This is a genomic window from Aeoliella straminimaris (assembly GCF_024054565.1).
GTDB classification, from domain to species: domain Bacteria; phylum Planctomycetota; class Planctomycetia; order Pirellulales; family Lacipirellulaceae; genus Aeoliella; species Aeoliella straminimaris.
In genome coordinates this window covers 517,738-575,408 of record NZ_JAMXLR010000036.1, presented here as the reverse complement: position 1 = coordinate 575,408, position 57,671 = coordinate 517,738, and the positions used below count along the sequence as shown (strand labels likewise).

The following is a 57,671-nucleotide window of genomic DNA, read 5'->3' as shown; positions in this document are numbered from 1 at the left end:
CCAGTGCCACCGGTCCCCGGGTGGCGAACACCCCAGCATGCTGAGCTGGCCTGCTAGCTTCCTCAGACTCGGATCTTGGCTCGCTCGGCCTCGATGTGATCGATGTCGTACAGCTTGCCCTTGCCCGCGCCGGGGCACTCGTCGCAGGTGGCTTGCCAGGCCTCGGGGCTGCGGATGTTTGAGTCCCAGAACGGCCACGTACGGCACTGGCGGGGTCGGGCGGCGTAAACCTCGCACTTGCGGGTTTTCCCATCGAAGAACACGCAGTCGCCGTTGGAGAACTCCACCAGGCTCTTGCGGACGCCCACGTTGCGGACGTACTTCTTCTCGAAGTCGGGCACGTCCATATCCAGCTCGGCGGCAATCAGCTCGATGTCCGCCTTGTTCACCCACACGTAGCCTGGGGCGCCCGTGCAGCAGTCCCCACAGCCGGTGCATTTAAACCGGAGTCCATCGGCGTACCAGGGAGTGGGTGGCTTCTTGGTGGGCATACTGGGTCGTCCGTGAAGTGGGTGAAGGGAGTCGGCCTAAATGACCAATGTCGAATGACCAATCGTCCGCTTGCGGAATTGGTCATTGGTCATTCGTCACTACCCCCCAATCTGGTACATGGCCCGGCGGGGACGGAGGAATGTCTGGTCGTCGATGCCGTGGCCCGGTTTCTTGGCGGCCACGCAGTCGCGGACCAATTGCTCGATTGCCGCGTCGTCGGCCCCCGATCGCAACAGCGAGCGGGCGTCGGACTCGGTCGTGCTGAACAGGCAATTGCGGACCTGACCTTCGGCGGTCAAGCGTAGCCGATCGCAGGCTCCACAAAAAGGCTCGCTTACCGGATTGATGAATCCCACAGTCCCACTGCCATCGGCAAACACGTAGTCCATCGCTGGCTGACTGGTATCGGTTCGCTCGGCCGGCTCCAGCGGTCCCAACTCCCGCTCAAGCATTCCGCGGATCGCCTCGCCGGTGAGCACCCGATCGTGCTGCCAGGCTCCATCCGCATCCAGCGGCATGAACTCGATGAACCGCATCACCAGGCCGCGAGATCGAGCAAATTCCACCAGCGGCACCACTTCGTCCTCCGTCTCGCCGCGAATGGCCAGGGCGTTCAGCCGAATCGACTCGAACCCGGCTTGCTGCGCCGCGTCGATGCCGGTGAGCACCTGCTGGAGCCCCTGCCGACGCGTCATCCGCTCGAACTTCGCGGCGTCCAACGTATCGAGGCTGATGTTCAACCGATCGAGCCCCGCCCGCTTCAGCGGTTCCGCCTGTTCGCCCAGCAACATGCCATTGGTCGTCAGCGCGAGGTCCGCGAGGCCGTCGATCTCGCGAAGCATCGCCATCAGCTTCGGCAGCTCCGCCCGCACCAGGGGTTCGCCGCCGGTGAGGCGAATCCGCGTCACCCCCAGCGGCACCACCACGCGCACCAACCGCGTAATCTCTTCGAACGAGAGTATCTCGCTCCGCGGCAAAAACCGGACGCCCTCGGCCGGCATGCAATAGAAGCAGCGAATGTTGCACCGATCGGTCACGCTCAGCCGCAAGCTGGTATGCGTGCGTCCGAACGAGTCGACGAGCGGTGGTCGAGTTGGATTAGAGCTGGTCAAAACAATTGAGCCGACGGCGCTAGCCGCGGGTGAGTGAGTAGGTGGTTGGATTAAGTCATCCTGAGGGAGCCTGGGCGACTGAAGGATCTACGAAATGCGGAAGTGGGAATTCGGAATGCGGAATAGTCGTCGCGGAAGAGCATTCCGCATTCCGAAATCTGCATTCCGCATTGGGCACAAGGTTTCTCAGCCGGCGAGCCTCTTTCAAAGTGACATTCTACCCACCGCTTACTGCCCACCGCCCACCACTCCCGGATGCACCCATTCGGTTTCGCCGTCCTGGTAGTGTTCCTGCTTCCAAATCGGGACGTCCTGCTTCAAGGTATCGATCAACCATTCGGCCGCTTCAAAGCTTGCCCGTCGATGGGCGCTGCTCACCACCACCGCGACGCTTGCCTCGGCGATGGGGACCACGCCCAGCCGATGCACCAGCAGGCACTCGACCAGCGGCCACCGGTTGCGTGCCGCCGCTTCAAGTTCGGCGAGATTCGCCTCGGCCATCTGCTCATAGGCCTCGTACGCGAGGCGTTCGGTATGCTTGTCGCCAGTCACGGCCCGCGTGATGCCCACGAACGCCACCACCGCCCCGGCCGCCGGCTGGCTGGCTTGCGTGAGGAGCGGCTCAAGTTCTATCGGTTCGTGAGTGAGCAAGATCACTGGACTAGGAATCTGGAGTTTGTAGGCATGTATTAGGATCTGGTAATTGCGCGCCGTCAATGTTTTGTCGCAGGGCGGCGGAAATACGATTCACTGCGACTTTACTCTTCGAGTTTTGTCGCAGCCGATTGGGCAATCATCCTTGATTGATAGTTGAAACCATCTGGGGGGTGCGACAAAACTCAACCGGTTGTTGCGCTCGGTTCACCGCAGGTGCGGCAAAACTCTTTTTTGGGCGACCAGGTGCGGCGATTTGGCGGCGAAACGGTCATGGCTCAGCCCTTCGCACCGGAACGAACTGGCCGTCAGCGACGCCTGCAGTTCGCCAGTCACCACACCGGGGGAGTCGTTTGGTGGAAGGACCAAAGCCAGGATTTTACCGCACCACGCATTGTCGCAAACAGTGTGTAAAATTCCTACAAGCAATGTGGCGGGCAGAAAATTGCTCGAACTGAGCTGCCCCGCAATGAGCTGGCATCGGCGCGATCGTTCGCTGGCCTAATCTTGTCGTCGGGGCAGTTGGGCAGGTGCTCGTTACGGCGTAGGTCTGTTGAAGGTCGGCTGCCCCACTGCAGCTTGAGGAGCCCCCAGCCAACTGAACGACCTGTGCAGCCAAAATGCCACTAGAGAGCGAATGCCCGAGGATTTGCCTGATGGGACTAGAGAACGAGACAGTTTGCCCGTTGTCTGCTAGGCTGGTGACAACCCAATGGAGGACCGCCTGCATGATAACCCATCTTCCGAGACTTCTCGCCTTGGCAGTTGTGCTGCTGGGAGCCACCGCCGCAATCAGCGCTCAGCAGAATCCGCATGGTCGCTTGCCGGTGACCTCTTTTGCGGAACCTTACCTGTTTCTCATCCGCGATCCGGTTGTCCACGAAGAATTGGAGCTTACCGAACAACAACGGCAAGAGCTCGGCGAGTTGAACGACCAGTTGGATGTCCAGCTATGGTCCATGCGCAACAATTCTGCTCAGCATATCGAAACCACCATCCAGCAAGCGACGGCGACGGCCCAGACACGTTTGTCATCCATCCTGCAGGACGACCAACAACGTCGGCTGTCGCAGATCGTGCTGCGGACCCTCGGCACCAAAGCCTTCCTGCATGACGAACTGCCCGAGAAGCTGGAACTCTCCGAAAAGCAGCGACAGGAGATCCGCAAAACGGTTACAGAAACGCAGGAAGCTGTCGACGAACTGATTAAGCAACGTCAGGCGGAAGACTCGGACAAATCGCTGGACAAGAAGTATCGAACTCTGAAGACCGACGAACAGAGACAGATACTCGCGACGCTGACAAGCAGCCAACGAGATGAGTGGGTAAGCCTGCTGGGCGAGCAGATCGATGTTTCGAAGCTGGGAGGCGTGAAGTTCAAGGTGCCCGAGCTTCATGGCAGCCAGAGTGGCTGGATCAACTCCCAGCCGTTGACAATGCAGCAGTTGAAAGGCAAAGTCGTGGCGCTGCACTTCTACGCTTTTAACTGCATCAACTGCAAACGCAACTTGCCTTGGTACAAGGGCTGGCACGAGTCCTTCGCGGACCAGGGCCTGGTCGTTATCGGCGTGCATACCCCGGAAACGTCAGCCGAGCACGACGTTGAAAGCGTCCACCGCAACGCCCGGGACTCCGGACTGAAGTTTCCGATCCTGATAGACAACGACAAACAGAACTGGGGGGCCTGGGGCAACTCGATCTGGCCCAGCGTCTACCTGATCGACAAACAAGGCTACGTCCGTTATTGGTGGTACGGCGAACTGAACTGGCAGGGCGCCGAAGGCGAACAGCTACTGCGAAAACGGATTGAGGAGTTGCTAAGCGAAGAGTAGCCAGCCTGCGCTCACGCGATCCAGCGGCCACCAACAGGGAAGCGATCTATGTCCATTGGATAGAATTGCGGCGTGGTCCTTTCGGGTCGCCCCAGTTGATCGTTTCCACTAGAATCCCCGCAGGAACCGAGCTTCAATCATCGGGCTCTCATCCATTGAACTGTAGGGGACTTGAATGCGAACCGTACTGGCAGCCGGCCTGCTTCTGTTTTTCGTTGGCGTGGTTCAAGCCCAGCCACCGGCGTCTGAAATGAGTTCCCAGTTGGTGGTGCTAAGTGATCAAGACTCCCACGTGACGATAGCTGGCTTTGGCCGCATCGATTCACCGCAGCGGTGGACTCGCGTGTGGCTCGAACACCTGGGACTCGATCCCAGGTACGACACACCCAACCGCGCAGCGATGGAGGTCGACTTCGAACGTTGTATGGTGGTGGCCATATTCGGCGGGACGACTGCCAACACCGCAGGCTACAAAGTCGCCTCCGTGATTGAAACCACGGATAGCGTCGTGGTGCGGTTCGAAGCAAATACTTCCCAGTCAGCGGGCCCCGATGGAGGTGCGGAGCGAACGACACCGTACGCATTTGTGGTACTGCCGAAGACCAACAAGCCGATCGTGATGCAACAAGGAGTGAGGCAATACATTGGCGAACCACCGACCTGGAAGCACGTGGCGGAACTTCCGCCCGTCACAAAAACGTTGGAACGAGAGGAAGTGAGTTTGTCCCATCCAGAGCGAGTCGAGATCCCCGCGGATATTCCGTTCCTGATTGTTCGCAACGCCAGGGAAAAAGATGGCACGGTTTACAAGCAGCGTTTGTTTGCCTCTATCTCTTACCAAACCGCGCACCACGAAGCTTGGCAAGACTGCCTGCAATGGGTCGCTTCCCCCTACCATAAGATGGAGGACTTTCGCTTAGCAGCACCTCAAACCAATAACCAATACTTGCTCCGCGGACTGAAGGATGGCGCCGCCCGCTGCATCTCGAACATTCAGGCACTTCGCAAAGCCGGCGTACCGGACGAGACCATCCGAAAGAGGGCCCAACGCGCGCTGGTAGAAGTTGACGTCTCCCCCGTCTCTGACTCAACGGCCAAGGGAATTCCGCTGGATCCCGTTCCGCCTCCGACGAACTGATAGGCGGGATAGCAAGTGTCGGCATCTGCAGATCCTGCCCTCTACCCCCCGCTCACCGGCGGAATCAGCGCCAGCTCCGCCTTTGCATCCACCAGCGAATCATCACTCACAAACTCTCCCCCTGCGGCCAGTCGGCTGACTGCTGCAATCGGCGCGAGCGATGGATGCTGCTCGGCGAGCGCCGTTTTTAGATCCGCGTAACTTGCCCCCTCGGGTAGTTCGATCGTCACACTGGTATCGCCAGCAGTTTGTCGGGCGGCGGCGAACAAGAGGAGTTGGAGGGTCATGGAACCTGGTCGTTCTTCGCGGACCGCGTGGCCGTCCGGTTACTCGTCGCTGGGAACCTGAGGTTCGGCAGCAACGACTGTTGTCTTGGCGCTAAGCGATTCTGGCAAGTCGATCAGCCCATAGGCGGCGGCCAGCAGTTTGATCGGGTGCAGCGTCGGTTTGTGGGTGCCGCCATCGATTTGCATCGCACAAGTGCTGCATTCGGTGGTGGCGACGTGGTACGGGCCGTCGCGGACCTCGGAGATCAGCGGCAGGCCAATACGCAAGCTGTTGCGATAGTTCTTGCGTTTCAGTCCCCAAGTGCCCGCCATGCCGCTGCAGCCTTTTTCGATTTGATGCACCGTGAGCCCCGGCACCAGTCGCAGCAGGTTGGCCGACGGAGTGCCGACCTCCAGCGCCCGCAAGTGACACGGCACGTGGTAGGCGACTTCGTAGTCCTGGTACTCGAAGTCGAGCGCCAGGCCCCCGCGTTGATGTAGTTGCCACAAGTAATGACTGGCGTCCTGCGTGTTGTCGGCCAGCAACCGGACGTCTTCGTCTTCGGCCAATAGCGCCGGGTACTCCCGCACCACGGCCAGGACGGCCGTCGGCTCGGTACAGATCACCTTGTAGCCCAGCCGCACCGCTTCGACCAGCGAAGCCACGTTGCGATGTGCCACCCGCCGAGCGTGCGATAGCGATCCCGAACCAATCAGCGGCATGCCCGACTGGTGCTGGCTGGGAGGAATGTAGACGTCGACGTTGTTGTGCTCGAGCACCTTCAAGAGCGCGTCGACCAGTTCCGTATCGAAGTGATTGGCGAACGTATCGATGAACAGCGCCACGCGATTCTCGGCGTCGCTGTCGGGCTGCGTGCGCTGCTCGCGGGAGAGCGATTTCATGAACGATCGCGGGGCGAGCTTCGGCAGTTTGCGTGCCTGGCTGATGCCGAGCAGCTTCTCCATAATCCACCGCGCCTGCGGGTTGCCAAACAACCAGTTGGACAACCGCGGCAGCCGCCCGGCCACGCGGATCATCAGGTCGATGCGGGCCATCAGCCAGTCGTACACGTCGAGGCCATTGCTGGCGACGTACTGCCCCTTGGCCTCGACCATCAGCCGCGGAATGTCGACGTTCGCTGGGCATTCGATGCGGCACATGTGGCAGTGCACGCACAGGTCGGCCACTTCCTTCAGCGCGTCCTGCAGTGGCGTGTCGGGCGGCAACTGGCCGGTGAGCACGGCCCGCATCAAGTTGGCTTTGGCACGGGGCGAAGCTTCCTCGCGCGGAGCAAAACGATTCACCGGGCACATCCGCGTGCCCGGCGCGCGGGTGCGGCAGGCAGCGCAGCCATTACAACTGCGGGCGGCGTGGGCCATCTGGTCGACGTCCCAGGCCAGTTGCAATTCGACCAACTGCCCTGCCCCGCCGGTCTTGGCCGGAGGGGGCGAATCGCCCGACGTTTTGGCGGGGGCACGGTCCACGTCGGGCAACACTTGCCGCAGATGATGAATCATCCGAGCGCCCGACTCGGGCACTACCTTGCCGGGATTCAGAACGCCATCGGGATCGAAGATGCGCTTCAGCTCGCGAAACACGTTGACCAGCGGTCCGTACTGCCCGGCCACGAACGGCGTGCGGCTCAGCCCGTCGCCATGCTCGCCACTGATCGAACCGCCCAGCAACCACACCTTTTCGTACAGCTCGCTGGCCAGGCGTTCCATGCGGCGTTTTTCGTTGGGATTGGCCAGGTCCAGAAACGGCCGCACATGCAATTGCCCATGCCCCGCATGGCCAAACAGGCTGGCGGTAACTTGTTCGCGTTTGAGCACGTCCTGCAAGTGACGCAGAAACACCGGCAGCGCACCGACCGGCACGGCCATGTCCTCCACAAACGGCACCGCCCGCCGCACCCCCTGCAGTCGGTGCAGCGTAGGCACGAAACGTTGGGCAAGCTCCCAGAACAGGGCGTTGTCCGTTTCGTCGGTGGCAATATGCGCGCTGGCAGCCAGGCGGGTGACATTGGTCACCAGGTCGACGGTGGCCTCGAGCTTCTGCTCGACTTCCTCACGCGTGGCGCCAAAATGCTCGACCAGGAGCACTGCCTCGGCAGCGCCTGGAATCAACAACTCATAGCGAACATCGAGCTCGCGGGCCAGGCTCAAGTGGCGACGGTCCATCAGGTCGCAGGCCGCGGGTTTCAGCGTGAGCACCTCTTGCACGGCACGGGCCGCGCGGTCAAGGCTCTCGAAAATCAGCATTGCGCAGCCTGTCTCGGTGGGCAGGTCCTGCGTCTCGACCACCAGTTCGGTTGCCAGGGCAAGTGTCCCTTCGCTGCCCACCAGCAACCGCGCCAGGTCGAGCTCACCATCCTCCAAGACGTCGCTCAGGTGGTAGCCGGACGAATTGACGTGGCTGTGGATGTTCGTCGCCCGAATGGTGCCACGGTTGCGATCGATGAGCCCCGCTACCGACCACACGAGTTCCCGCAGACGTTCGTCGGGCGAGGGCGTATCGGAAATAACCGGTGCGGTCGTGGGCACCGGATGGCGGCCCACGTCGAGCACGGTTCCGTCGGCCAGCACCACCCGCATCTGGCGAATGTGGTCGCGGGGCGTGCCATATCGCAAGAAGTGGCTGCCGGTGGCGTTCACCGCGGCCACGCCCCCCATGGTAGTGACGGCCGACCTGGCAGGATCGGGCCCGAACACCCGTCCATGCGTCGCCAGCAACCGGTTGAGTTCGCCATGCACGACGCCCGCCTGCACGCGGACCGTATCGGGTCGCAACTGCAAGACGCGTCGCATATTGCGCGAGAAGTCGATCACCAGCCCCCGGCCCAGGGCCCCACCCGCCAGCCCGCTACCCGCCCCGCGGGCGTGTATCGGCAAACCATGGTCGCTCGCATAGCGTGCGGTGGCCACGACGTCGTCGGTGCTGCTGGGTCGCACGACGCCGATAGGACAGATTTCGTACGAACTGGCGTCCGTCGCGTACTGCTGCACGGTAACGTCGTCGCAATGCACCTGGCCGGTCACCAGCCCGCGAAGGTCTTCTTCGATGCGTTGCCGTTCGGGATCCATGCAGAGAGGATTCAGGGTTCAGGGGTCAGGGAGTTGCTCAGATCGCAGTCTCTGGCTGATCACCCACCGTAAATCAGGTTCATCACTTCGCTGCGACTGGAATGGTTCGAGCGAAACAAACCTTTCATGGCCGAAGTAACGCACAGGCTGCCCGGCTTGCGGACACCGCGGATGGTCATGCAGGAGTGGGTGGCTTCAATCACCACGGCCACGCCCTTCACGTCGAGTTCTTCGATCAACAGGTTGGCGATGGTCTCGGTCATGCGTTCCTGCACCTGCGGTCGTTTGCTAACCACCTCCACGACCCGGGCCAGCTTGCTGAGCCCCACGACCCGGCCGTTCGGCACGTAGCCAATATGGGCCTTGCCGCTGAAGGGCAGCATGTGGTGTTCGCACATGCTGTTGAAGCTGATATCGCGGACCAGCACCAGCTCGTCGTACTTCTCGGTGAAGAACTTTTGCAGGTGCGCGCGGGGATCGTCATGCAGGCCACTGAACAGTTCGGCGTACATCCGCGCAACACGGGCTGGTGTTTCGAGCAGGCCCTCGCGATCGGGATCCTCGCCGACGGCCGCCAGGATCTCGCGGACCGCCTTCTCGATCCGAGGCAAGTCGACCTCGGAGGGCACGTGCACGTTGGTGCTGGTGGCCTCGCCATCGAGCGAACCGGTTTCGCTGGGAGTTTGCACAGTACATTCCTTGGTTCAAGTCGTCTCGGGGCTGTTCCGCCAACGGCCCTCCAACAAAGATTATGGTTGCAACCAGTCTGGAGCGAAAGTCGGCTTCGAATGCAGCCGCTATCAGCAAATAAGACACTTGGTGCGGTGTGAAGGTCTATTTCGCGAAGGGTGTGCAGACTCGAACGCCACGTGCGCTCCCGTGCAGCGGCCCCTCGGCGACAGCGGACGCCAACGCGATCAGTTCGCGCTGAACGGCGGCGGGAAGCCCGTAGAGTACCCTGTGGAGAGCATGGTGTGCTGCGGCTTGGTGACATCGACACCTAGAAAATCCAGCAGCAATCGAGCCCGCTTGGCCACGCACGGCTGCGACAATAATTGCAGCTTCTGTTTGCAGCCCAGTGGCAAGGCGTACGCCACCAGGTCGGTGAGCGTCGCCAGCGGCAGGTCGTTCTCCAACAGCGGTCGCAGCGAACAGGGCGCGTCGCCGGTAGCCATTCGCTGTGCGAATACTTCCACGATCCGCTGGTGCAGCATTTCACCTTCGTCACTGGTGCAGCATACCGGAACATCAGCCACCAGGTCGGCCTTGGCCTGGCGAAAGCTTCGCAGGGGAGCCATTTCCTCCACCAGCTTCAACCGTCCGACGCCCATCATCAGCAGGTTGTAACAGCCGTCGGGCAGCTTGTTGTGCAGCACCATCTTGCCCAGGCAGGCCCACGGCTCGAGCGGCGGACGGCCAGCGTAATCGGGCTCCCAACCAGGCTGAAGCACAGGCATCGCGATTAACCGGTCGCCCACCAGGGCGTCGGCCATCATTTCGCGATAGCGCTCCTCAAACACGTGCAGCGGCTGCACCACGTGTGGGAACATTACCAGGTTGGGAATCGGGAACATTCGAACCGTGCCCGAAAACTCTCCTGGATCGAACTCGGCGTGATCGAAATCGGAGGGAGACATCCTGAGTACTCTACAGTTCGCTAAAGCGGTATCAAGTGCTGTGAGGGGCAGTCCTATGCCTATGCTTAATAATAGACGCCTGCAGCGAATTGAATAGGTTTGTGCGAAAAAAGCCGAATAAAAAGCGCATTTGCGTATAAAAAAACCCGGCCACAGGCACGGACCTGCGGCCGGGTGAAGCGATTATACGGACTGCTCAGCGGCGGCCGGATACGGCAATCACGATTCGCAGGATGTACCAGAACAACAGCGCGACAGACGAAAACAACGCCAGCGCGGCGGCCACATGTTGCGTCGTGCGGTAATGGTGCAGGACGTTCGAGGTGTCGTACAGGATGTAACCCGAGGCGAGCACTACGAGCGCGGCCGAAAACCACATGCCCGACGTCAGGCCTTGAAAGATGAAGCTGGCCAGGATCAGTCCAAAAGCAACCGCCGTGGCGATGGCGAGGATCGGAGCCAGGAAGGAGAAATCAACCCGAGTCAGGAAGACGGCCGCCGTCAGCGCGCCGAATACCAAAAACGTGATCAGTCCGGCCACCGCGATGGGACTATAGGTCTGCGTGCCAATGGGCGTGACATAGTGATTCGCGATCCACAACAGGGGTGCGAGCATCACCGACCAGCCTAGCACACCTACGGCCAGGCCAGCATATTGCTTGCCCACCGACGTCGTCGAGTCGGCCCACGACCGAGCAACCCAGCCCGATACGATAAAGCCGCCGAACATCAACAGGTACCAAACCGGACTAAGCAGCTTGGGCATCAAGTCATTCATCGCGGCGCCGAAGATGCTGAAGTAAATAAACTCCAGCACCACCAGGGCGTAGACGGCCAATGCCAGGTGAATGTAGGTGCGCTTGATGAATGCCAGACGATCGGCAGCCGGCGCATCGGCCGCTATGTGCCCAAACGAGGCGTAAGGATTCTGGGCTTGAAAGTCACCTTGGCTCATGGCAACGAGGCTCCGCGGGGGGATTCGTAGGAAAGGGGGGGCGGAGCGCAGCGGCTCGCCGTATTTTGCTAGTAAAAGGTATGCTCGACATTATGCCGCGTCAAGGAGAATTGGCGGCTGAGATCGTGTGCCTCTGCCGAAATTAGCGGTTATTTCGGAGCCTTCTGCCACCCCAGCCCAGGAATCCCCCAACGCCTCGAGCGGCAGCGGGAGGGCAGGTAACTCTCCGCCCGCCACCACCCACTGCCCGCGGTGGCGTCGTTGCGTACAATCGGCCTCATGGCCAAGAAAAAGACTGCGAAGAAGACGCCTCCCAGGAAAAAGACCCCGGCTAAGAAGAAGGCCGCAACCGCCGCTGCGCTGCCGCCCGAGGAGCGCAAGAAGCAAGCGGCCAAGGTAGTCCGCCGCCTGGAGGCCGACTATCCCGACGCCGAATGCGCGCTGGTGCACGACACGGCCTATCAGTTGCTGATTGCCACGATCCTGTCGGCCCAGTGTACCGACGAGCGGGTGAACATCGTCACCAAGGAACTGTTCGCCGAGTTACCGACACCGGCCGAAATCGCCGCGGCGCCGATCAAGAAGCTGGAAAAGCTCGTCCAAAGTACCGGCTTCTTCCGCAACAAGGCGAAGAACATCAAAGCCTGCAGCCAAGCGTTGGTCGACGACTACGGCGGAGAGGTTCCACAGGATCTCGACGCCTTGGTGAACCTGCCGGGCATTGGTCGGAAGACGGCCAACGTCGTTCTCGGTACGGCGTTTGGTATTCCTACCGGTGTGGTGGTCGATACGCATGTCGGCCGCTTGTCACGGCGACTCGGCCTGACCGACAACACCGACGCAGTGAAGGTCGAAAACGACCTGATGCAAATCCTGCCGAAAAAGAAATGGATTGAGTTCTCGCACCGCATGATCCACCACGGCCGCGCCATCTGCAACGCCCGCAAACCAAAGTGCGAGGAGTGCTCGATGCGGAAGTTCTGCCCACAGGTAGGGGTGTGAGGGCGAGGGGAGCAACTTAGCTTGACCCGGCAGGAGTTGTAGCCGAGAATTAAAGCATGAGTGACCGAATCTCTATCGATCCTGCCATTTGCCATGGAAAGCCCGTTATCAGCGGAACCAGGGTACTCGTATCCACAGTGTTAGGGGCATTGGGTGGCGGCGACTCAATCGAGACGGTGCTGGCCGATTATCCTACTATCACGCGAGAGGACATTGCGGCGGCGCTCCTCTTTGCCAGCGAACTAAGTGACTACCAGCAGACCGACTATACTACGGCGAAATGAAGTTCTTACTTGACGAGAACTTTCCAAAGGCGGCTGTGTCATTTCTCGAAGGGCTCGGGCACACTGCTTTTGAGGCGCGTGTTCTGCTGCCACGGGGAGCCGACGACTCCGCTCTCATTCGCGAGGCTCAGGATCGCGAAGCCGTGCTGCTGTCTACCGATCGCGATTTCTACCATGCTTTGAGTCTGAGCTTCCCTGCTCACCATGGTGTGGTTGTCATTGCTCTAAAGCAGCCCAACCGTCAGGGCATTCTGCAGCGTCTGCGATGGTTATTGGAATCGGTGGCCCCCGAAGAATTGGCAAACCGTGCCTTTCAACTGCGCGATTCCACTTGGATTGCTCGACCCCCGCTCGCAGATTCAGAGGCAACTGTCGAAAAGGAGTAATTCGACAACGCCCAGTTCGCCGATTTCGCCCCTGTTTTCCGACGGGTTGAAAACGTCGGCCGCCTGCGTTGTAATTGCGTTTTCGGTTTGGGCACCGTACACGGGCAATGGAGCGGCACCGTAATGATTCTCTCCGGGCAACAGATCCGCGAGCGGTTGGGCAATGACATCATCATTGATCCCTTCGACGAAGCGAACCTCAACCCTAACAGCTACAATCTGTCGCTGCACAACGAGTTGATGGTGTACGAAGAACTGGTGCTCGACATGGCGAAGGCCAATCGGGTGCGGCGGATCGAAATCCCCGCAGAAGGGCTCACGCTCAGTCCCAACCAGCTCTACCTGGGCCGCACCATCGAGAAAACCACCACGCACAATCTGGTGCCGCAGATCGAAGGGCGTTCGAGCATCGGCCGACTTGGCCTGTTCGTGCACGTCACGGCCGGATTTGGCGACGTTGGCTTTTCGGGCTTCTGGACACTCGAGATGTTCGCCGTGCAGCCGATTCGCATCTACCCGGGCGTACCGATCTGCCAGATCTTCTACCACGAACTCACCGGCGAGGTGACCGAGTACGCCAGCAAGTACCAACACAACCGCGACATCCAACCGAGCCTGCTGCACGAAGAGTTCGCCGGCGGCAAAACGCCCGACCCGCAGCTGCCCCTGGAGTTCGGCAACGGCACCAAGCGGTGAACAGGTTCACCGAGCCGGGCAAGCATGCCAGGCCCAAGGATCGAACTACATCACCGCAAAGTAATTCTCGACGGCGAAGTCGAGGTTCTCGTTGGTCATCACGGCCGGCTGCTTCACGTAGTGGCAGAAGTTCTTGATCTGCAACAACAGGTCGCGCGGCTGGCAGCATCGCATCGGTCGGCCGATCGATTTGTAGTGCGTCTTGATCAGGTACTCCAACGATTCCTGGCTATATTTCACCCCGATGATGGGGGCCATGATCTGGAACAGCTCTCGGAACGCCGGTTCTTCTGGATCACCCACCTCGATCTTGTAGGGAATACGACGCAGGAACGCATCGTCCACCAGGTCCTTTGGTTCGAGGTTGGTGGAAAAGATAATCAGCTGATCAAACGGCACTTGAATCTTCTTGCCGCTGGCCAGATTGAGGAAGTCGTACCGCTTTTCGAGCGGGACAATCCAGCGGTTGAGCAACTCGTCGGTGGTCATGCGCTGACGGCCAAAGTCGTCGATCACCAGGGTGCCGCAATTGCTCTTGAGCTGCACCGGAGCTTCGCTCACGTTGGTGGCCGTGTTGAGGGTCACCTCCAGCGAACTCATCGTCAACTCACCACCAACCACGATCGTCGGCCGGCGGATGCGGACCCAGCGATTGTCGACCTTGCGAACGTCGAGCAGGCCCTCGAAATCCTCTTCCGGCGCCGGCTCGTGCATACTGGGATCGTACAGCCGCAAGATCTCGCCATCGATGCCGATTGAGCGCGGAATCCAGACATATTCGCCGAAGGCCTTGGTGACGCGTTCGGCAATGCTCGTCTTACCGTTACCCGGCGCGCCATACAGGAACAGACCACGGCCAGAGTTAATGGCGGGCCCCAACCGCAGCAGCATTCGCTTGTCGATCAGCAAATCGTCGAAGGCCCGGTGCAGATCCTCTTCCGACGGGTGTTGATCGGCCATGGTCTGCTTCGCCACACTATCGATGTAGTGCCTGAGCGACACCGGTGCCGAACCAAAGTAGGTGCAGTGCTCGCTGAGTTTCTTGGCCCGCTCGCGCCCCTTGTTGGTGAGTTGGTAGATATAGTCGTTCATGACGGACGCGCCGCGGTGGGCGACCATCTGATCCTGCTTCATTTGCTGTAGCGTGGGATCGACTAATCGGAAGGGCAGCTTCACCTGGTCTGCCAGATCACGACCGCTCGCTTCGCTGCGGGCGTTAAGGATCTTGAGCAACAGGTCTTCCACTTCACTTTCGGTCAGTCCTGCGGCGCGAAGACTTTCGGGCTCGCTGGGGAACCAATCGCCATGGCTGTCCCGTTGGTCAGCGAACGCTTCGCTGGCGACGGAGGTCTGCGCTGCATCTTGAGGAACTTCCGGTCGAGTGGCCTCGCTCACCACGGCAATGGCCTCGGCCACGTCGTCTGCGGCACCATCGCCGGTGGCCGTCAGCTCGTGAATCCTCGTCAACAAGACATCGAGACGATTTTGGGCAGGTTCTTGCGTAACAACTGCCGAATCTTTTTCGGAGGAGGACATTTTGTTAGCTCGGTCTTACGCGCAAAGTGAAATGGGAAAGCAGTGCACAGCAGGCGGCGCACGACCGCAGCGATAGCGATCACCTGCCTGCGCCTATCGTTAAAGCTACCTCGATTCTGGCCGCGAGCAAGCAACAACTGATCGACAGCCTCTATGGAGCAGGTGAGCGCGGTACTAACGATTGTGACTACTGCCAACGAACGTCTGCGGAATACCGGTCAAGGAGTTTGCCCCTGTGTCCAAATCACGCAAGCTAGGGTTTACTGTCGCGAAGTGCGAGGTGTGGCAGACGTAGACGGTCTGTCTCGCCCATCGACATTGCCGCCGACTTTTCGCTACTTCGACCTCTAGCCCAACACTGAACCGTGACTGCGACTGCCACGAATGCAAAGAATGAACTCAGCGAAGGAACGCTGGAACTTCACAACGAAGCACTCGAAACGCTGTTTCAACGGCTCAGCGAGCTGTCGAGCCTGCCATCGATTGCGCTTCGAATTATCGAAGCGGCTGTCGACGAGCATACCGACGCCGAAGACCTGCGACAGTTGATCGAGCGCGATCCGGCGTTGGCCGCGCGGATTATCCGCATCGTCAACTCCTCGTTCTACGGGGTGCGGCAGGAAGTGGCCGATCTGCGGAGCGCCATCGCACTGCTGGGTACCAAACAGATTCGCAACGTGGCGATCACCGTGTTCGTCTCGCGGCAATTCAGCCCGTCGAACACCAAGGACACGCTCGACCGCAACCAACTGTGGAGCCACTCGATGGCCGTTGGCGCGGTGGCCCGCCTGCTGGCCAAAACACTACACGTGGCCGATCCGGAAGAAGCGTACCTGGCCGGCCTGCTACACGACATGGGCCTGCTGATCATCGACCAGCACCTGGCCCGCCATGTTCCGCGGATTCGCACGTCGATGCAGGAAGGCCTCTCGCTGCATGAATCGGTGCACAGGATTCTGACGTTCTGCCCTTCACAACTGGGTGCCTATGTCGCGTGGCGGTCGAAGTTCCCGTCGCGACTGGTAACGAGCATCGAATTCCATCACAAACCGGAAGACTACAAGGGCGACGACCGCCAATTGACCGACTTGGTTGCCGTTTCCGACTACATTGCCACGCGCAGTGGCGCAGGGGTAATGAAAGAGGCCGCGCCGATTACTCCGACCGAGACCGTTTTCGAGCGGCTGGCCCTCAACGAAGAGCGGCTGTCGGACATCTGGTCGCAAATCGACGAGACGCTCGAGGCCACCAAGGCCATGGCGGCCGTGTAGACTTGGTGCGATGCCGGCAACCTTCCATGCGAAGTGCGCCTTGCGGTAACATGGAAGCAGTGGACCACACTCAACCGCAACTCCCTTGACCACCATGCAAATCGTCATCACCGCAGTTGGACCCGACAATCGCGGGCTCGCCGATCCGATTGTGCACTCGGTAACTGGCCTGGGCGCCAATATCGCCGAGATCCAGATGTACGATCACGACCAGCAATCGGTGTTCTCGATGCTGACCCGCGTGGAGGTAGACGCCTCGCACCGGCAGGAACTCGAGCAGGCCATGGCAGAGGTGGCTCGCACCACAGGTCTGTCGGTTCGAACCTGGTCGCCGGAGATCACCGAGCGCAAACCCCGCCTGGCCATCTGCGTGACCTTTCGCCACGAAACTCCGCTGGCCGTGTTGCGTGCGATTCGCGACGGACACATCAAAGCGGAAGCCTGCGTGATGATTGGCAACCGCGAAAAGTGCCGGCACCTGGCCGAGCAGTTCGGCGTGCCCTGGGAGAACATTGCCGACTCTTCAGGTTCTCCTGACGACGGACGACTGATCGATATCTGCGACGAGCATGACGTCGACTACATCGTACTGGCCCGCTACATGCGAGTGCTGCCCCCATCGAGTTGCTGGAAGTATGCCGGCGGGCGGATCATCAACCTGCACCATGGCCTGCTGCCCAGCTTTCCGGGCATCCGCCCCTACCAGGAGGCATTCGCCAGCCGGATGCTGACCTACGGTGCGACCAGTCATTTCATCGTGCCGGAGCTGGATGCCGGCAACCAGATCATCTACCAGTCGACCTTCACGGTACCGCCGGGCATGTCGTGCGAGGAGATCATCCGCCGCGGCCAGGAAGACAACGAACCACACTGCCTGGTCGAGGGCGTGCGGCGTGTGGTGGATGGCGAAGTGCGGCTGCACTTCAATCGCGTCGTGGCAATGAAGTAGCTTTCGCACCAAACGGCCGCTGGCCGGCATCCCTCGCAAGAGATACCGGCCAGCATGCCAGTTTCCAGTTGCTGCGAACAGCCAACTACGGCAGCGGCACCGTGCCACCGAACTCGGTGATGGCGGGATCGATGTCGAACGTACCGGCATTGGCCGTATCGATCGTATCGCCGTCATCATTCGGCGTGGTGAGGTTCTGAACGCGGAACGTACCAGCATTCTCGATCAGGAAGTAGTCGTCACCACCATCACCCGAGGTGGCAGTGTTTCCTTCCATCCGCAGGTTCAGTCGGGAACCTGCCGCATTGGTCGAGGCGGTGAACGCGTCATTCGTAGCGTTGCTCATATTGTTATTGAGGAACGTGGAGTTAAGCGTCGCATCGCCGCTGGACTGCAACTCGACCGTTGAGGCGGTCGCCGAGTCGTTGGTCATCGAGTTTTCGCTGACCAGCAGGTTAACCGTCTTCAAAGTGGCATCGTTGCCCGTAATCAACAGTGCTTCCGCATCGCTGGTATTGTCGAGCGTATTGCCCGTGACAAATATGTCCGCGTTGTTGGCGTTACCGTTGATATTGAGTTCCACCGTCGCCAGAGCAGTATCCTCGATAACATTGTCGTTGAGGGTAATGCTCACATCGTTGGCATTGCCCGCGTTGAGCAGAACACCCTGAGCCGAGGTGCCGGAGATCTCGCTGCTGTTGATCGACACCGTCGAATCGGCGCCGAAGCCGGCAACGTGGTTGATCTCAACACCCGCTCCACCCGTGGCACTGATGTCCAGGAAGTTGAGCGTGACATCCTCGACGTTGGTCAGCGAAACTGCCGATCCCGTGGTGTTGGCCAGGCTGCCGCCGTCGCCGACGTTGCTGCCCGTACCAATGACCACCGGACCACCGGTCACGTCGTTCATGATGACACCGCTCACAGCACCGTCGACCGTCACGCTGTCGATCAGGATGCCAGCCGGGGCAACCTCGACCGTATCGAGATCCAAACCGGTACCCGTCGTGGTGGTGATCGTATTACCAGCACCGATGATGCTGAGACCCTCGGTATTGGTAGCCACGAAACCATCGCCCGACGTGGTGGTGATGTCCATGTCGGCGAACGATATGGTGGTATCGGTGTTGTTATTGAGCGTCACCGCGTCGTTGGTGGTGGTATCCAAATCGGTGCCACCGATGAAGCTGTAGCTGCCGCCCGTGTTGTTCTGCACCAGGATACCCTGGCCGGTGCTGGTCACCTCGTCGTCGAAGCTGACCGTTCCGTCGGAGTGATTCTCGATGCGTACGGCGAAGCCCGTGTCGTCGGTGATGGTGCCGTTATAGTCGACGTTGGCGTCGCTGTCGGTGATCACGAAGGCATCTCCCGTCGGGTTGATGATCTCCGAGTCGGCCGCGAACGAGAAGGTACCGGACGAGCCATTTACGATATCGACACCAGCGTCGCCACCGTTCAGCACGACCGCGTCGTTGAACTGGTAGGTACCGTCAGCATTGTCGAACTGCAGTCCCGTACCGTCGGTGGCTTCGACCACCCCGGTGCCGGCTTCCGATTCGGCAAAGGTCATGGTGCCGTCGTGTCCACCACTGACCGACACAGCCGCCGCGTTGTTCGACTGGGTAATCTTGCCCGCAAAGTCGACGTCGGCCGAGCCACCTACGACGTTGAATGCTACGCCGGTGGGGTCGGTGATGGTGGTTTCGGTGAAGGTGAAAGTACCGTCCGAGCCGTTGATGATGTCCACACCGGTATCAGCACCGTTGCTCGAACCATCCAGCGTTACCGAACCGACGAAACCATAGTCGCCATCGGCGTTGTTGAACTGTAGGCCCGTGCCGTTAGTGGCGTTGATCACGTCGGTGGTGTCGTCCGGTGACAGGAAGGTCATTGCCCCATCATGCCCGCCAGTAACGGAGACGGTCGCCACGTTGTTCTCCTGAGTGATTTCGCCCGTGAAGGTGAACACCGAAGAGCCGCCATCGACCAGAATCGCTTCGCCCGTGGGGCTGACGATCGTGCCGTCGGCGAACGTGAAGGTACCGTCGCTATCATTCAGCAAGTCGATGCCGGTGTCCGCACCGTTGGCGGTGCCATCCAGCACCACGGCGTCGTTGAAGATGTATCCACCGTCGGCGTTGCTGAACACCAGACCATCGCCATTGAAGGCGTCGATCACGCCGCCGTCGGTATCCCCTTCGTTGAAGGTCAGGGTGCCGGTATGTTCGCCCTCGACGAGCAACGTCGTAGCGGCGTTGTTCTGGGTGATCTTACCGGTGTAGTTCAGACTCATCTCACCACCATCGAAGTGGAGAGTGGTGCCGGTGGTGTCGGTGATCGTGGCGTCCAGCATGGCAATCGAGCCGTCCGAGTCATTCGAAACGTCAATGCCCTGCGTGGTGCCGGTCATGGATACGGCGTCGACAAAGGTGTACGTGCCGTCGGCATCGTTGAACACCATGCCATCGCCACTTGTGGCGTCGACCACGCCGTTGCCGTCGGCGCCTTCGAAGAAGTCGAGGGCACCACTGTGGCCGTTCTCAACCAGCAGCACCTCGCCGGTGTCGCCCTGGGTGATGTTACCCGTGTACGAAATGTCTGCCTCGCCACCACTGACGTGAAGCGCTGCAGCGCCCGTATCGGTGATTTGCACTTCGGCGAAGGTGTGCGAACCGTTGCTGTCGACCACCGAAATGCCCATGCCAGCCTGGTTGGTAATGGTGGCGTCGGTGATGTTCACCGAACCATCGTTGGCGGTCAGCAAGATGCCAGCGGTGCCGGCACTCGAATCGTTGGTGTAGTTCTCGATGGTGGCCGTGCTAATGTTATTCGACAAGTTGATGCCAACGCCGCCGTTGCCGGTGCTGGTCACGTCCGAGATAGCGATGCTTTCGGTAATTGGTACGCTCGCCCCCTCAGGTGAGTTGGCATCGATATTGATGTCGTCGCCAGCCACGTTTTCGAAGGTGAGGTCGGAGAGAATCGGAGTGAATTGAACCGCCAGTTCGTCCTCCGGAGTTTCCGGATCGTCTTCAATCACACCGGGTGTGAGCGTAATGCCGTTGCCGGTCATGTTGGAGATCGACAGATTGTTGAGGTCGACGCCCAGCGTTCCGTTGGGCGAAACAATGGCGTTGGCCCCGCCATTCATGACGAAGTTCGACACTTCGATGGTGTTCGTGGCCAGGGTGATCACGTCTTCGCCGGCTCCGCCATTGATGACCGGTACGGCGCCATCCAGTGCTCCGGCCGAGGTCTCGGGCAGTACCACGTCGCCAAAGTTGGTGGTGTTCACGATGTGCTCGATGCCGCCACCTTCGCCCAGCATTCGCTGGCCGTCCAGCAACACGGCCTGTTGGTCCGTAAAGCTGCTGTCGGAGTGCACGAGCACGATGCCTGGCGAGGCGCCCGTGCCTTCGATGTCATCCAGGTTGTTCAGCGGGTTCTCAAACGAACCATCGCCACCGGCGGCAGCCGAACTGTCGACGTGCACGACGCGAATGTCTTCGACTTCGCCGTCGCCGTCGAGGTCGCCTTCAAGAATTTCGCCACCCAGGACGGTGTCCTGCTTGACGGCCACGTAGTCGTTACGAATCACAGGCTCACGGAACCGTTGGTACAGCCCCGGGCCGGTTTCCGAAGGATCACGCGTACGGCCGATGAACCACGTGACGCTGAATACGGTGTTGGTGCCGAACTCGTCGTCGTCGTTCACCGCCAATTGAACAGCCAGGTCGGGAGTCAGGTACCCACGCGCACCAATCTTCAGGCCCGCGGTATCGACCGTATCACCCCACAGGCCATAACCGCCGGCAAACACCCACAGGTCGCGGTTGCCCATCCGTCGTGCCAGTTCGAAATCCTGAACTGTGAGGGCTTCGTCCGTACCGGCAATGGTCTCCTGCACCAGGAAGTCGCCCTGGTAGTTGATGTTGTCGGTGGCGACAAAGTCACCCACTTCGATGTCGCTGAAGGGAATGTAGGTGTTAGCCCGTACGTCCCAGAAATCGCCCAGGTATTCCAACGAAATGCCGATCTGCGGCAGGAAGTTTTCGTTGATGGTGGTCGTACCGTCGGACCACAGGCTAATGCCGGCGATCTTGGCGCTGTCGGCACTGTTGGGCAGCAGCGGCAGCGTCATGAACCGATAGCCGATACCCGCGTTGTAGCCGACTTTGGATTCGTCGTTCAGCGTCACCTGGCCATCGACGAACCACACGCCGTTGGCTCCGTCGAACACCTTCATGGTGCCGAGGTCCAGGTTGCCGCGGACCTGGCCATAGCTCTGCGTGTTATAGCGAGCTCGCAGGTGCGACCCCAGGCTGGGACTATAGTTCATCCCATAGGGAGAATAGGTGGTGCCGGGCGTGGCGATATAGCTGGAGTCGGTGGAATAAACGACTTCACCAGCACTGGGAACGCCCTGAACAGGCGCACCTTGTTCGACGATTTCTTGCGCCGACGCACACGTGGCAGTTGCCAGCCAAGCGATTGTCATAGCAGAAACAATGCCACGGCCTCGCCGCAGGAGGTACTCACAGCCTTGCACGATAAGCTCCTAGAAAAGTGCTGGGCCAAGGGTGTCGTTGGGTATGCTTGGCGCTCGCGGGGCGGATTCTAGCTACTCGGCCGAAGTCGGCAAGGTCAGCTGAATCCGCAAAGTCTATACAGTCGCTACGACGCTCATCGGCAGAACCAACAGGCTTTCACCAGCCATTTCCCATAACTTTATCGGCAGGGTTTATCCAAACTGCCAAATCGCTGCGGCCAGGCCGCAGGGCAGCTCCTGGCATGCTGTCACTCGCAGCACACCTGGCGATCCAGGCAGCGATCCGGCAAGCGGCGGGCCCACGCAAACTTCGCTTGTCACGGGCGGGTGCTTTTCCTACATTTCCCGCCCACGAGAAGTGGAATTGCTACTCAAAAACCACGGGACGGATCCTTGCCATGAATAAATTCGCCAGCGTTATCGCCCTCGCCTGTTCTGCCCTGCTGTCGATCGGCTGCAACAACATCGAACAAACGCCGCCGCCCACAGCGGCAGCCAAGCCGTCCGCTGGCATTGCCATCATCGATCTGGATGAGGTCGCTCGGCAACTCGGTAGCGACAAAAAGATCGTGAACGCCATCAAGCAGCGGGAAAGCGCCCTGAACACCAAACTGGTTGAGTTGGCCCAGAACTACACCAGCGAGTTCAAGAAGCAGAAGGAAGCGATCGAGGCCCAAGCGCAGAATCAGGAAGGAGAGGTTCAACTCGCCACCTACAAGCAGCAAGTCAATCAGAATTTCAAGACCGCTCGCGCCCAAGCGCAACAGAACCTATCGCAGCACCGCCAGAAGCTCATCGGCCAGTTTCGCGAGGCGGTTCGCCCCACAGCCCGCAAGGTGGCCCAAGAGCGTGGTCTATCGGTAATTGTGACGCAGCAGGATAGCCTGTTGTACGACTTCGACCCCGAGTGCGATATCACCGACGACGTCGTGAAAGCACTGCGTGCTTCGACCGCCGCGAAGAAGACGGCCGCCCAAGAGCCTGCCAACAAGCAGGGCTGAGCCTCAGAGCCTGATAGCAGAAAGCAAAGTCCCCTCTCCCGGAAGCTCACGCAAGTGAGTATCCGGGAGAGGGGACTTTTCGTTGGCTGAGACAGAGTGCGCCGAGTTGTGGCCCTCAGTATTTGAGCTCATCCTGCATGGGAGTTGCCAGCAGCTTGCGACGACGCAGCCGCGACACGCCCCACAGGGCCAGCGGCGCCAGCAACCAGGCGGTTGAAGGCTCGGGTACGCTGGTCGATATCTGGGCTGCGGATCCCGAGATAGCACTTTCGAGGCTCGCACTACCGGGCGATGAGAAGGCGGAGGAAGCACTGCCACGATTCTGCAGTTGTAGTGCCGAGGCGATGGGGCCAACGAACGAGAAGTCTTCGTCGGCCTCGACCACGAAGGCACGTTTGACCACAACCAGCTTGTCCTCTTCTGTCACCGGTACGTCGATGAACGTCAAGTTGCCCGGCGATCCAAACTCGTCACTCAGGTCGACCTGATCGAGCTCCATGATGCTGTCGATGGTATTCATGTTCACGATCTCGGCAAACGGCACAAAGCCCTGATCGTCGAGAAAGTCGTTGTCGCCCAGATTGATGAAGAAGCTGCTGGTACCACTGTTCACGTCGCCACCGGCCAGGGCGAGCGACACGGTGCCCCGCGAGTTGGTGATGGAATTGAAATCGACCGCACCGTCGCCGTCCGCGTCCACAATGGCTTCAGGCAACCGCTCGACGGGCGTGGACAGTTGCGGCCACAGATCAGGAGTGGGCTGGAACCCCAGGAAGCCACCCATCTGCAGGACGAAGTCGTCCGAGGGATCATCGTTGTCGCCATCGACCGCACGGTTGATGGCCGTGAAGTGATAGCGTCCCAGACCAACGTAGGCGATCAAGTTGTCGACCAATGGTTGCAGGTTGGGATCGTCGTCGGGATTCAGCACCATGTCGAAGCTGCCGACATTGGTCTCGAATCGCACGGTCTGGGCCATCGCCACCGTGCTGCTCATTCCCAACAACACGATAGCCACAAGAAACAATCTGGACATGCGATCTACAACCTGGGGTGCAACAACAATTTGAGAAGGAGGCGAGGCCGACGGTTGCACGGCAGGAGGGTGGGACCGCCAACGTGGGTGCTCGCGAGGATTCTGTTCCGAGATCTTTATTCTACTCGGAGCTGCGGTTCGTGCAAAAAAACTGCGCCAAGAACTGCCAGATCAGCTCGCTGGCCGAAAGCCCCAGCAGCGATGCCCCTAGAAAACACCAAGGGGGGGCTTCGCCCGGCCAGGTGTGCCCGCCCCCGGTGATTCGTATTTCCACCATCTGATCCACCCCGTGCTGGGTGGCGTAAATCGCACGGTGGGCGTCGAGCCGCTGGTCGTTGGCCAGGGCCCGGTCGTAGGGAATCTGCTGATACTGCGGCTCGATGCTCGGCAATCCACACGCGTCCGCCCAGTGGGTGAGCGAGTCGTGCACCGAGGGGAACTCAATCTGCCGCAAGCTCCGCGCCCCCCCTCCCCCGTCGTACGGCACAAAGTGGTCGGCCGTGCCATGGATATGCAGCGCCGGCACCACCCGCGGCAGCGGCTCGGGTTCGAACGCCAGGCACCCGGCGACCGGGGCGATGGCCGCGATGCGATTCGGCAGGGCTGCCGCCAGGCGATAACAGAACATGCCACCGTTGGACATGCCCGTGGCGTACACTCGCGCGGGATTCACGTCGTAGCGGTCGAGCAGAGAGTCGAGCAGCCGCGTGGCGAATCCCACGTCGTCCACCTCGCGCCGCGAAGCATGCCCGCAACAGATGCCGGCATTCCAGGTCAGGTACTCGGGCGACGGACCGCTGCCCGCAGGAAACACCACGGCAAACCGACGCCGTTGAGCCAGCTCGGTCAGGTGGCAGAACCGCGACATGTCCAGTGGCGTGCTGCCGCCTCCGTGGAACGCCAGGACCAAGGGCAACGCTTCGCCTGGGGGCACGTGAGCATAGAAGTACCGCCCCGCGTCCTCACCACTCAGCTCCACTCGTTCCAACATTCGCGCCACCGCTCCGTAACAATTGTTCGTGTGAGCGGCTATTATTACGTGTAAGCTCCCATCGGACGAGGCGTTGCTCGTCAGCTATTTCCTGTGAATTCGATCATTTAGTCGGCAATTCCATCCATCAGCTCATTGCCACCACCGCGTTTGGACTCGAAAAGCTCGCTGCTCGCGAGCTTGAATCTTTAGGGTACGCGCCGCGCGTAGTACGTCCTGGCCGGGTGCAGTTCGAAGGCGACGACTCGGCCATCTGCCGGGCCAATCTGTGGCTGCGAACCGCCGAACGAGTCGTCGTGCTGGCAGGCTCGTTTCCGGCTACCGACTTCGGGCAATTGTTCGACGGTACCAACCAGTTGCCGTGGGAGCGGTGGATTCCTCGCGAGGGGGCGTTTCCCATCCGTGGTCGTTCGCACAAATCGCAACTCTCCAGTGTGCCAGCCTGCCAGAAAATTGTGAACAAGGCTGTGGCCGAGCGACTGCTGGCGGCGCACCAGACGGAGTCTTTGCCCGAAACCGGCGCAAAGTACAGCATCGAGGTCGAACTGTTCGACAACACGGCCTCGCTGCTGTTGGACACCAGCGGTGCGGGGCTGCACAAGCGTGGCTATCGCACCAGCGTGGCCGAGGGGCAGCTGCGCGAAACTCTGGCCGCGGCCATGGTGACGCTGAGCGTGTGGAACCGCGAGCGACCGATGATCGATCCGTTCTGCGGCACCGGCACCATTGCCATCGAAGCGGCACTGATCGGACGCAACTCGGCCCCGGGGCTCGACCGCGAGTTCGCCGCCGAGGCCTGGCCCACCATCGACACCGGGCTGTGGCACAATGCCCGCGAAGAGGCCCGCGATTTGTGGCAGCCGCCGCTCGAGCAGCGCATCGTCGCCACGGACCTGAACGCCAAGTCGCTGGAACTCGCCCGTCATCACGCCGAACGGGCGGGCGTGGCCGGCGACGTCCATTTCCAGCAGCGGCCGTTCGAAGAACTGACCAGCAGCCGCAAGTACGGCTGCATGATCTGCAACCCGCCGTACGGCATTCGCATCGGCAACGAGGCCGAGTCCATCGCGCTGCACAAGAAGCTGCCCATCGTACTGCGAGGATTGCCCACCTGGTCGCACTACGTGCTGACCGCCCGTGGCGACTTCGAGCGACTCATCGGGCAAGAGGCCACCCGGCGGCGCAAGCTCTACAACGGCCGCATCGAGTGCACCTACTACCAGTTCCTCGGTCCGAAACCACCACGTGGCGATCGGCCACCGATGGCGGAGCCGCAAGCTGAAGAGGTTCATCCGAAACCCAAGAAGACCGTGGAGCCGGTATTCGGCGGCTTGCAGGAAGACTCCCAGCGGCAAGCAACCGATTTTGCCAACCGGCTGGCTAAACGGGCTCGCCATCTGCGCCGGTGGCCCACCCGGCGGGGCATCACCTGCTTTCGTCTATACGATCGCGACGTTCCCGACGTACCGCTGTCGGTCGATCGCTACGAAGACGCCCTGGTGGTGGCCGAGTATCGCCGCCCCCACGAGCGAACACCCGCCCAGCACGCCGACTGGCTCGACCTGATGCTCCGCACCGCCGCCGAGACGCTGGAAGTGGACCGCGATCGCGTGTTCCTCAAGACCCGCGAGACGCAAAGCGGCGAGAAGCAATACGGCAAGTTCGGCGCCGAGAGCGAAACCATGGTCGCTCACGAAGGTGGCCTGAAGTTTCTAGTAAACCTGTCCGACTATCTCGACACAGGCCTGTTTCTCGACCACCGCCAGACGCGGCAGATGGTTCGCGAGGAGGCCGATGGCAAGCGATTCCTGAACCTGTTCGCCTACACGGGGGCGTTTACCGTCTACGCGGCGGCCGGAGGTGCAGAAAGCACCACCACGGTCGACCTGTCTCGCAACTACCTGGCGTGGGCCGAGGAAAACCTGAAACGAAACGAGCTGGCCGGCCCGCAGCACCAGTTCGTCGTGGCCGACTCCCGCGAATGGCTCACCACCCTGCCCCAGGAGGAGCTGTTCGACCTGGTGGTGGTCGACCCACCCACGTTTTCCAACACCAAGCGGACCACCACCGGGCGGCAGGAAATCGACGACTGGGACGTGCAGCGTGACTATGCAGGTCTGCTGGAAGAACTCGCCGCGCGGATGCCGACCGGCGGCGTGGTGTACTTCAGCACCAACTTCCGCCGCTTCAAGTTCGACGAGAAGCAACTGCCGAGCTACAGCGCGCGGGAAATTTCCAAGCAAACTGTGCCGGAGGACTTCCGCAACCAACGGATCCATCGCTGCTGGCGACTGGTGAGGGAGTGAGTTTGGAGGGCCAATGGAATGGTCGAATCTGCCGAGATTGACCCGCGACCGCCATATGGTAGAATGTAATTACATTGTTATCACTCCCGGAACGTGACAAATGGAAATCAACCTGATTCCAATCGGCAATTCGCAGGGCGTACGGTTGCCAAAGTCGGTCATCGAACAAGCTGGCCTGGCCGGGCCGCTGGAGCTGGAAGTTGCCGACGGAGCTGTGATCATCCGCCCCGCGAAGAAGAATCCCCGCGAGGGATGGGAGGAGGAAGCAGCTGAGTTGCATGCACTCGGCGGCGACAACGTTGATGACTGGGACTGCACTCTCCTGGATTTCGACGGAGAATGGGAGTGGTAGTCAAACGATTTGAGGTCTGGATCGCTCAGCTCGAACCTACACGAGGGGCCGAGATGAGAAAGGCTCGCCCAGTCGTGATTGTCTCTCCTGATGAACTGAATCGCCAGCTGCGAACAGTCATCGTCGCCCCGCTCACTTCTGGGCGACGTTACTCTTTTCGCGTACCAACTCGTGTGCAAGGTCGAGACGGAGTGGCAGCAATTGACCAACTCCGATCCATTGACAAGCAGAGGCTCACTAAGAAGCTAACGACTCTTCGAGCACCTACAACCAAGAAACTCATGGATGCAATTCAGACAGTATTTGAACTGTGACCGAGTGGCTCTTGTTAAGAAACGCTTGCTTCCTGGCTAGAACATCTCCAAGGCGCGAGTTGTCCATTAGTCCCAGGCCAACGGGACACCGATGTTGAGATGCTCAATCGAGGGATCGAGTTTGAGTACATATTCTCGACCAAATGGCCAAGGAGATGTCGAACTGCCCGGTGCAACGTCCTTGAACTCCAACAGTTTCAATAGGACAAAGTGCAAGACATCGGAACCCACCAAATAGCGTGGATACTCTGATCCTATCCCCTCGAAAAAGGCAACCGGCGACGTGGTGGACTTATCAGCGAGCGCCACGTAGTAGTTACCGAAGTCGTCGCGCGCGATGGGTATCCAATTGGACTTCTTCCAGTCAGGATAAGATTCCCAAATCTCGCTGATCCGCGATCCTCGTTCTGCCGTATCGACTCCCAGATACCCCGCCGCTCCGTTTGTAATCCGCAACCAAGCTCTGAGATCGTCAGGCAATTTCCAGTTGTATTTCTTTTCGAATGCGCCAATTGCTCGCTGCGAAGCTCCCGGCGGATAAGCATCGACAGCACGAAAACCCGGTTTCAAGGTGAATGGATCGCGCGTGATGGGATGTGCTTCACGGTACGCTCGCCTCTCCTCTAGGAGTTCAACGATGCGTTCAATTAGCGGAAGTTGGTCACGGTCCAAGTGAACGTCCTCGCACAGAGAATGCATGCAAACTATCTCGCCCATCCCGCCGCCTACAGCTTCAATTGCCGCTTGAGTTCCGCCAATTCCTCGGCGAAGCCGCTGCTCAGGATCGGGAAGCGGCACCAGCTCTTCGGGTCCAGGTTCTCATCGTCCACGTGGAAGCTGGGGGCGTAGCGTTCGCGTTTCCATTGGTTGCGGCACCACAGTTCGAAGAACCGCACGACCCATTGGCCGATCTGCCGCTCGTCGTAGTCGGAGAACTGGGCACGGATCACAGTATACACGTCTTGCGGCAGTTGCTTGTCGCGGATTGCTGCGCGCTCGATGGCGTCCAGCACGGCGTAGGGCATCAGGTCGGCCTCGTCGGTCTGCCCCTCGTCGTGCGGGCGAAGTTCCGCGGTGGGCTGCTGTGAGGTGACCACGCTCAACTCTGGCAGCGGTGGCAGGTCGTCCGGCCCCACCATTTCCATCCAGCGGAGCCACGACAACAGGAACTGTTTGTCGATGCCAGCCACTGGCGAGAGCCCGCCAGCCGTGTCGCCATCCATCGTGGCGTAACCGACGGCCGCTTCGCTGCGATTGCTGGTCGACAACAACAGAGCACCGCGGAGATTCGCCAACAGCCACGCTCCGGGCGCCCGGCTACGGGCCTGAATGTTCTGCAGCGCCAGGTCGTCGTGATCCCAGGAGAGCTCGCGGCCGATGGCTTGCGAAACGAGCTGCACGTAGCTCTCGTTCACCGCATCGATGTCCCACTCCAGAAATTCCGCGCCGACAGCCTCGGCCACCGTGCGGGCCGAGTTGCGGGTGGTTTCGGTGGAGTTCCGTGTCGGCTGGTACACGCATGTGAGCAAAGCCCCGGTGAACGCCTTGGCCACGGCGTCGTGGTCGCTGGTGTCGAGCGACTCCTGCACCGCCGCCAGACGCAGCGGTGCGCCCAAGCGTTCGACGAATTCCGCCGGCGACATTTCCTTGAGCGCCCGCCGAACCATCAGGTGCACCAGCACCGCCACGGCCGACGAGTCGGCCCCGCCACTGAGGCTGACCACGAAGCCCTGCGTGCGACTCTTCCGCAGGTAGTCGAACAGCGCCAGCGGCACCGCCCGGCTGAAGTTTTCGTGCTTCGCAAACTCGCCGGTCTCCCACGGTTCGGGCTCGGCAGTGTGATTCACGAGGCCCGGTCCTGCATCGTTCCAGGCGAACGACACCAGTTGCAACGTGTCGCCATGCCGCTCGACCTTGAGCCGCGAATCGAACGCCAGTCCCCGTGCCAGTCGATTGCGATGCACATCGAAATCGGCCACGGTCAGCTCGACGTCCGAATAGCTGAACAATCGGCCGCGGGCGCTCATCTTGCCGCCGCTGGCCATGAGCACGCCGCCGTCGTACAAGCTGCGGCCCGACTCGTTGCCCAACAGGTTGCAGTAAACGTAGGTAACGCCGAACGCCCGCGAGCCTTCGAGCACGAACCGCTCGCGGACGGCCTGCTTACCAAAGGCAAAGTGACTGGCGCTGGGGTTGAGAATCACGTCCGCGCCGCGTCGGGCCAGGCGGCCGCCGGGGCGTTCGGCGATCCAGGCGTCGCGGCAGATCTCGAAGCCGATCCGCACGCCGCCGACGTCGAACAGCAGGTCGCCCACTGGGTACAGCCGACCGTTCCACTCGATCTGTCCCACCACGCCCGCCGGCCACGGCCGGAACCAGCGCGGTTCGTAGTGGATGCCGTCGCTGGCCATGAACTGCTTGCAGACGATGCCGGCCAGTTCGCCATCGACCATCAGGGCCGCGGCGTTATACAGACTGGCCTCGTAAAACAGCGGCAGCCCCACAGCCACGGCCATGCCCTTGGTGTGTGGCAACAACTCGGCAATCTCGTCCAAGGCACGCCGCTGCACACCGACCGAAAAGAACATGTCCTCGCAGCCGTAGCCGGTGATGGCGAGCTCCGGAAGGTTGAGAATCTGTGCCCCGGCGGCGCGAGCCTCGTTGATGGCCGAGAGCAGTCGCTCGCGATTGCCACTCCAATCGAGCGGAGTCTGATTCACACTGGCGGCGGCGATGCGGATGTTGTGCATTTTGGTGTCGGCGGTAGGCAGTGGACAGAAGGAAGGCAGCGGGCGTCGAGTCGAGTATAGCGTACCCGCCAACTTAGTGTATCCATGACACTAAGTTGCGGCTAGTGGTTCACCAGGGCCCGAACCTACGCCTCTTCCCGCACCAATTTCAGCCGCAGCACGTTCAGGGCACTCTTGGCGATGCGGGGGCCGACCACGGCGGGATGGCCTCCCCAGGTGAACGTCTCGTGCTGGACATTTTGGCCATCGGACACCACGACTTCCACTGCCCCGTCGGCATCGCTGGCGCCGATCGCCAGGCCGTACGTAGCGTTGTGCTCCGAACGGGCGTTCTCCGCCACAGCAGCCACCGAATCGACGTTGGGCATCACCGCGCCGCCCAGGAACACGCGGGCCTCGGGATCGTCCTCGGCCAGCCAGCCGGCCACCAGCCCGCGGGTGCAGCACTCCACGGTGGCGAGCGTCTCGCCCCGCTCGCCGAGTTCATTCAGCAGCGCGTGGTGCAGGTCGATGTCGCCTTCGCCAAACACAAACCGTCCCGCTGCAGCGTAAATCTCCTGAGCGGTGGGCTCCATGGCGGCCAGGCAGGCCTGTTCATCCACGCCCGAGGCCGTAATCCGCAGCGTGAGGGTGGCACTGGAGGCCGTGATACCGACGCGCGGCTCCCGGCCACGCCGCACCAGGTCGGGCAGCATGGCCTCGAGTTGGCTCTCGCCGGGGCCGAAGATCTTGATCGCCCGATGGCGAATCACCCGTGGCTCGCCACTGAGCGCGAGCACCGCAGGGGAAACCGTGGCGGTGTACATCTCGTGCATCTCGGCCGGCACGCCGGGCAGCGCGAACAGATGGCACACTCCGCGATCGGGTTTCGTGGCCTGAGCGTGAATGCCTGGGGCCGTGCCATTGGGATTGGTGATCGGCACCGAGCCAGCCGGAAAGTACGCCTGCCGCTCATTGCGTTCGGGCATCGGCCGGTTGCGACGGGCAAACAGCTGGCGAATGTGCTCCAGCGACGCTTCGTCCCGCACCAGTTCCACGCCCATCGCCTCGGCCATGGCATCGCGGGTGAGGTCGTCGGCCGTAGGGCCGAGACCTCCGGTGGTTACCACGATGTCGGCCCGACCGATGGCATTGCGAAACACGTCGACATTGGCCGCCATGTCGTCGCCCACGGTGGTGTGGAACATCACCTCCAGGCCTTTATCGGTAAGCTGCTGGCTAAGCCACTGGGTATTGGTATCCAGCCGCTCGCCGCTGGTAAGTTCGTCGCCGATGGCAATGATTTCAGCACGCATGGAAGTCGGGAGTTTGGCGTTTTGAGTTGTAGCGAGTCGGAAGCGTCAGCATCCGGAGTAGGAACCAAAGCTACAAGCAGTTCTAGCAACTCCAGGCGCTGACGCTTCTGGCCCGCCGACTAGTCGATCGTTCCGAGCGGTATCAGCGGAGAACCGCCAATCGCAGTATACGGCGAGGCGGACCAGGAGGGATACTCCTCGACCACATTCAGCTCCAAGTTCACGTCCGTCGTGACCGAGCCGGCATTTCCTGAAACCTCTCCGCCAACCGCCCCCCACACCAGCAATGGTACGCCAACTCGTCGCTGCTCAGCCGAAATAGTACCGAACCCGGACCAGAGATCTTGCGGGCTGCGTTCAGCAAGGACGGCAACATCATTCGGATTGTAATTGGGTAGGTCGGCTGCAAACCAAGGCCTGGATAAAAACTCTTCGTTGCCAAAGGCGTTGTCAACTTCGCCGTTACCATCAACGAACCCAACGGAGTCGTCGATGATAAAAGAGTAGTTGAGTTGAACATAGGGCACAGTCCCCTCGGCACCGTTGTCCTTAAAGTCGCCCGAGATCGAGCCAACAACTTGGATGCCAACCCCTCCGTTCTCGTTGGCAGCATTCCCGGACACGTTACCGTCAATGTTGGCCACAGCATACAAGCCTCCACCAAACGGTCCCCCCTGGCTACTGAGGTTGTTGCGCAGCATTTGGTTATCCACGATATTTCCAACAACTTCAGCTGGGACATCCGGAATTACATTCGCAAATATGTACAGTCCTGCACCGTAGTTGTCGTTGAACGAGTTATGGGCGATGGTGCCTGTGAAGCTCGATTGAATATGTAATCCGTATTCCAAATTGGATGAGGAAACGTTGTTTACGACTCTCGACATCCCGTGTACGTTGCGAAGGTAGATGCCAGACGAGGTGGCACCAAAGATCACATTGCGGTTAATGTTGATGTCGTTGACATTCTGGGCGACGATGCCGCTGCTAGAAACGAGCATCAGATGAATCGCGTCGGTATAGTAGTAGTAAAATGGGGCGAATGTGGCGAACGGCTTGATATCGAAACCCGACACCTCCACCCCATTCGCAGCGATCGTAATCACATCCCCTGCCCCGCCCACGATCGTTGGCCGCACTCCACTCCCCACCTCCGGCAACAGGATCGTCCCCGCCTGCGTTTCCAGCTCATGCGGAACGCCCTCGGCCAACACGCGCTGACCTTCGGTACTACTGACGAATTGCTCGCCGACGAACGCGCTGCCGCCGTGCACCAGGACGATGTCCTCGGGCTGGTGGCTGGCTGCGGCCAGGGTGTTGCTGGGCGATTCAATGCTGCCGTCACCGCCGGGTGCGGCCTGTGAACTAACGTGGTGGAACGTGTAGGCGTGGCCGTCCGCGGAGGTCACCAGCTTGTCAGTCGACGGGCCGCCGATGTACTGCTTGATGGAAATCTGATCCTGCCGCTCCACGGGATCGCCGAGTCGGCAGGCGACGCTCGTGCTGGAGCTGCAGTGTTCGAGGTGCCGCGTCAGGCCGTAGCGCCAGGAGATGCTCACGGCGGCCGTGGTGTCGAACTCGTCGTCGTGCTGCACCGAGCCGTTGATCCAGAGTTGGTCGGCCACGCGCAGCTCCAACCGCGCTCGCGGTCCGATGGCCGCCACGCCGGTGTTGTCGTGCCAGAAACTGTAGACTCCGGCCCCACCACGAAGTTGCCAGGTGCCCTGGTCGATCAGCAGGCCCACCGCTTCGCCATCCACCCCGCGGAGCGCGACTTCTTGCGGCACGTCGGTGAAGTAGAGGTACGACCCCATGAAGCTAGTCGACGCGCCGTCGAGGTAGTGATTCCAGGTATCGCCCACCGGCAGGTAGGCGTTCACGCGGCAGTCGAACATCTCGCCCAGGCTTTCGAAGCCCCACGACAACTGGTTGTAGTGCGAGTGCCCCGTGTCGCGGTAGTCGTAGTAGAAGTGGCCACCGTAAATGCGGTTGGTCAGCGAGTCGTAGGCCCGCAGACCCAGTCCTACGTTGGCTCCATCGGCCTGGGTGTTCTCGTTAAACAGCACAAAGCCTAAGTCGGCGAACACCAGTGAATAGTCGGTCGGGCCAATGAGTGGTAGGAACGAGTTGAAACGCGTGTAGCCATCATCAAGCCCCGGCAACTCGCCCGCGGTGTGGCTGAATCCCAAGCGGCTGTCGACTCCTTGCGCCAGCAACAACTGCCCGGATGCAAGAACGAGCAGACTCGCCACCAGGCAGCGCGCCCACCCGGCGCGTACAGGCACCGCGGGCAGTTCCGGACGACCGATTGGTGTCGCTTGCGGTTTCATGATCGATCGAGCACGTCCGCCCCACGAGATGGGAAGGCAGCACTCGAAGCTGTAGATAAGGGGAAAAGGCAAAGCCGCCTCGGGTAACTACCGGACCATGCTGGATGCCGCAACCCCAGCTGCGCCGCGGCCCTGATCTGCGCGCCATCAATACCGCGACGCTTCTCCACTCGCCCATTGGGACTGCTCAATCGGAAAACCCTGCAAAAACAGGCCTTCCGGCATTGCCAGCCGACGGCGGCATGCTAGCTGCAACTGTCACGAGGTACTGATTCGCCCCGCTCCGAATGAAAGGATCTCCCTCATGTCCCGCCTGGAATTTGCGTTATGGATCGCCACGATGCTGGCCCTGGGCCTGTCGGCCACGGCCAGCGCTGCCCCACCCTACCTGCCGGGGCCACCACTGGAGCAAACCTATGCCCTGTCGATCGAATTGAGTCGTGAGGCAACTGCTCTGACCTACGAAATGGACCAACTACTCCGCGGTGGCGAACGCCGGGACGTGCTGGATGAGCTGCGCGACCTGGGCGACGAACTGCTGGATCTGAACGAAGCCCTTGAGGAAGCCAGCTACAAGCCGCGCAAGTGGAGTCGCGTTCGCAAGCGATCGGACGACGTGCTGGAAGAGGTCGAGGAGCTGGACGAAGAAATCCACGAGGCCATCGACCGTTTGAATCGCGACCGCCCGTGTCAGACGGCCTTGCCTCCGCGAGGTCCGGCCTTCTACCGCTCGAGCGCCGGCCCCACCGGGGGATTCACCATCGGCATTCGCATCGGCTCGGGCCGCAAGCCACGCCTGGTCGCCCGTCCCGAGATCGTGAACTCGCTGGGCCAACAGCTTAGCACTCCGTACCGCGGTGCCCCCCAGGGATACGTCCCGCTGCGAGTGGGGACCGAGCTGGAGGAGCGAGTGCACCGCATGCTGGCCATCGCCGCGGAAATCGACCGTCTGGCCAACTTCCGCTGATGTCCATCGCCCTCAGAGGGGCAGCGTCGGCTTCGAGGGGTCCTGGAGTTCTCTGTTCCAACCGGTTCCACCCCCTGGAAGTCGACGCTTTCTTATTTCGATGTCGCCGGTCGACTACCACCCCACCACTTGCTCCATGATCTCAGGTTCGAGCATTGCCTCTGGATCGGCAGAGTGCAAGACCGATACGTCGCCTGTAGTCTCGAACACCACTGCCAGGATCTGCTCGAAATTGAACGCATTGGCCTCCCGCAGTTTGCCGTAAAGGTCGTTGCGAGTGACATTGGCACGGCGGAGATTTTCGTCCAAAATCGTTGATCCACGCATCAAGAGCAGCGGCTCGTTGTCTACGAGCCTGCTGACCCCGAGGAACTTGCTTCGTGCCCAAGCCAGGAACCACTGGCCGAAGTAAAGGGTGGCCAACGCCGCCAATCCTAGTACCAGACTGGGGGAGGCGGTCGCCACGGTTGAGGCAAACAGAGATCCCACGGCGACCGTCATCGCAAAGTCGGCAGCCGACATCTTGGACAGGCTCCGCAGACCGACCAAACGGGTGTAGAGCAAAATCGCCGCGTATGCCACCGCCCCAGACAAGAGCACCATGGGAATCTGATCCCAACCCGACGTGATCCATCGCTCGAACATCTATTCCTCCGTCGTAGGTAAGTGCACCGCGGGACATCGTAGGACAATCGCCAGTTACCAGCAATCGGCGCCACCCGCGCAGCCTGTGGGAATGCGACCGCCCAGCCTGGCGGCGAAAACCCCGCGTTCCCAATAGTGGGTTTGCCGAATCGCCCCGGTGTGCGATAATGCTCGCCCCAAGGCAGCGCCGGCGCGCGCTGCGGCCAGCTGCTTGTCATTGAAATCACGCAAAAGGATTGTCCCATGTTCCGCAATCGTACTTACGACAACGCCGCCCAGTGCATCGGCGAGACGCCGATGATCAAGATCAACCGCCTGGTACCGGAAGACCACGCCACGGTGTTTGCAAAGTGCGAGTTTTTCCAGCCGCTCAATAGCGTGAAGGACCGCATCGGCGCAGCGATGATCGAGGCCGGCGAGCGGGATGGCAAGATCAACGCCAACACGCACATCATCGAACCCACCAGCGGCAACACCGGAATCGCCCTGGCGTTCGTCTGTGCCGCCAAGGGTTACAAGCTCACCCTGACCATGCCCGAGAGCATGTCGCTCGAACGTCGCGCCCTGCTGCGGGCGATGGGGGCCAGCCTGGAACTCACCCCCGCCGCCGATGGCATGAAGGGCGCGATCAACCGCGCCAAAGAGATGACCGAGGCGGGCGAGAACACGTTCATGCCGCAGCAGTTCGAGAATCCGGCCAACCCCGCCATTCACGAGAAGACCACTGGCCCGGAAATCTGGGAAGATTCGGGCCATGACATTGACGTGATCGTGGCTGGCGTGGGCACCGGTGGCACGATCACCGGTTCGGCTCGCTTCCTGAAGGCGCAGAATCCCAACTTCAAGGCCATCGCCGTCGAGCCGGTTGACTCGCCTGTTATCTCTGGCGGCCAGCCCGGCCCGCACAAGATTCAGGGCATCGGCGCCGGCTTCATTCCGGGCAACCTCGACACGTCGCTGGTCGACGAAGTGGTGACGGTGAGCAACGAGGAAGCCTTCCAATGGGCTCGCCGGCTGGCCAAGGAAGAGGGCATCATGGCAGGCATTTCCAGCGGAGCCAACATGTGCGCCGCCGCGAAGGTGGCCGCCCGCCCCGAGTTCAAGGGCATGCGGATCGTCACCATCATGTGCAGCCTGGGCGAACGGTACCTGTCGACGCCGCTGTTCGAAGGCCTGACGGGCTGAGTTGCACCGCACGACCGAGCGAACGCAGCCGGACTGGCAGGAATTCGGTAATCGGCAAGGCCAACCGAATTCTGGCGAATCTAGCTGCAAACGGGCACGATGCCAGGCACTCGGTCCTTGGTCATCCTCGCGGCGACTGGTTACACTCTTTAGTATGAGTAACTCTGCTGAACTTCCGATCGTCGCCCCGCCATCCCGACCGCGCCTGCCCCAATGGCTGCGAGCCCAGCCCCCCTCGGGCGAAGCGTTAACCCTGTTCAACCGCACCCGGGGTGCGGTGGACGATGGCGGACTGCACACGGTGTGCGAAGAGGCCAAGTGCCCGAACCTGCACGACTGCTGGGGTCGCGGCACGGCCACCTTTATGATCGCCGGCAAGGAGTGCACCCGCGGTTGCCGCTTCTGCTCGGTGGAAACACTTCGCGCCCCTGCCCCGCCCGAAGAGGACGAACCCCAACATCTGGCCGACGCCGTGTCGCGGATGAACCTCGACCATGTGGTGATCACGGTGGTCAATCGCGACGACCAGGCCGATGGCGGTGCCGGGCACTATCGCAAGTGCGTCGAAGCTGTGCACGACGCGGCGCCGCATGTCACGATCGAACTGCTCTCGAGCGACCTGGCTGGCAATTGGCAAGCACTGGCCGACATGCTGGACGGCATTCCCCTGGATGTGTTCGCCCACAACGTGGAATGCGTCGAGCGACTCGACAAGACGGTGCGCGACCCGCGCGCATCGTTCGAGCTGTCGCTGGAAATGCTCCGCCGCGCCAAGGAGTTGCGGCCCGACATGGTGACCAAGAGCAGCTTGATGGTCGGGCTGGGGGAGACCAACGCAGAGATCACCGAGTCGATGCAGCGGTTGCGATCGGTGGACGTCGACCTCATCACGTTCGGCCAGTACCTGGCCCCCGGCCGCCCTGGCGAGCGCTACCTGGCGGTGGATCGCTACGCCACGCCGGAAGAATTCAACGCCTGGGCCGACGAAGCATTGGCCCTCGGCTTTGCTGGTGTGGCCTCTGGGCCGATGGTTCGCAGTTCGTTCCGAGCCGGCGAGTTGCTCGCCGACGCACGTAAGAAAGTAAATCGATGAAGTCGATGCTTTGTGGGGTACTCGCCTTGTCGCTGCTGACGCTGGTTGGGTGCGAGACGAAATTGTCCCTCGAGAAGACTTACACCATTTCGCCTGGCAGCGTGCAGTCGCTAACGGTCGACAGCGTCTCGCGCGAGCAACAGTTGAAAGTCATCGCCAGGGCAGATAATCCGATTAGCGTGTTCGTCTACCTGGAAGACGACAAAGACGAAGTTCAGTCGAAGGTGGATTCGAACCTCACGTCGGAAAAGATGCTCGCCAACGCGAAAGACACCACCGAAGTTGATCTAACCGCAACGGTGCCGGCCAACAAAACGGCAATCGTCGACGTCACGGCCAGATCCCCAGACACGACCGTCACCATGAAGCTGACGAACTAAGGTCACTTCGGCGGCGTGGGTGGCGGTGGCGGCAGTTCCTCCGCGGCCGTGGCAGGCTCGGCTGGGGGATCGGGCTTGGTCTCGCTGATCAACACGTCGGCCGATAGCGTGAACGAGTCGTTGGCTCGCAGCAGTTCGGCCCGCATACCACGGAACCACTCCAGCAGTGGGAAGTGGTAGTCGCCGGGCACTTCGGTCAGCAGGAACTGGTTGTTTGGGGCCGCGGCCGTGGAAGTCCACGCTTGGATGCCTCCAGGCACTTCGGCCAGGACATAGGTCCCCCCCAGCGGGCACACGAATTCGCCGCCCACCAGTTCGTTGGCCATGCCTCGGGCGGCGGACCGCTCTACGTGCAGTTGGCGAGTCAGCGAGTTCATGAACCGGCTGCCACTGGCCGAGGTATCGCGGGTGCGAGCGTAGGCAAACGAGGTGGCGACCTGTTCGTACTGGGTGCCCACCAGATCTTGGAGGGAAAACCACGCTTGTGCAGGGCGCTGCGTTTCGACCATCGCCAACTGGCTGCCGACTTCGAACAGCACTTCGCGCTTGAACGAGAACAACAGGAAGTCGTCGGCCCGGCGGACCCACATGTCCAGCAGCCCCGCCGTGCGAGCCACACCGTGGGCATCGTACGGACCGGACGGACGCCCCAGCATCCGCTCGAGGAATTGCGGCTTCGGCCAGGCGCCGACATACGCCTGAATGGCTTGCGTAATCTGCATGGGAACCTGGAGTTTGCCGCCCGAGACGGCTAGCGGCAGGTGCCCGTCCCGCACCCCTGCAAACACGTGAAAGGGTTCGCCGCCGCCAAGCATGCCATCCAGCACCACGTTCAGCGAAACGACATCGCCCAGAATCGGTGCGACCCGTAGCGGCGAGGGCGGACCGAGCTTCTTCGCCCAGCCAACCAGATTCGTCGACTCGTACCGCTGCAGGTAGACGTCGATGGCAATATTCTCGAGCTGCGGCGCCACCTCATCCCGGTGCACGCACGCGGTAACCGGCACTAGACTGCCCACCTCGTTTCTCAAGTCGCTAATAAACTGTTGATACCTTCTGGCTTCGCTCACGCTGCAAGTGGTGGGCAGGCTATCGGCAATGGGGGTGAAGTGCCCGCGGTAGCCCCGTACCGTCTCCTTGGCGCGGCCCGACTCGTCGGCATCCCAAGTAGCTCCATCGGCCCGCGTGGAAAATCCCCCCGGCAGGAAAGCTCCGGCCACCAGTTGCTCTTCGGTGTCCCCTGGCAAGTCTTCCTGAGCGGCCGCCAATCGGGCGAGCTTCATCGCCCGTTGGGTTTCGAGCGAGCGGAGCCGCCGGTCGAGTTCGATGCGATACGCGGGGCTGATGAGGTTGCTGAGAAAGGCACTGGAGAGATGGACGAACACACGGTCGTCGCGGGTGATTGGGTACCGCATGCGGGCGGTAAGGAAATCGCTTGCGGCCGACAATGGTTGCTCGCCAGCGCCAGCGGAATAGAAACGTTCGATCAACTTCCGCGACGAGGCCACGAAATGAAAGTCGCCGTCGGTCGCGTAGTAGGAACGGAGCGAGCCATCAGGCGACGACAGGTACGAAACCTTGTGACCGGCAATATCGACGTTCTCGAGCTTTGCGCCGGGCACCTCGCCCGCGGCGGCCGAGCGTTGCTGGCTGAAGCTGGTGCCGAGCAGAAAGTTGTTCTTGGCGTGAAACAACACGCCCACCGATGCCCCATCGCTGAAATACGCATCAAAGCCAACCAGGGCCACATCGTCGATCACCTGAGGCCCGAGGATGGCCGACATCTTCGATTCCTTCAGGGCCAGCATCTTACCGATCACGTCGCCCGAGTTGCGGCTGATGCTCCGCTGGATCAGCATGTTGCCAAGATCGCCCTGCCAGCGGCCCAGACAGTCTTTGAGCCACAGGTAATTGGGAAACGTGCCGAAGCGAACGTAGAAACACTCTGCGGGCACGTGCGTGGCGATCGGTTCCAGGGCGACTTCGCCTTGAAAGTTGGGCATCGGCACCTCGGCCACCGGTGGCGTGATGTCTGGCAGCGGCTCGGTGGCTGCATCGCTGTCGGCGTCGCCCAGCATCAGGTCGCGGAGCACCGACGCGCGATACGCCTCGTCGGCCATCAGTTTGCCGGTCACGGTGCCACCCTGCTCGTGCTCACGAATCAGGAAACCTTCCAGCTTCGGCATCTGCTGCCCCAACCGTCCCGCCCACATGGCCGTCAAGTAGGTTTGCACCCCGATCGGATACTCATCCTCTTTGTGCACACGCTGGTAGAGCCCCACGTACGACTTCCACCAATCTTCTAGCATTCGGTTGTATTGCCGCTGCCCATATTGCGGAGTGACCGTCACCTTGGTGCGGTCGGGCAGGTACAGGTCGAGTTCGAGCGGCTGGTCGCCTTTGAACAGGAAGTAGAACGAGAGCTTCTGTGGCAGATCGATTCCCAACACGCTGCCGAGAAGTTTACGGGCTCGTCGTTGCCCCAGCGTGGGATAGAGCACTCGCCCGGCGGTATCGCTCACGGTGAAGCGATCGTCCTCCATCGCGGCGCTAGCCGCTTCGGAGGGCATGTCGATCTCCACGCGGGCCACGCCCAGCGGCTGGCCAGCGTAGGCCTGGACGCGAATCTCGGCTGTGGCGGAGCGGCCCGCCATTATTCCCAATACTGCCACAACAACGGGCAAGATTGCGCGGCGAACATCGAATAGCAGAGCGGAGCGGGTCGACATGAAGGACCTTGGCAATATTTAGGGGCAAACAATGCGTTTATTCAGTAAACTACCAGCAACATTCTTGGCAACTGTGGCCAGCAAACCAAGGATCGTTCATAATCGCTGGCTGCCATAGGCACCCTTCGCTCACGTTCGTCGATCTCGCCTTTTTCGAGTACCCCTGAATGCTTCTGCCTCGCTATTCCATCCGCACGGTGCTGTACGTGGCGATTCTGGTGGCTGTCGTCGCCCTGATTGCCGGGCAAGCCGTTCAGGGTGCATTTTGGGCCCAGGGCGTGACCGTGGCCGTGGCGAGCCTGGCGGTGCTGTGGCTGGTGTTCGCCCTATTCTACGGCATGGTGGCGGCCTTTGCGCTGATCGCCACTCCCGACGCGGCGCAGGCTGCTTCACGCAGCCATTATCCGGAAAGCCGACAAAATTCCTCGCCGGCGGACACTTCGCCCGTAACCTCACAGGACGGCTAGACTTGCACCGATTGTCACCAGCAACGAACCTCCGCTGGCTGATGCTGGCCTGGCTGACCTGCGCGGTCGCCACGACCTGCTGTCTTGCCCAATCCACCACCAGCAGTTTGGTGAACTTTCACCTGCCAAGCAAACCGGGCTCTACTTCAAAACAAAGCGGACTGTCACTCGATGTCCGTGACGACCAACTGGGCAATGGGCAATTCGGCTACCGCTGCCTGTACTTCGAGTTCCACTCGCCAACTCCAGTCACGGCCGACACCCAGATCACCGTGCGGGCCTCCATGAGCGATTGGTCCCGCTCGCGCGGCGTCACCACGATCGAAGCCGACGGCCAATTGCGCGCCGGGCAGCAGAAGACGACGCTCGAACTGCGTTTTCCCCAGTCTTCCGAATGGCACTACATCTGGTGGCAGGTTTGGATCGATGCCGGACTGGACAAGCACTTATCCGTCGACCGCGAAACTCCCAATTCGATAGGCAATACCGACGTCAGCCGATGGCGCAATAGTCAGATGCTGATGTTCGAGCCGGAATTGCCGAAGAGCGACCCCGAGTCGCAGACCGATTCGAGCGACTTGCTGTCCGCATCGGGCATTAACATGATGGCCACGACACACCAGGGAGATCTGAGCGACAACTGGCTCGACTTCACCCCATTCGACTTCCTGTATTGCGAGATTGATCAGTTGGTGGCACTCGCCCAGGACAACCCACAGCAAATGGCGGCGCTTCGCCGGTGGGTGCATGCGGGGGGAGTGTTGTGGGTCCGCCAACAGAGCGAGGACTGGCAGGAATTGCATGCGCTCGAGCCCTTATTCGGCTGGCCGTCGAGCCAGGGCGCCATCGAACCCGACCGTCCCATAGGCCGGGAGCCAGCGGGAGTCGACGGGTGGAGCTACGTCAATCTACGCATGACGCAAACCGATGAAGCAGCGGACGGCCTGGTCGAGGACTTCGATCCCTATGCCCAGCCCATAACACAACCTCCGGCGCAGCGGCCACTCTATTCGGATGCCGGCTTCGTCGTGCGGCGCCATGGCTGGGGTAAGGTAGCTGCCTTTGATGACAAACGCGTGAGCGATCGCCGACAGTGGCGATTCGACAAGCTACAGATGGCTGGCATGTATTGGCAGATGCAAGCCTGGCCACAGCGGCACGGACTGGTGCCTGGCAGCGCGAATACCGACTTCAGCAGTTGGTTGATTCCCGGTGTGGGACTCGCCCCGGTGGTTGCCTTTCAGGTGCTCATCACGCTGTTCGTACTGGGCATCGGCCCGGCGAACTATTGGTTGCTGAAGCGTGCTGGCAAATTGCAGCTCATGGTCCTTACCGTGCCCGCGGTGGCCATCGCTATCACCCTGGGCTTGCTGAGTTATGGCGTGTTCGCCGATGGATTCGCCACCCGTCTGCGAGCCCAGTCCATCACGCTGCTCGATCAACAGACGGGCGATGCAACAACCTGGAGTCGCTTGTCGTACTATGCCGCTTTTGCACCGCAGGATGGACTCACCTTTTCGGACGAATCGGCCGTGTACACGATCCACCCCGGCTCGATCGAAGCCTACGATGTGAACGTTTCTCAATCGGCCCGCGAGATTCAATGGACCGATACCGAGCAACAACTGACCAACGGTTGGCTGGGGTCGCGTACGCCGACGCAGTACCTGGTGATCGAGCCACGTACCACCACGGCAGGGCTGGCCGTGCAACAGAGCGAATCGGGCATTACGGCCACGAACCAATTCGACTCCGCGGCGCAACTACTCGTCCTGCAAGACAAAGATGGCGCCTGGTGGATGGCGGAAAGCGTGCCGGCGGGCGAAGCAGCTACCCTCACCAAAGTGGACCAACCTCTCGCCGTGACCGCGCTGCGCGATGTACTCCGCGACCGCGAGCCACGCTTTCCCGATGCGTATGCGGCGGCCGAAAACTCCGCCATGATGTACCAGCAACGCCGCAGAATGCGCCGCAGCTACAATCAAGCCGGGATGGAATACGCGTTTGTATCCGCCAACCAGAGTCAACTGCAAAGACGCTGGCAAGAATTGCTGGGACTGTCCGGAGGCCAGGCACTCGACATCCCTCCCGGCAGTTATGTGGTGGTGGGCGAGCGGGCGCTGCTGCCCGTATCGCAAGACGAATTTCCCGTCGAAGAAGCGAGCGTCCACATCGTCATCGGCAAATATTGAACCCGAGGGCCTTGGCCCTAACAGATTTCGACCTCCGTCATGAGTTCCCACCCTCAAATCGAACTACGTCAAGTGAATCGCTGGTTCGGCGATACGCACGCCGTGAACGACGTTTCGTTTGAGGTGTACGCTGGCGAGGTGTTTGGCTACATCGGTCCCAACGGCGCCGGCAAGACCACCAGCATGCGAATCCTCGCCACGCTGGACGAAGCCACATCGGGCGATGCCCTGGTGGATGGTTTTTCGGTGGTCGAAGACCCCGACCGCGTACGGCGGCGTCTGGGGTTCATGCCCGACTACTTTGGTACCTATGACAACGTCGACGTGCACGAGTACCTCGACTTTTTCGCCCGCGCGTACGGCCTGCGAGGCACCGAGCGATCACGCGCGCTGGCGTTTGTCGAAGACTTCACAGGGCTGGACAAGCTTTCCACCAAGCCCATCAATGGCCTGTCGAAGGGCATGAAGCAGCGGCTTTGCCTGGGACGGACCATGATTCACGATCCGTCGGTCATGGTGCTCGACGAACCGGCTGCGGGCCTCGACCCGCGGGCCCGCATCGAATTGCGAGAGATGATCGGCCGCCTGGCCGACCTCGGCAAGGCCGTCCTCATAAGTTCGCACATTCTCACCGAACTGGCCGAAGTGTGCGATCGAGTCGGCATCATTGAGCAAGGGCAACTGGTGGCCGTTGGCTCGGTCGACGATATCAGTCGCAAGGCGGAGGCCACCGCCATGGTGGAGGTGCGGTTCGTAGGAGACGTGCCGCGAGCGCACCAGTGGCTGCACGACCGCCGAGACCTGCACGAGGTGCGAATCGACGAACGCAAAGCGACGCTCACTCATGCGGGCGACGAAGCGGCCCAAGCACAGCTCTTGCGCGAGATGATTCAAGCCGGGCTCAAGGTGGTGGAGTTTCGTTGTCGCACCAAATCGCTGGAGGACATCTTTCTGGAAGTCACGGAGGGACGGGTGCAATGAGCGACGCCGTAGCGATCGACAATCCGACGGTTGCCGACGAAGGCCAGTCCTCCGCGTGGAGGCAACGGCTCGCCGTACTCGACAAGTGGCTCGAAGCCGCCGGCGATCGACTGAACCCCATTCTGGTCAAAGAAACGCGCCAAGCGATCAAAAGCAAGCAGTTTGCGATCACGTTTGTGCTACTGCTGATGCTGTGCTGGATCGTGACGATCGGCGGCCTCACGTTGCTGGGCCCTGGCGTCTATTATTCGGCCGCCGGGGGCGAACTGCTTAAGGCCTACATGTTCTTGTTGCTGTTCCCGTTGGCCGTGGTTGTTCCTTTCAGTGCCTTTCGTTCGTTGAGCAGCGAACGCGAAGAGAACACATACGACCTCTTACGGGTCTCGACTCTCTCGCCACACCAGATAGTTCGTGGCAAACTGGGAAGCGCCGCGGTGCAGATGGGCGTCTACCTGTCGGCCGTCGCTCCCTGCATTGCATTTACCTACCTGCTCCGCGGTGTCGACGTGGTAACCATCGCGGTCATGCTGCTATACGCCACGTTGGGCAGTTTGGGACTGGCGATGACCAGCCTGTTCATGGCGGCACTCGCCCAGGGCAAACATGGGCAAGTGCTGCTTTCGGTGGGTGTGGTCACCATGCTGCTTGGCAGTTTCGCCGGTTCGGCTGGCTTGGCGATCGCATACCTTGATGAGGGCCGGTACGAAGTCTCTCGAGAGGAACTGCGGATTTTTTCCGCCGGTGCGCTCACCTTCTACCTGACCACCTTCGCGCTGCTGTACCTGGCCGCCGTGGCGTTAATCTCCTATCGCTCCGAAAATCGCTCCACATCGTTGCGGTGGGCGATGATCGTCCAGCAAGCTGCCTTCATCGGCTGGATGGCCTGGGCCTGGCTCCGATTTAACTACGAGCCCGAAGGCCTGATCGTGGCGTTAATCATCGGAGCGATTTACTGGTACGCCATGGGGACCATGCTCACGAGCGAATCGCCGGAGCTGTCCAACCGGGTGCGCCGCCGCTTGCCGCAGTCGAGCATGGGGCGCCTGGTACGTGGGCTCTTGAATCCCGGGCCTGGAACGGGATATCTATTCGCTGTCGCTTGTTTCACGGGGCTGTGTTTGATGGCGTGCGCCGCGCTGGTTTACGTCCAGTATGTTCCATTGTCTCAGCGAAGAAACTACCAGTACCCGGAAATCATCGGCGGCATGATCCTCCTGTGGTGTTACCTGGTTACGTACCTGGGGGTAGGCAAACTGATTATTGCCGGGATCAACCGCCTGGTGCCGGTGAACGCCATAGCTGGGTTCCTACTCCACGTCATATTTCTAATGGCCGGGGCAGGTATTCCCCTCGTGATTCAGCTCTCGTTGCGGAGTATGAGGAATGCCGGGTACACCGCCCTACAATTGTCGAACCCGTTCTGGACGTTGGGAGAATTGCTGGAGGGCGGCGGGTTTTCGGATAAGGAGATCATCCTGCAATCCATCGTCTTGGGCGCCGTCGCGGTTTGCATCCTGATGGTCAACATGCCCGGCACGGCCCGCGAGTTCATGCAAGGCCGTGTGGCCCTGCCGCAGCGGGTGGCGCAGGATGAAGCCGAACTGCATCCGGTAGAAATCAAACCCCAGAATCCGTGGGAAGAAGAAGCCGAGGCAGCCGCCGATCCGGATGGGACAGAAGCGTAGCTTGCAGGCCGGATGCATCCGGCCCCACGTGCTTACTGCTGCTTGGTTGGGAGTGTAAGACGGGTTCGCCATTCCGGCAGTGAAGGAATTGGTCGACCATGCGGGCGGTTGCAGCGAAGCCACAAAGCCTGCAGCCAAACCGCTTGCGACCATGGCATTTGTTGTCCGGCAAGTGCGACCGAGCTACGCTCGCGTCCCACGCCGAGACAGGCGGATCGGCCTCGGTGCCCTGCTCTCAGGCGGAGCACACCGGGGCTTCGGCCGTATAGAGCGCCCGCAGCACGTCGACTCGCGAAATCAGACCAACCAGGCGACCGTCCTTTACCACCGGCAATCGGCGCACGCGATGCACGATGAACTGATCGGCCACTCGATTGACCGGCGCCTTGGCGTCGACCGAAATCACCTCGCGGGTCATGTGTTGTGCGACCGTCTGATGCGTGACCGACTTGTCGTAAGCCATGGCCAGCAATGCGTACTCGCTTAGAATGCCAACCAGCGTCCCCGCCCGATCGACGACCGGCAACCCACTAATTCGCTTTTCCAGCAGCTTCTCAATGGCCTCCCGGATAGAGGCTTCCGGACCAATCGTGTGGACGTCGGGCGTCATGATGTGTTCGGCAGTCAACATTGTCGAGTCTCCGAAGGCTCCCGTACGGTGCCGTGCCGCATCCGCCGGGCTGGTGTACTGCTAGAGTGGATCTTAGCCGTTCCTACAATCGATGCTGGCATCCGCCGCGAGGGATGTAGTGTCCGGGGTAGTCGGGCCGTCGGAATCCCCGGGAAAACGACGTTACACTTGCCTGCCTCCTGCAGTACAACAATAGTTCACTACAGACAGGCGCTCTCTCAATTCTCCACGCGGCGGGCACTTCCACGCCGAGCTGCAAGAAACCGCTGCCGATGGGCATCGGGTTGCATCGGTCGTGACGAATCGAAGGCTCCGGTGGGCAAACATTCGTTAAACTCCAAAGGCGGCCACTGGCAATCAACTGCTGTTGACGATGCACCCTTGTACTCCCCACTCCGCTCAGGCATTGCCGCATGGCCACCGAACCACTGACTCCCACCGAGCAGCTTCGCCTGCAACTGCCCCGCGCGGCGTTTGCCTTCCGGGGCTATAACATCACGAATCTGGGACGGACCCCCGAGTTGTGGCAGGTCGAGGCCTACCGGCCCATCCTGCAACGGTGGCTGGAACTCGGCAGCGATGTCTGCCACCGTGCTCATGGGCAACGAACCGACCTGGTGGCCCGCATTGTCGGCAAGCTGGAAGCGGACCTGGAACACTACGCCGAGGCCGTGGCGATGATCATGGCCGTAGAGCTGGCGCAACTGGACATGCTGGCTGAAGTTCATGGCGTCGAATATGGCCAGGCTTCGCTGGCTTATGGCTACAGTCTGGGCGAACTGACCGCCACGGCCGCCAATCATATGGTGTCGGCGGCCGAAGCGATGCAGGTGCCGGTCACGTTGGCAAACGATTGCGCGATACTGGCGCACGATACCAAGATGGGCATTCTGTTCTCTCGCACCGAGGCCATCAGCGAGATGAACGTCATTCACTTATGCGAAGACATCACGGCGGAGCAAAAGGGAGTGATTGGAATTTCTGCGGTGCTTTCGCCCAATACCTACCTGGTGCTGGGGCAGCACGACTCGCTGGCTCGCCTGAAGTCCAGGATGCACGACGTCTTGCCCGAAACCGTGCTGCTGAAGCGAGACTCGAATCTGTGGCCACCCATGCATACGCCGATCGTCAGGCAGCGGCACATTCCCGACCGTGCTTCGGTGCTGATGGAAGCCATGTCGCCGGAGCCCGGGCTCGATACGCCGGTAGTCTTCTCGCTCGCGACAGGCGACACCAGCTATGGCAAGGAGCCCGCCCGCGAGGTGCTACGCCGCTGGGTCGACCACCCACAACGACTGTGGGATGCGGTGGCATATACCCTGAAAGAAGATATCAAGCTGGTGATCCACGTCGGTCCCGGCCCCAACGTCATTCCTGCCACGTTCCAGCGGCTTAGCGAAAATGTCTGCCAGCAGCTCGCCAGGATGTCCCTCGGCGGTATCAGCATGCGGGCCGTTTCCAACCTGGTGAATCGTCGCTGGCTCGCCAATATGCTCCCACAGCGTGCGTCGCTGCTGCGGGCACCCAATGTGGAGCACGTCTGCCTGGAGGACTGGTTGCTGGAAAACGCTCCCAACTGAAGCGGTTAGCTGCCCATCTCAACTAATTCCCACGGTCGCCGGCGCAGGTTCGAGGATGGTGTCGTCTGAAGCCGCTTGCTCCCAGGCGTGATGCTCGCGAGGGATCTTGGTCCCTCCAAACACTTCCAGGGCAAGTCGGAGCAGCGTGGGCACGAACACCAGGGTGAACAGGGTCGAAACCACCAATCCACCAAGCACCACGCTACCCAATCCGCGGTACAGTTCGCTTCCAGCACCGGGGAACATCACGAGCGGCGCCAGTCCCAGCACGGTCGTGGTGGTCGTCATAAAAATGGGTCGAATGCGGGTGCGGACGCTCTCGAGAATCGCTTCGCGGGGCGACATACCATCGAATCGCAGGTGGTTCAGCGACTGGTGAACAATCAGAATTGGGTTATTCACCACCGTGCCGATGAGCACGACGAAGCCGAGCATGGTCAGCACATCCAGCGGCTGCAGCACGAACCGGTTGAGGATCGCCAAACCAATCACCCCCCCCGCCGCACCGAGCGGAACGCTGAGGATGATCACCAGCGGGTAGATCCACGATTCAAACAGGGCTGCCATCAGCAAGTAAGTGATAATCAACGCCAACAGCACATTGAAACGCAGCGCCTGCCACGCCTGGCTCAGCTTGTCGGCGGTGCCGGCCAACGTAATCCGGTACCCTCCTTCTAGCTGGCCCGATTCGCGCATCGGTTGGACGATCTCCGAGTCAATGAGCGACATGGCGTCTTCCAGGGCGACCTCTGGCGGTGGGGTAACCTGGATGGTGATCGCCCGCTCCCGTTCGCGGTGATTGATCTGTTCGGGCCCGCTGGAGATTCTTACGTCTGCCAGCGCGTCGAGTGGCACCAACTGGCCGGATGGCACCGCAATGGGAGCAGAAGCCAGAGTGCCGGTCGACTTATTGAACGACTTGTCGGCCATGACCGTCAAATCGATCTTCTTGCCACCCAGGAAGTAGTCGCTGACGTAAGCTCCGTCGATGATGGTGTCGACGCCGAATCCGATGTCGGTGGCGCTCATTTGCATCTCGGCGGCGTGAATCAGCTTTGGTTCGACATGCACTTCGGGACTGGAAAGATCGAGGCTGGGCACCGGCTGCGCTTGGGCGTCTGCGATCAGGGGAGGCTGAGGAGGTGTCTCGTCGTCACCGGGGGATCCCATCACCTTGCCAAACGTCTGTTTCCCCAAACCAACCAACTTCTCGATGTCTGGCCCCACAATTTCTACATCCACCGTCCGACCTGCTGTGAGCCCCCGCTCGAACAGACTGGTCTGCTTGGCAATCGCAAAGGTTCCCGGCAAACCACCAATCGATTTTTGTATCACCGGCACCAATTCCGCAGACCGGAGTGGGTCCTTGGCGCGAACGCCCATGAACACCTGACGGCCTCGGACCACGAAAAAGAAATCTTCAATGGCAGGACCGTCCAGTTGGGACAGGTCCGTATCTTCATCGATGTCCCAGTAGGGCCGCATCTTGTCTTCGACCGTCTCGCCGAGCGACATCAGCTTGGCAATATTGTAGCCGGGGGGCGGAATCACAATGCCGATCACCAGATTGCGATTGCCGTTCGGCAAGTACTCCACGCGGGGCCACAACAGATAACTCACTCCCACTGCCAGACCGACCAACAGGCAAACCGTGGCAATCTGCAGGGATACACTCTTCTGAATGACATTGTTGATGCCTACGATCATCCCACTGAATCTCTCGCCAAAGCGAGTCATCATACGGGCGACTCGGGAAGTGGTCTGCGGTGGGTCGGGCGTACCCAACTCGGGCAGGTCGTCGACCTTGCGACGGTGAAACAAGCGGGCCGCTGCTGTGGGAATCAAAGTCACCGAAACCACCAGCGACAACGCCACTGCCGCCGTGATGGCCAAGGCGATGTCGCGGAATAGCTGACCGGCCTCTTCTTCCATGAACACCACCGGCAGGAACACGGCGATTGTCGTAAGCGTGGACGAGACCACGGCGCCCCACACTTCTTGCGTGCCTCGTACCGCAGCGGTAAATGGTTCCTCGCCCATACTGTAGCGACGATAGATGTTCTCCAGCACCACAACCGCATTATCGACCAGCATACCGACGGCAAATGCCAGTCCCGCAAGGCTGATAACATTCAGCGAGCGCCCCAGCATTCCCAGCACGAGGAAGGTCCCAATGATGCTGACTGGAATGGCGAGCGCCACGACCAGCGCACCGCGAGCGAAGACAGCTCCTGCCCCGATAATAATCGCGAGGCAAATGGCAAATATCCACGGCGAGACATAAATCGAAGCTAGCGCCGTGACCAGAATCAGTGGAATGGTTAGCAGGGTGCGGACGCCCATGTGTAAGAACAGCATCAGCACGATCATCGTCAGTGCACTGCCCAACAGGATGTTCTGCTGCACCAGGTCCACCGACGAATTGATGTAGTCGGTTTCGTCGTACACCTGGGTGAGCATCAACCCGCGAGGATTCAAGATGTCGCGATTCAGTTCGGCACACGCCGTCCGCAAGCCTTCCATCACATCGATCACGTTGGCACCACCAGCGCGCTCGCAGTTGATCGCGATGCTCGATTCGCCAAAACGTCGAACGAGTCCTTCGGCCTTCTTGTATCCCAACTGCACTTCGGCTACGTCGCGGACGTAGACCGGCCGCCCGTCGCGAACTGCCAGCAGTTGGTTTTCCACCTGCTCGGGCGTGCGAAACTGATTGAGTGCGCGAAACACGTAGCGGCGTTTTCCATCGTCGAGATTGCCGGCCGACGTATCGCGGTTCTGCGACTTCAAGACGTCGCGCACTTCCGTCAGCGTCAACTGCCTGGCAGCAAGGTGTTCCAGGTTGACGATCACCTGCATCTCGTCTTCCAGACCACCAATGACATTCGACTGGGAAACACCGGCAACCCGTTCGAATCGAGCCTCGATTTCGTCTTCGGCAAATCGGCGAAGCTTGGGGACTTCCAGTTCCGGTGGCGGCAACAACTGGGCGACCTCTGGGTGTTCGGCAGCCAGGTTGCGCAGCCGCAACATCTTCAGCCCGACACTTCCGCCAGCCTGGATGCGCTGGAAATCGTCGCTCAGCTCCGGATGGTCGGCGACGAACTGATCGATTTCGTCTTCCGACGGTGGCAATGCCGAGAAAATAAACCAGGCGATCGCTCGTGCCGCTGCGTCAGAAGTGGTGAGCACCGGTTGATCGGCCTCTTCGGGATACTCGCGAACCTGCTGCAAGCGGCTGTTCACCTTCAGGATGGCTTGATCCATATCGGTGCCAACGGCAAACTCGATGGTAATCCGACCGACCGAGTCCGAGCTCTCCGACGAAAGCTTGCGGGCGCCTTCCACGCCTTTGAGCTGTTCCTCCTGCTCGACGATGATCTCTTGCTCGACTTCTTGCGGACTGGCGCCCGGCCAGCGTGTCTCAATCGTGATGGTGGGCGTTTCCACCTCGGGCGTCAGCTGCATCGGCATCCGCAGCAACGCAACCATACCGAAGAGGGCCACTAGCAGAACGCCCACCGTGACCTTGACCGGATTTCGTACAAAGGCATCAACCAGTTGCATAGAGTGGCTCGCAGATACTGCTGCTATGGACTAGTGCCGGCGTTCGTGCTGGGAACTTCGAATTCCCTCGTTTCAATCACCGAGACCTGTGCTCCTGGACGCAACCGCTCATTGCCCTCCACGACCACCAGCTGGCCAGGTAACACGTCGCCCCAGATTTCCAGACACTCGCCGTATTCTCGCACTTGGGTCAGGGGAAACGGATTCGCTATCCCGTTATCAACCACGAAGACAGCTTTCTTTTTCTGGTTCAACACGATGGCGTCTTTGGGTACCAACATGGCCTGCGGAGAGGTTCCCATAGCCAGGTCCACCTCGGCATACATACCGGGCTTAATCAATGGCCCCAACTCGGTCGATTGATTCGGTATCGAAACCTTGACCGGGAAAGTGCGTGCACGCACATCGCCTTGCGGCACCACGGCCAAGACCGTTCCATCGAACTTGCCTTCGCTTTCCGTCTGGGACAGCGCGGGCACGCGTACGGTCACCGTTTTGTCTTCTCTGCCTCGGGTGACATACGGCACACCCTGCTCCAAAACCTGCACCACGACTTCCACCGTGTCGACGCCTACCACTTCGGCAACCACATCGCCCCGATTGACCCACGAGCCAGCTTCGGTGTTCTTGGTAACCACGTAGCCGGCAAATCGCGAGCTTATGGTGTGCTTGGTGAGTTGATCCTCCAGCCGATTGACTACCGCTTGCTGCATTTCGACCTGGGCCTTGGCCTGGGCGATGGCTTCTTTGCGCGGTCCGGCCTGGGCCTCGTCGTACACGGCCGTGGCTTCGGCGTACAGCTCTTGAGCTTCGGCTGCCGCCATCAATGCTTCCCGCCATTCGTCTTCGGTCACCGCGGTCGATCGCTCGGCCAGGTCCCGCAGGCGTTCCCTTCGCTCCACCCGGTAGTCGCTCCTGGCCTTGGCGGCCGCCATCTTCGCGCGGGCTTGTTCAATCTGCTCCGGGCGGGTGCCGTTTTCGAGTTCTTCAAGTTTAGCCTGCAGGTACTGCAATTCGCTCTTGGCCGACTTGACCTCCAAGCGGATCGTCTCGGTAAGCAGTTGGGCCAAAGCGTCGCCAGCTTCAACGCGGTCGCCTTCCTCAATATTGCACTCGATCACGCGACCATCCACGGCGCTGCCGATGGTTGCCCGTTGTGAGGGCATGACCGTGCCGACGAAAGTTTGCACGTAGGTAATAGGCTGCTGCTTGACTTTGGCCACCACGACCGGCGCGGGCCCGCGCCCCTGCGCCATGGCAAACTCGGATAGGCAGCAAAGCCCCAGCGCAAGGGCTAGCTTAGCGAACGGCAGTTTCATCACTGGAAACATTCTCGCGGACCTTATCCAAGAGATAGCGTAGTGTTTTAACTTCATCCTCACTGAGCCCCTTCACCGCCTGCTGGCGGATTTCGCGGCCGCACTTGGCGATCTGCTTCCAGACCTTCTGGGCGGTCGGCAAGATATGTATCAACTTGCGCCGTCGATCCTGGTCGCAGCAGCGGCGTTCAATGAGCCCTGCTTCTTCTGCTCGGTCGAGTATGCCCACCAGGCTGGGAGGTTCGATCAACATGCGGGCGGCCAGTTCGGTTTGGCTGAGCGGTCGCCCCTCCATGGCCAAGAACGCTAGCAATTGTGCTTGCCGAAAGGTAATGCCATGGGGTTCCAGACGATCGTTAAATGCCCGCATGTAGGCTTGGTGGGAACTGGTAATCCAGTATCCAACGCTGTCGTCAAAGTCGTACCGGAGCATGAGAAGGCGCAGGTTTCGGGGAGCAAAATGGTTAGCGCTCTAATTATTCTTGCAAGCACCGAGGCGTTCGGCCACCCCAGAACTGCGGGGAAAGGCAATAAATCTGACCTCCGGGTGTGGATGAGATTTCCCCATAGTGGCCACCCGTCATGCCAGCCGAGCTTGCGCCCATCCGAGGGTTTCCCTTCGGAAACCCGACATCGAACACCCCTGGGCCTTATGTTCGGCCGGTCTAGAGACCGCTGGGCTGAGATTTTCCGATGGTGCTTTCCACAATTGGCGGAAGGCGCTTCGATGTAAGTCCTACGTTTTAGCGTGTCTGTCTCCCAGGGTCGCAGGCGGCGCAATCCGGCGTCCATCCATTCCGCCATACCTGAGAGCTTCCCGGGGCAACCTCATGCCAGTCAAAGCGACCAACCGCACCACGGACCTGGCCTGCATCGCCGCGCTGGTGATCTGGCTGGCATCGTCCGTCGTAGGTTTCTCGATGCTGGTTGCGTACAGTCAGTCGCCCGGCACCTTGGAAACGCCCCCGCTCGACGCGTTGGACGTCGACTGGCACCCGCGGACGCCCTTCCGCCTGTTTGTGGCGATTCATCCCCAGTGCACCTGTTCGCGTGCGACGGCCAACGAACTGGCGAGAATTCTGCACGACCACTCCGACGTGCTTGCCTGCAAGGTGCTGATGTATCAGCCCGAAAGCGCCCCCCGAGAATTTGGTGAGACATGGCTCATGAGTCACCTGGCGACACTTCCTAACACGACGATTGTTCGGGACGTGGAGGGCCGAACGGCGCGCACACTCGGCATGCGCACTTCCGGTTCCGTGGTGCTGTATGGCCCCACAGGTAGCGCCCTGTTCTACGGTGGCATCACCGTTGCCCGTGGACACGAGGGAGATAGCGTGGGTTCGCAATGCATTCTGTCGTTGCTTGAGAACCAGCCGCCGGCGACCACCAGCACAGATGTCTATGGGTGTCCACTCGAGCGTCCTGCAACATCCCCTTAGCGATTGGATCGAACGCCATCGACAAGGCTGAAATCATGTTGGAGAGTCCACAAACAACCAGGCGCGCCCGGGAAATCCTCGGTGCGCGGACATTCGAGCTCTACAAACAGACCGATCGTTTGTTTGCTGTGCTGTTTGTGGTTCAGTGGATCGCCGCAGTGGCTGCAGCCGCCTGGTTCACCCCGCTATCCTGGAGAGGCAACGAGCACTACCTGCACGTTCACATCTGGGCATCGGTGCTGCTGGGGGGACTGCTCGCAGCAGCACCGATCGCGATGGCCATTCTGAAGCCGGGCTCGATGGCGACTCGAATGACAATTTCCGTGGCGCAGGCCGCCTACTCGGCTCTGCTGATTCACCTGTCGGGCGGTCGGATCGAGTCGCACTTTCACGTGTTTGGCTCGTTGGCCTTTTTAGCGTTCTATCGCGACTGGCGAGTGCTGGTTCCGGCCACCGTGGTCGTGGCGAGCGACCACCTGCTGCGGGGGGTGTTCTGGCCCAATTCCGTGTTTGGCGTGCTCACACCCAGTTTGGGGAGGGCCCTGGAACACGCAGGCTGGGTGCTCTTCGAAGACGTGTTCCTGGTGTGGAGTTGCATCGTGGGCATGCGCGACATGCGGCAGGCGGCCCTCACGCAGGCCCAACTCGAGCAGGCCAAGGCCAGTACCGAGCAAATTGTACAGCAGCGAACTGCCGAACTTCAGCAGCGCACCGAAGAGTTAGAGGCCTCGGTAAGGGAAGCGAAACTGATGGCGCAAAAACTCGTCAACGCTCAGAAGCTCGAATCGATCGGACAACTTGCGGCGGGCATCTCTCACGAAATCAACACGCCCATGCAGTTCATCTCGGATAACACGCTCTATCTCAAAGAGTGCATTGACCGCCTACTGGCAATGACCGAGATGTACTCGCAAATCGCCGACATGACCGGTCCCGACATTCCCTGGAGCGAGCGGCGTCGGCAAATCAATGCCATGTTAGAACAGAGCCACTACGAAGAATTAAAACGCGAGGTGCCTGCTGCGTTGATCGAAAGCCAGGACGGCATCGAACGGGTAGTTACCATTGTCCGAGCGATGAAGTACTTCTCACACCCTGGCACCGCCGAGAAAGAACTGTCCGACTTGAATCAACTGGTTCGCAACACCGTGACGATCAGTCGTAACCGTTGGAAGTATGTCGCCAAGGTGGAACTGGAACTCGATGAAAACCTGCCCGCGATACCGCTGCTCCCTGCAGAGATAAACCAGGTACTGCTGAACCTGGTGGTCAATGCCGCCGACGCCCTGCGAGAGAAGTATGGCGACCTCGAACGACCTGCAGGGGTCATCACCATCCGTACTTTCTGCGATGCAGAGAACGCCAACGTCGAAATCGAAGACAACGGCGACGGAATCCCGGAGGAAATCCGTTGTCGGGTGTTCGACCCCTTCTTTACCACCAAGGAAGTCGGGCAAGGTACCGGTCAGGGTCTAGCCATTTCGCACGACATCGTCACCAACAAGCACCGAGGGCAGTTGGATTTCGTTTCCAGAATGGGGCAAGGAACCGTTTTCTCCCTGAAACTTCCCATTGCTGACTGTTACCATCCGCAACACCCGCAAGCGGGAGTAGTAATCGCCGCAACTTAGACGTGCGGTGAATTCTCTGTTGTAGACTTTTTGACACAGAAAACCTCATTCACCGTCTTCAGTTTGCGCGCCACCGGGGGGGATAGAGCAGCATGAGCGAGAGAATTCTGATTGTCGACGACGAACAGCCGCTGCTGAATGGACTGCGGCGGCGCCTCGGAGACTATTACGACCTGACCACCACCAACTCGGGCGACGCAGCGCTTGCCGAGATCGAGGCCAGCGGTGGTTTTGCCGTAGTGATGACCGACATGCGGATGCCGGGAATGAATGGCATTCAGTTGATCCAGCAAGCGCGCATGCTGGCCCCCGATAGCATCTACATGATGCTGACCGGCAACCAGGATCAGGCCACGGCCATCAAAGCCGTAAACGATGGGCAGGTGTTTCGCTTCCTCAACAAACCTTGCGACCACGACCTCATCCGCCGAGCGCTGGATGCCGGGCTGGCCCAGTATCGACTGGTGACCGCCGAAAAAGTGTTGCTGCACAAGACATTTGCCGGTGCCGTGGGTGTGCTTACCGACGTGCTGGAGATCGTGCAGCCAGACGTGTTCAGTCGCACCAGCGAAATCGAAATGATGGTCGACACCCTGCGCCAAGCCATCGGCGCCCCCGACCGCTGGGAATACAAGCTGGCCGCCCGACTCGGTCTGATTGGCTTCGCCCTCCTGCCCGAAGAGCAACGTCGCAAACTGGAAACTGCGGCGCCGGAAGATCCTGAGTTGCAGGCGATCCTGATGGAAAGCGCAGCGACGGGAGCCAGACTGCTGGAAAAGATTCCTCGACTGGGAACGATCGCCAAGATCATTCGTGAGCAGGTCCACGTCGATGGTAACTGCACCATCTCGCTGGCACCTCAGGAAGACGAAATCATCGCAGTGGGAGCCACCCTGCTCCGCATCGCCATGCAATGGAACTTCCTGTCACGCGTCGGGGTCAGCACGAAAGATGCTGTT

Annotated in this window: 46 protein-coding genes (1 of these 46 running past the window's edge); 24 read left to right on the top strand and 22 right to left on the bottom strand. The window is 60.6% G+C overall.

The window, feature by feature from the left end; all coding sequences use genetic code 11:
• Window positions 1–62: 62 nt before the first annotated feature.
• From NG895_RS11705 to NG895_RS11695, 3 genes are all read right to left on the bottom strand, one after another.
• Complete coding sequence (locus NG895_RS11705) at window positions 63–491, bottom strand: YkgJ family cysteine cluster protein (protein WP_252852683.1); 429 nt, start codon at window positions 489–491, stop codon at window positions 63–65.
• Window positions 492–590: 99 nt separating this feature from the next.
• Window positions 591–1,604, bottom strand: a complete 1,014-nt coding sequence (gene moaA / locus NG895_RS11700) for a GTP 3',8-cyclase MoaA (protein WP_252852682.1) — start codon at window positions 1,602–1,604, stop codon at window positions 591–593.
• A 228-nt stretch (window positions 1,605–1,832) separates the two neighbouring features.
• Complete coding sequence (locus tag NG895_RS11695) at window positions 1,833–2,261, bottom strand: molybdenum cofactor biosynthesis protein MoaE (protein WP_252852681.1); 429 nt, start codon at window positions 2,259–2,261, stop codon at window positions 1,833–1,835.
• Between the two features lie 725 nt (window positions 2,262–2,986).
• Here NG895_RS11695 and NG895_RS11690 point away from each other — a divergent pair.
• Window positions 2,987–4,090 carry a redoxin domain-containing protein gene (locus tag NG895_RS11690; RefSeq protein ID WP_252852680.1) on the top strand — a complete coding sequence of 368 codons (1,104 nt, stop codon included), beginning with the start codon at window positions 2,987–2,989 and terminating at the stop codon, window positions 4,088–4,090.
• Between the two features lie 175 nt (window positions 4,091–4,265).
• Window positions 4,266–5,228: a hypothetical protein gene (locus tag NG895_RS11685; protein WP_252852679.1), complete on the top strand. Its 963-nt coding sequence runs from the start codon at window positions 4,266–4,268 to the stop codon at window positions 5,226–5,228.
• 41 nt (window positions 5,229–5,269) lie between these two features.
• Here the strand turns inward: NG895_RS11685 and NG895_RS11680 are convergent, their stop codons facing one another.
• From NG895_RS11680 to NG895_RS11660, 5 genes are all read right to left on the bottom strand, one after another.
• Window positions 5,270–5,515, bottom strand: a complete 246-nt coding sequence (locus tag NG895_RS11680; protein ID WP_252852678.1) for a MoaD/ThiS family protein — start codon at window positions 5,513–5,515, stop codon at window positions 5,270–5,272.
• A gap of 39 nt (window positions 5,516–5,554) precedes the next feature.
• Window positions 5,555–8,578, bottom strand: coding sequence for an anaerobic glycerol-3-phosphate dehydrogenase subunit C (locus NG895_RS11675; protein WP_252852677.1), 3,024 nt, complete (start codon window positions 8,576–8,578; stop codon window positions 5,555–5,557).
• Between the two features lie 59 nt (window positions 8,579–8,637).
• A complete protein-coding gene (gene folE / locus NG895_RS11670) occupies window positions 8,638–9,207 on the bottom strand; it encodes a GTP cyclohydrolase I FolE (protein ID WP_425267223.1) in 570 nt (189 codons plus the stop codon).
• Window positions 9,208–9,495: 288 nt separating this feature from the next.
• Window positions 9,496–10,215 carry an LON peptidase substrate-binding domain-containing protein gene (locus tag NG895_RS11665; protein ID WP_252852675.1) on the bottom strand — a complete coding sequence of 240 codons (720 nt, stop codon included), beginning with the start codon at window positions 10,213–10,215 and terminating at the stop codon, window positions 9,496–9,498.
• A 196-nt stretch (window positions 10,216–10,411) separates the two neighbouring features.
• Window positions 10,412–11,170 carry a Bax inhibitor-1/YccA family protein gene (locus NG895_RS11660; RefSeq protein WP_252852674.1) on the bottom strand — a complete coding sequence of 253 codons (759 nt, stop codon included), beginning with the start codon at window positions 11,168–11,170 and terminating at the stop codon, window positions 10,412–10,414.
• A 279-nt stretch (window positions 11,171–11,449) separates the two neighbouring features.
• On the opposite strand from NG895_RS11660, the gene nth reads away from it, so the two are divergent.
• The 4 genes from nth to dcd all read left to right on the top strand — a co-directional run bounded on the left by nth (window position 11,450) and on the right by dcd (window position 13,538).
• Complete coding sequence (nth, locus tag NG895_RS11655) at window positions 11,450–12,172, top strand: endonuclease III (protein WP_252852673.1); 723 nt, start codon at window positions 11,450–11,452, stop codon at window positions 12,170–12,172.
• A 56-nt stretch (window positions 12,173–12,228) separates the two neighbouring features.
• Entirely contained in the window at window positions 12,229–12,456 is a 228-nt protein-coding gene (locus NG895_RS11650; protein ID WP_252852672.1) for a DUF433 domain-containing protein, read from the top strand.
• On the top strand, window positions 12,453–12,842 hold the full coding sequence (locus tag NG895_RS11645; protein WP_252852671.1) for a DUF5615 family PIN-like protein: 390 nt from the start codon (window positions 12,453–12,455) through the stop codon (window positions 12,840–12,842). The genes NG895_RS11650 and NG895_RS11645 overlap by 4 nt, the downstream gene beginning before the upstream one ends.
• 123 nt (window positions 12,843–12,965) lie before the next feature.
• On the top strand, window positions 12,966–13,538 hold the full coding sequence (gene dcd, locus NG895_RS11640; protein WP_252852670.1) for a dCTP deaminase: 573 nt from the start codon (window positions 12,966–12,968) through the stop codon (window positions 13,536–13,538).
• A gap of 45 nt (window positions 13,539–13,583) precedes the next feature.
• Here the strand turns inward: dcd and NG895_RS11635 are convergent, their stop codons facing one another.
• On the bottom strand, window positions 13,584–15,074 hold the full coding sequence (locus tag NG895_RS11635) for an ATP-binding protein (RefSeq protein WP_252852669.1): 1,491 nt from the start codon (window positions 15,072–15,074) through the stop codon (window positions 13,584–13,586).
• A 365-nt stretch (window positions 15,075–15,439) separates the two neighbouring features.
• Here NG895_RS11635 and NG895_RS11630 point away from each other — a divergent pair, with 365 nt between their 5' ends.
• Both NG895_RS11630 and NG895_RS11625 read left to right on the top strand, forming a co-directional pair.
• Window positions 15,440–16,345 carry an HDOD domain-containing protein gene (locus NG895_RS11630; RefSeq protein ID WP_252852668.1) on the top strand — a complete coding sequence of 302 codons (906 nt, stop codon included), beginning with the start codon at window positions 15,440–15,442 and terminating at the stop codon, window positions 16,343–16,345.
• 94 nt (window positions 16,346–16,439) lie between these two features.
• Entirely contained in the window at window positions 16,440–17,294 is an 855-nt protein-coding gene (locus NG895_RS11625) for a formyltetrahydrofolate deformylase (RefSeq protein ID WP_252852667.1), read from the top strand.
• 85 nt (window positions 17,295–17,379) lie between these two features.
• Here the strand turns inward: NG895_RS11625 and NG895_RS11620 are convergent, their stop codons facing one another.
• On the bottom strand, window positions 17,380–21,792 hold the full coding sequence (locus NG895_RS11620; RefSeq protein ID WP_252852666.1) for a beta strand repeat-containing protein: 4,413 nt from the start codon (window positions 21,790–21,792) through the stop codon (window positions 17,380–17,382).
• A gap of 449 nt (window positions 21,793–22,241) precedes the next feature.
• Between NG895_RS11620 and NG895_RS11615 the strand changes: the two genes are divergently transcribed.
• A complete protein-coding gene (locus tag NG895_RS11615; protein ID WP_252852665.1) occupies window positions 22,242–22,844 on the top strand; it encodes an OmpH/Skp family outer membrane protein in 603 nt (200 codons plus the stop codon).
• Between the two features lie 115 nt (window positions 22,845–22,959).
• On the opposite strand, the gene NG895_RS11610 is transcribed toward NG895_RS11615, so the two are convergent.
• Entirely contained in the window at window positions 22,960–23,880 is a 921-nt protein-coding gene (locus tag NG895_RS11610; RefSeq protein WP_252852664.1) for a peptidylprolyl isomerase, read from the bottom strand.
• 121 nt (window positions 23,881–24,001) lie between these two features.
• Window positions 24,002–24,871 carry a CE1 family esterase gene (locus NG895_RS11605; RefSeq protein ID WP_252852663.1) on the bottom strand — a complete coding sequence of 290 codons (870 nt, stop codon included), beginning with the start codon at window positions 24,869–24,871 and terminating at the stop codon, window positions 24,002–24,004.
• An 86-nt stretch (window positions 24,872–24,957) separates the two neighbouring features.
• On the opposite strand from NG895_RS11605, the gene rlmKL reads away from it, so the two are divergent.
• From rlmKL to NG895_RS30880, 3 genes are all read left to right on the top strand, one after another.
• Window positions 24,958–27,177, top strand: coding sequence for a bifunctional 23S rRNA (guanine(2069)-N(7))-methyltransferase RlmK/23S rRNA (guanine(2445)-N(2))-methyltransferase RlmL (gene rlmKL / locus NG895_RS11600; RefSeq protein WP_341871453.1), 2,220 nt, complete (start codon window positions 24,958–24,960; stop codon window positions 27,175–27,177).
• Window positions 27,178–27,277: 100 nt separating this feature from the next.
• A complete protein-coding gene (locus tag NG895_RS11595; protein WP_252852662.1) occupies window positions 27,278–27,529 on the top strand; it encodes an AbrB/MazE/SpoVT family DNA-binding domain-containing protein in 252 nt (83 codons plus the stop codon).
• On the top strand, window positions 27,517–27,843 hold the full coding sequence (locus NG895_RS30880) for a type II toxin-antitoxin system PemK/MazF family toxin (RefSeq protein ID WP_425267218.1): 327 nt from the start codon (window positions 27,517–27,519) through the stop codon (window positions 27,841–27,843). Before NG895_RS11595 ends, NG895_RS30880 begins: the two co-directional genes overlap by 13 nt.
• A gap of 66 nt (window positions 27,844–27,909) precedes the next feature.
• Here NG895_RS30880 and NG895_RS11590 read toward each other — a convergent pair whose 3' ends face one another.
• The 4 genes from NG895_RS11590 to NG895_RS11575 all read right to left on the bottom strand — a co-directional run bounded on the left by NG895_RS11590 (window position 27,910) and on the right by NG895_RS11575 (window position 34,218).
• Window positions 27,910–28,515, bottom strand: coding sequence for an SMI1/KNR4 family protein (locus tag NG895_RS11590; protein ID WP_252852661.1), 606 nt, complete (start codon window positions 28,513–28,515; stop codon window positions 27,910–27,912).
• 53 nt (window positions 28,516–28,568) lie between these two features.
• On the bottom strand, window positions 28,569–30,593 hold the full coding sequence (gene nadE / locus NG895_RS11585) for an NAD(+) synthase (protein WP_252852660.1): 2,025 nt from the start codon (window positions 30,591–30,593) through the stop codon (window positions 28,569–28,571).
• 125 nt (window positions 30,594–30,718) lie between these two features.
• A complete protein-coding gene (locus tag NG895_RS11580) occupies window positions 30,719–31,888 on the bottom strand; it encodes a CinA family nicotinamide mononucleotide deamidase-related protein (RefSeq protein ID WP_252852659.1) in 1,170 nt (389 codons plus the stop codon).
• A 119-nt stretch (window positions 31,889–32,007) separates the two neighbouring features.
• Window positions 32,008–34,218, bottom strand: coding sequence for a right-handed parallel beta-helix repeat-containing protein (locus NG895_RS11575; protein WP_252852658.1), 2,211 nt, complete (start codon window positions 34,216–34,218; stop codon window positions 32,008–32,010).
• Window positions 34,219–34,522: 304 nt separating this feature from the next.
• Here NG895_RS11575 and NG895_RS11570 point away from each other — a divergent pair, with 304 nt between their 5' ends.
• Window positions 34,523–35,185, top strand: a complete 663-nt coding sequence (locus tag NG895_RS11570) for a hypothetical protein (RefSeq protein ID WP_252852657.1) — start codon at window positions 34,523–34,525, stop codon at window positions 35,183–35,185.
• 114 nt (window positions 35,186–35,299) lie between these two features.
• Here NG895_RS11570 and NG895_RS11565 read toward each other — a convergent pair whose 3' ends face one another.
• On the bottom strand, window positions 35,300–35,830 hold the full coding sequence (locus tag NG895_RS11565; protein WP_252852656.1) for a DUF421 domain-containing protein: 531 nt from the start codon (window positions 35,828–35,830) through the stop codon (window positions 35,300–35,302).
• A gap of 243 nt (window positions 35,831–36,073) precedes the next feature.
• Here NG895_RS11565 and cysK point away from each other — a divergent pair, with 243 nt between their 5' ends.
• The 3 genes from cysK to NG895_RS11550 all read left to right on the top strand — a co-directional run bounded on the left by cysK (window position 36,074) and on the right by NG895_RS11550 (window position 38,488).
• Window positions 36,074–37,015 (top strand): cysteine synthase A, encoded by a 942-nt coding sequence (gene cysK / locus NG895_RS11560; RefSeq protein WP_252852655.1) that lies wholly within the window; start codon window positions 36,074–36,076, stop codon window positions 37,013–37,015.
• Window positions 37,016–37,169: 154 nt separating this feature from the next.
• Window positions 37,170–38,108, top strand: a complete 939-nt coding sequence (gene lipA / locus NG895_RS11555) for a lipoyl synthase (RefSeq protein ID WP_252852654.1) — start codon at window positions 37,170–37,172, stop codon at window positions 38,106–38,108.
• Window positions 38,105–38,488: a hypothetical protein gene (locus NG895_RS11550; RefSeq protein ID WP_252852653.1), complete on the top strand. Its 384-nt coding sequence runs from the start codon at window positions 38,105–38,107 to the stop codon at window positions 38,486–38,488. Before lipA ends, NG895_RS11550 begins: the two co-directional genes overlap by 4 nt.
• Before the next feature lie 2 nt (window positions 38,489–38,490).
• Here NG895_RS11550 and NG895_RS11545 read toward each other — a convergent pair whose 3' ends face one another.
• The gene (locus tag NG895_RS11545; protein WP_252852650.1) at window positions 38,491–41,142 is read right to left on the bottom strand and encodes a hypothetical protein; all 2,652 of its coding nucleotides are present in this window, start codon (window positions 41,140–41,142) and stop codon (window positions 38,491–38,493) included.
• 242 nt (window positions 41,143–41,384) lie between these two features.
• Between NG895_RS11545 and NG895_RS11540 the strand changes: the two genes are divergently transcribed.
• From NG895_RS11540 to NG895_RS11525, 4 genes are read left to right on the top strand one after another with little or no spacing between them, the layout of a single operon-like run.
• Complete coding sequence (locus NG895_RS11540; protein ID WP_252852648.1) at window positions 41,385–41,684, top strand: hypothetical protein; 300 nt, start codon at window positions 41,385–41,387, stop codon at window positions 41,682–41,684.
• 2 nt (window positions 41,685–41,686) lie between these two features.
• Window positions 41,687–43,876 carry a hypothetical protein gene (locus NG895_RS11535; protein WP_252852647.1) on the top strand — a complete coding sequence of 730 codons (2,190 nt, stop codon included), beginning with the start codon at window positions 41,687–41,689 and terminating at the stop codon, window positions 43,874–43,876.
• Window positions 43,877–43,915: 39 nt separating this feature from the next.
• Window positions 43,916–44,857 (top strand): ABC transporter ATP-binding protein, encoded by a 942-nt coding sequence (locus NG895_RS11530; RefSeq protein WP_252852646.1) that lies wholly within the window; start codon window positions 43,916–43,918, stop codon window positions 44,855–44,857.
• Window positions 44,854–46,542 carry an ABC transporter permease gene (locus tag NG895_RS11525; protein ID WP_252852645.1) on the top strand — a complete coding sequence of 563 codons (1,689 nt, stop codon included), beginning with the start codon at window positions 44,854–44,856 and terminating at the stop codon, window positions 46,540–46,542. Before NG895_RS11530 ends, NG895_RS11525 begins: the two co-directional genes overlap by 4 nt.
• Before the next feature lie 235 nt (window positions 46,543–46,777).
• Here NG895_RS11525 and NG895_RS11520 read toward each other — a convergent pair whose 3' ends face one another.
• A complete protein-coding gene (locus tag NG895_RS11520) occupies window positions 46,778–47,173 on the bottom strand; it encodes a CBS domain-containing protein (protein ID WP_252852644.1) in 396 nt (131 codons plus the stop codon).
• 413 nt (window positions 47,174–47,586) lie between these two features.
• Between NG895_RS11520 and NG895_RS11515 the strand changes: the two genes are divergently transcribed.
• A complete protein-coding gene (locus NG895_RS11515; protein ID WP_252852642.1) occupies window positions 47,587–48,753 on the top strand; it encodes a hypothetical protein in 1,167 nt (388 codons plus the stop codon).
• Between the two features lie 18 nt (window positions 48,754–48,771).
• Here NG895_RS11515 and NG895_RS11510 read toward each other — a convergent pair whose 3' ends face one another.
• The 3 genes from NG895_RS11510 to NG895_RS11500 are packed head-to-tail and all read right to left on the bottom strand — an operon-like array spanning window position 48,772 to window position 54,072.
• Window positions 48,772–52,320: an efflux RND transporter permease subunit gene (locus tag NG895_RS11510; RefSeq protein ID WP_252852640.1), complete on the bottom strand. Its 3,549-nt coding sequence runs from the start codon at window positions 52,318–52,320 to the stop codon at window positions 48,772–48,774.
• Between the two features lie 23 nt (window positions 52,321–52,343).
• A complete protein-coding gene (locus tag NG895_RS11505; RefSeq protein ID WP_252852639.1) occupies window positions 52,344–53,576 on the bottom strand; it encodes an efflux RND transporter periplasmic adaptor subunit in 1,233 nt (410 codons plus the stop codon).
• A gap of 43 nt (window positions 53,577–53,619) precedes the next feature.
• On the bottom strand, window positions 53,620–54,072 hold the full coding sequence (locus NG895_RS11500) for a MarR family winged helix-turn-helix transcriptional regulator (RefSeq protein WP_252852638.1): 453 nt from the start codon (window positions 54,070–54,072) through the stop codon (window positions 53,620–53,622).
• A 397-nt stretch (window positions 54,073–54,469) separates the two neighbouring features.
• Between NG895_RS11500 and NG895_RS11495 the strand changes: the two genes are divergently transcribed.
• The 3 genes from NG895_RS11495 to NG895_RS11485 all read left to right on the top strand — a co-directional run.
• Window positions 54,470–55,081 carry a hypothetical protein gene (locus NG895_RS11495; protein WP_252852636.1) on the top strand — a complete coding sequence of 204 codons (612 nt, stop codon included), beginning with the start codon at window positions 54,470–54,472 and terminating at the stop codon, window positions 55,079–55,081.
• Window positions 55,048–56,712: a sensor histidine kinase gene (locus NG895_RS30595; protein WP_252852635.1), complete on the top strand. Its 1,665-nt coding sequence runs from the start codon at window positions 55,048–55,050 to the stop codon at window positions 56,710–56,712. The genes NG895_RS11495 and NG895_RS30595 overlap by 34 nt, the downstream gene beginning before the upstream one ends.
• A 92-nt stretch (window positions 56,713–56,804) precedes the next feature.
• Window positions 56,805–57,671, top strand: the 5' portion of a protein-coding gene (locus tag NG895_RS11485) for a response regulator (RefSeq protein WP_252852634.1). Its footprint extends 324 nt past the window's final position; only the first 867 of its 1,191 coding nucleotides appear in the window; its start codon is at window positions 56,805–56,807; its stop codon lies beyond the right edge, outside the window.

Coding starts and splice junctions, on each gene's coding strand:
- NG895_RS11705 (WP_252852683.1), bottom strand. CDS start 491: ATGCCCACCAAGAAGCCACCCACTCCCTGGTACGCCGATGGACTCCGG.
- NG895_RS11690 (WP_252852680.1), top strand. CDS start 2,987: ATGATAACCCATCTTCCGAGACTTCTCGCCTTGGCAGTTGTGCTGCTG.
- NG895_RS11685 (WP_252852679.1), top strand. CDS start 4,266: ATGCGAACCGTACTGGCAGCCGGCCTGCTTCTGTTTTTCGTTGGCGTG.
- NG895_RS11680 (WP_252852678.1), bottom strand. CDS start 5,515: ATGACCCTCCAACTCCTCTTGTTCGCCGCCGCCCGACAAACTGCTGGC.
- NG895_RS11675 (WP_252852677.1), bottom strand. CDS start 8,578: ATGGATCCCGAACGGCAACGCATCGAAGAAGACCTTCGCGGGCTGGTG.
- NG895_RS11665 (WP_252852675.1), bottom strand. CDS start 10,215: ATGTCTCCCTCCGATTTCGATCACGCCGAGTTCGATCCAGGAGAGTTT.
- NG895_RS11660 (WP_252852674.1), bottom strand. CDS start 11,170: ATGAGCCAAGGTGACTTTCAAGCCCAGAATCCTTACGCCTCGTTTGGG.
- nth (WP_252852673.1), top strand. CDS start 11,450: ATGGCCAAGAAAAAGACTGCGAAGAAGACGCCTCCCAGGAAAAAGACC.
- NG895_RS11650 (WP_252852672.1), top strand. CDS start 12,229: ATGAGTGACCGAATCTCTATCGATCCTGCCATTTGCCATGGAAAGCCC.
- NG895_RS11645 (WP_252852671.1), top strand. CDS start 12,453: ATGAAGTTCTTACTTGACGAGAACTTTCCAAAGGCGGCTGTGTCATTT.
- dcd (WP_252852670.1), top strand. CDS start 12,966: ATGATTCTCTCCGGGCAACAGATCCGCGAGCGGTTGGGCAATGACATC.
- NG895_RS11635 (WP_252852669.1), bottom strand. CDS start 15,074: ATGTCCTCCTCCGAAAAAGATTCGGCAGTTGTTACGCAAGAACCTGCC.
- NG895_RS11625 (WP_252852667.1), top strand. CDS start 16,440: ATGCAAATCGTCATCACCGCAGTTGGACCCGACAATCGCGGGCTCGCC.
- NG895_RS11620 (WP_252852666.1), bottom strand. CDS start 21,792: ATGACAATCGCTTGGCTGGCAACTGCCACGTGTGCGTCGGCGCAAGAA.
- NG895_RS11615 (WP_252852665.1), top strand. CDS start 22,242: ATGAATAAATTCGCCAGCGTTATCGCCCTCGCCTGTTCTGCCCTGCTG.
- NG895_RS11610 (WP_252852664.1), bottom strand. CDS start 23,880: ATGTCCAGATTGTTTCTTGTGGCTATCGTGTTGTTGGGAATGAGCAGC.
- NG895_RS11605 (WP_252852663.1), bottom strand. CDS start 24,871: ATGTTGGAACGAGTGGAGCTGAGTGGTGAGGACGCGGGGCGGTACTTC.
- NG895_RS11595 (WP_252852662.1), top strand. CDS start 27,278: ATGGAAATCAACCTGATTCCAATCGGCAATTCGCAGGGCGTACGGTTG.
- NG895_RS30880 (WP_425267218.1), top strand. CDS start 27,517: ATGGGAGTGGTAGTCAAACGATTTGAGGTCTGGATCGCTCAGCTCGAA.
- nadE (WP_252852660.1), bottom strand. CDS start 30,593: ATGCACAACATCCGCATCGCCGCCGCCAGTGTGAATCAGACTCCGCTC.
- NG895_RS11580 (WP_252852659.1), bottom strand. CDS start 31,888: ATGCGTGCTGAAATCATTGCCATCGGCGACGAACTTACCAGCGGCGAG.
- NG895_RS11575 (WP_252852658.1), bottom strand. CDS start 34,218: ATGAAACCGCAAGCGACACCAATCGGTCGTCCGGAACTGCCCGCGGTG.
- NG895_RS11570 (WP_252852657.1), top strand. CDS start 34,523: ATGTCCCGCCTGGAATTTGCGTTATGGATCGCCACGATGCTGGCCCTG.
- NG895_RS11565 (WP_252852656.1), bottom strand. CDS start 35,830: ATGTTCGAGCGATGGATCACGTCGGGTTGGGATCAGATTCCCATGGTG.
- cysK (WP_252852655.1), top strand. CDS start 36,074: ATGTTCCGCAATCGTACTTACGACAACGCCGCCCAGTGCATCGGCGAG.
- lipA (WP_252852654.1), top strand. CDS start 37,170: ATGAGTAACTCTGCTGAACTTCCGATCGTCGCCCCGCCATCCCGACCG.
- NG895_RS11550 (WP_252852653.1), top strand. CDS start 38,105: ATGAAGTCGATGCTTTGTGGGGTACTCGCCTTGTCGCTGCTGACGCTG.
- NG895_RS11545 (WP_252852650.1), bottom strand. CDS start 41,142: ATGGCGGGCCGCTCCGCCACAGCCGAGATTCGCGTCCAGGCCTACGCT.
- NG895_RS11540 (WP_252852648.1), top strand. CDS start 41,385: ATGCTTCTGCCTCGCTATTCCATCCGCACGGTGCTGTACGTGGCGATT.
- NG895_RS11530 (WP_252852646.1), top strand. CDS start 43,916: ATGAGTTCCCACCCTCAAATCGAACTACGTCAAGTGAATCGCTGGTTC.
- NG895_RS11525 (WP_252852645.1), top strand. CDS start 44,854: ATGAGCGACGCCGTAGCGATCGACAATCCGACGGTTGCCGACGAAGGC.
- NG895_RS11520 (WP_252852644.1), bottom strand. CDS start 47,173: ATGTTGACTGCCGAACACATCATGACGCCCGACGTCCACACGATTGGT.
- NG895_RS11515 (WP_252852642.1), top strand. CDS start 47,587: ATGGCCACCGAACCACTGACTCCCACCGAGCAGCTTCGCCTGCAACTG.
- NG895_RS11510 (WP_252852640.1), bottom strand. CDS start 52,320: ATGCAACTGGTTGATGCCTTTGTACGAAATCCGGTCAAGGTCACGGTG.
- NG895_RS11505 (WP_252852639.1), bottom strand. CDS start 53,576: ATGGCGCAGGGGCGCGGGCCCGCGCCGGTCGTGGTGGCCAAAGTCAAG.
- NG895_RS11500 (WP_252852638.1), bottom strand. CDS start 54,072: ATGCTCCGGTACGACTTTGACGACAGCGTTGGATACTGGATTACCAGT.
- NG895_RS11495 (WP_252852636.1), top strand. CDS start 54,470: ATGCCAGTCAAAGCGACCAACCGCACCACGGACCTGGCCTGCATCGCC.